Source organism: Candidatus Baltobacteraceae bacterium (assembly GCA_036559195.1).
Classification (GTDB): domain Bacteria; phylum Vulcanimicrobiota; class Vulcanimicrobiia; order Vulcanimicrobiales; family Vulcanimicrobiaceae; genus JALYTZ01.
In genome coordinates this window covers 1-49360 of record DATBTN010000066.1, presented here as the reverse complement: position 1 = coordinate 49360, position 49360 = coordinate 1, and the positions used below count along the sequence as shown (strand labels likewise).

Here is a 49360-nt window from a genome sequence, read left to right as displayed (position 1 = left end):
GAATTGCTGCGGCGCTATTGCGAGCGCTTCGGTTTGAGCATCGTCGATACGCGTTGGAGATCGGTCGTAGTCCGCGGCCCGATCGAGCGGCTCGTGAGCGCATTCGGTGCGACGGTCGCCGTCTTCGAGGACGGCGGCGGCCGTCGCTTCCGCCATCGCTCCGATGCGTTGCATCTGCCGGCGGAGCTAGCCGCCGTTGTCCGCGGAGTCTTCGGGCTGCATCAGTGGCCGCGATCGCGCAAGCTTGAGGCGCTGCAGCGCCATGCGACACCGCTGTTGGCGCGCGACGTCGTGGCTCGGTATCGTTTTCCCGAGTGCGACGGTCGTGGGCAGACGATCGGTGTGGTGCAACTAGACGGCGTCTGCAAGCCCGACGATTTCGATCGATGCATGAGCGCGCAGGGACTTGCGGTCGCGCATCCGATCGTAAAGCGCGTCGACCGCACCGTCGTTTCACACGAAGCCGCAACCGCAAAAGATCTCGAAGCGGCGCTCGACGTGCAGATCATCGGTTCGTTGGCACCGGGCGCGACGATCGTCGCCTATGAAGCGCCCAACTCGGAACGCGGTCTTCTCGATGCAATTCGCGAGGCGCTCTTCGGCGAGGAACACCGGCCCTCGATCCTCTCGATAAGCTACGGGTGGCCCGAACCGCTGTGGACGCCGGTCGCGCTGAACATTCTCGAAGACCTGTTTACGGTTGCGGCGCTCGTCGGTGTGAGCGTGTTCTGTTCGTCCGGAGATAACGGGGCCGAACTCGATTACGACGGCAAGCCTCACGTCGTGGCGCCGGCTTCGACGCCATTTGCGATTGCGTGCGGCGCAACGATCATCGCACAGCCGGGCGATTGCGGCGAGCAGGCGTGGGAAAAGACCGGCGGCGGTTTCAGCGCGCGATTCGATGTGCCCGAGTGGCAAGATGTCGCGGGGACGAGCGCATCGCTGTTCGGCGTCTCCGCGGGGCGCGGCGTCCCCGACGTTGCGGCGCAGCAAGGGCCGGGCTATTACGTCGTTATGGACGGAGTCGAACTCGCGATGGGCGGCACGAGCGCGGTCGCACCGATGTGGGCCGCGCTGACCGCGCGTATCAATCAACAGCTCGGCGTCGCCGCCGGATGTTTCTTGCCGATCCTCTACGAGAAGCGGGGCGAACGACTCTTCGGCGAGATCGTGTCCGGGGGCAACGGACGGTTCGAGGCCGGTGCGGATTGGAATCCGTGCACGGGCCTCGGCGTTCCGAATGGCATCGCGATCGAAAGCGCGCTGCGCGAGCCGTCGCCGCCCGGTCCTTAGTTCATGCAGCCGAGCGCGTCATCGCGGAACTGCTTATGGGCCGACTTGTATTTGTCGACGGCCGTTTGAAGCCGATCCTTCGAAGCGCCCGGTAGTGCGGCTAGTTTCGCGTGCAGGTCGTCGATGGAACGCGCGTGAGCGTCGATGTGACCGGCGGCCTGATCGTGCGAAGAACTGTCCATGGGGTCGTTCCTCCTAGGCGGCACCGACCGCCCGGCTCTGTGCGATATGTTGGCTTATCGCCGCAGCCAGCTCTAGAACCTGCCCCTCCGTGAGCGTAGCTCCGGCGCTCAATCGCTGTGCGAGTGCGTTCTCATCATACACGTGCGAGAGCGCGAGCATCAGGCGGTCGTATCCGTATTGCTCGGTTCGCTGACGCGTCGAACTATCCGCATAGTGGGCGTTCGTGAAGCCTACGATAGCGCTCGCGCGTTCGTGGTCGCCGGCGAGGCCGCCGAGCACGGCGTGATGTTCGAGCGCGGTTATCATCCAACGCGCCCCCGACTGCTTGAGGAGCCGGAGTGCCTCTCCAAGGCAATCGCGAGCTTCGTCGAAATCGTCGACGGCCATCGCGTAGGCAGCGAGGTTACACAAGGCGAGCGCGAGCGGCGCCGTATTGAGGTGTGCGAACGTCTCGCGGGCCTGTCGCGCCACCGCTCGCGCGGTATCGTAGTTCCCAACGGCAAATTCAAGCTCGCCCAAATTCAGTAGGGCGCTTCCGTGCGACTCGCTGCCGTTGCGTTCCCGTGCCGCAACTTCGGTAAAGCGCTGCCGCGCCATGTCGAGATCGCCGCGCTGAAGATCGGTCACCGCCCAGTTGCGCAATACGGCATTCGTAGTGAGCGCGGAGAGTTCTTGCGGGGCCTGATAAGCCTGCGAAAACATCGCATCGGCGTCGTCGAAGCGCATTGCGTCGCGATAAACGGCCCCCACGTTCGAAAGCGCTCGCGCGATCTCATCGCGATCTCCCGACGCTCGTGCGACGGCTAGCCCTTGAGTCGCCGTTACCTCGCGCCGCGCGATCGGACGGCCCACCATCCATTCCAATCGGATGCCGTGCCGCAGAACTCGCGCTTTCATCAAATCGTCACCCGGCGCATCGAGCAGCTCTTTTGCGGCCTCGAACCAATGGATCGCTTCCTGCGGGGTGGTCAAGAGTTCGGGTAACTCGATGCCGGCGAGTAAACGCAGTCCCGTAGCGCTATCGTTGCCGCGAAAGATCGACCAATCTAAGGCAGCTCGGAGATTGTCGATCTCGGGTGCGAGCCGCTGGCGCCACTGCACGTCCTCCAGCGACTCCGCCAACGGAACGAGATCGTGCACGAGATCCGCGTAGTAGCGGGCGTGTTTGGCGGCGATGACGTGGGCTTCGTTTGCCTCCTCCAGGCGTTCGCGGCTGAACTCGCGGATTGAGTGCAGCATCCGGTAGCGCGGATCTTCGTCGCTAGGATCGGCGATGACGAGCGATTTGGAAATCAGTGCGGAGAGCAATTCGAAAACCCGCCATTCGTCGACGCCCGCGTCGATGCACGCGGCCTCGGCGGCCGGCAGCGTCCATCCGCCGGCAAAGATCGACAGACGCCTAAACGCCGCGCGCTCGGCTTCATCGAGAAGATCGAAGCTCCAATGAATGAGCGCGTGCAGCGTTTGTTGACGCGGCAAACGATCGCCGCCCGATGCAGAGAGCAGCCGAAAGCGCTCGTTCAGTTTTGCGGAGAGCTGCCGCGGGCTTAGGACGGCGGTCTTGGATGCGGCGAGTTCGATCGCGAGCGGAATACCGTCCAGCCTTCGGCAGATATCGGCGACGGTACGAGCGTTCTCATCGGTCAGCACGAACCGATTGTCGGCGGAGACGGCCCGTTCCACGAAAAGCGCGATCGCGGCACTCTGCGCGGCCTCGCGCGCGCTCAAACCATCCAGCTCGTTTTGCTCTGGAACTCCCAGCGACGGCAACCGGTACGCCCGTTCGCCCGCGACGTCGAGCGCTTGACGACTCGAAGCTAGGACTTTTACTTCCCGGCAACCACCCAGAATCGCGGCGATGACGCGCGCGCACGCTTCGACCACGTGCTCGCAGTTATCGAAGACGAGCATCGCATCTTTGTTTTTGAGCGCCTGCACGAGATTTTCGAGTGGATCGCCGGCGGCGGGTAGCTTCACTCCCACGGCCTGCGCGATGGTCGAGGGAATGTGATCGCCGCTGGAAATCGATGCGAGTCCGACGAACCAAATTCCATCGACGAATCCGGCCAAGACGTTGGCCGCGACTTGCAGTACGGCACGCGTCTTGCCGACTCCGCCCGCACCGACGAGCGTCACGAGCCGATGCGCGCCGATCAGTTCGGTGATCTCGGCAATCTCGATCTCGCGGCCGACGAAAGATGTTAGCGTACGCGGCAGGTTGTTGCGATGAACCTTGACGGCGTGCGAGCGCAACCGCGGATCCAAAGCGACGAGTGCCAAGCCGGCCGATTCCGTCAATGCCGAGAGCGCGTACCGGTCGTCGGGTTCGTACTCGTCTCGCTTCGGCGTGAGCGCGAGGAAGCCGACCAAGTCGCCGCCGACCATCATGGGGAACGCCATCGTTCCGGGAGCCGGCGAGCCGAGCGCGTGCGGATCCGCCGGAGCTGCCGTCGAGCGCAGCCGAATTGCGAGCGGGTCGTCGTGTTCCACGCCTTGGAGCGGAACGTCGTACGACGAGGCTTCCGCGGCAAAACTATCGCGGCGCAGATAGATCGCGCACCCCGCCGCGTCCATATGCTGGTCGACGGCTTCGATGACGCGGCGAAGTATCTGCTGCGGATCGTTGAACGACGTCAGCTCTTTGCGCAGCCGCGCGAGCGCGTCACGCGCCTCACGGCGGCGCTTGGTGAACGCGGCTTCGACTGCGGCTTCCACGCGCTGATGGATTGGCCGGAACGCGAGCGTCGCAATCAGCACGATCGCGATTTCGATCGTCGTGCTCGCCAATCGCGAGCGATCCGATACGTACTTCTCAGCCCACCACTCACCGAGAGCAAAGAGCAGCACCACCACGGTGGTAACTAGACCGTAAGCGTACGCGCGGAAACGACCACTCGCACCGGCCGAACTCATGCGGAACTAGGTTCCTCCAGCTAGAAGTATCCCCTCGCTGACGTAATGCCTAGTCCAAAATACCCTATCGGGAAGCGCTTCGCGCTTGAACCGCTGTCGAGCCGCCGCGGTTAGCGGGCCGGATGACGAGACCGCGCGACCATCGCATTCTTGATTCCCGTTCGCTCCGCCGGCGTTATCGTGCTGCTCATCACGATGACCTCCTCGCCGCCGATCATCCATTGCGAGCGGCCGTGCGTCGTTCCGCCCCCCATGCTGAGCTCGTAGTCGCCGCGCGCGATGTTCCGTGAAGTCGTAAGTGTTTTTGGATTCGCGATGACGAGCGTTAGCACGTGGTCGGAACGGCGCCACGCGCCGGGAAGATCGTATTGAAGCAGATCGTCTTCGGCGCACTGCCGCTCGCCCGAGATCGCGCGGGCTAGACGATGCGCATCCGGCCAGATCGCTTCGACGAGTCGTTCTATCTCGGCCGGGCCGCCGTCGCGATCCGCCTCGACAAGTGCTATCGGAACTGGGGCTGCCATCAAGTCCTCCAGGGGTGCCGAGGTGTTTGCACATTTGACAAATTCGCGGGCGGGCGGTATTCTACAACTACGAATGTAGGAGATGTGATGTCGCGTAAGAAATCGCTCGTGCTGACCGACCACGAGCTGCGGTTGATGGAAATCCTTTGGATGAAAGGGCGCGCGACCGTAGCCGACGTTACGGCGGCGCTCCCGCCGCCGGCTCTTGCCTACAACACCGTCCTCTCTACGATGCGGACGCTCGAACAAAAAGGCTATGTCGCGCACGATGAAATCGGCCGCGCTTATTCGTACTGTCCGCTCGTCGAACGAGACGATGCGGCAAAATCTGCCGTCAAACACGTGATGGCGCGTTTTTTTAAGGGCTCGCCGAACGCATTAGCGATGAGCCTGCTCGACGAGGTTCCGCTGCGCGAGGAAGATCGCAAACAGATTCGCGAGTTGCTCGGGCGCCGGGAAGGCCGGAAAAAATGATCGATAAGCTCGCACCCGCCGCGCTCGCGATTGCCGGCGATGGGTTCGATGGCCTTTGGGAAGGTGCGTTCATCGTGGGCGCCGTGTGGCTCGTTCTGCGGTGCCTGCCGAAACTGGGAGCGGCGACGCGGTACGCAATGTGGCTGTGCGCCCTCGCGGCGCTCGTGCTTATCCCGGTCCTAACGGTGGTACTCTCCGGACACTCTTCCGCGAACGAAAACGCCGCAGTCGCGAAGGGCAATCAAAGCGCGGCGCAGGTACCGTCGATCCGGGATTCGCGAATCGAGTTTGCGCAGACGAGTTTTGGCCCGGCCGGGCGGCCAAGCGAACCGGTCCCGGCTGCTACCCGCAAATCGCGAATCACGGTACAGCCGAACCTTGCGGTGGCGGCGGCACTCATTTGGCTGCTGGCGGCCGGGGCGCGCGGCCTGCTCCTCGTGCTCGACGTTTGCAGACTCGGGGCGATCCGGCGCCATGCTCGCCTGTGGTCGGAAGCGCACGAATATCCCGTCTTCCTGTCGAGTCGCGTGTCCGTCCCGCTCGCAATCGGTTTCCGGCGGCCTGCCATCATTCTACCCGCGTCGCTGATCGAACGAATGCGCGACGACGCCGTGCAAGCAATTCTCATTCACGAGATCGCGCATCTCCGTCGCAACGACGTGTGGACGAACGCGTTTGCGCGCGTCGGTGAAGCGCTAGCGGCTCTCAACCCCGCTGCGTGGTTTATCATGCGTAGACTCGCGGCGGAGCGCGAGATCGCATGTGACGATTGGGTGATCGCTCGAACCGGCGATGGCGGCGCCTTCGCGCAAGCCCTGGCAACGCTCGCGGGCGGCGCCGCGGTTCGCGTACCGATCGCCGCAGCCGGAGCGATCGGCTCCCGACATTCAATCGTCGTGCGCATCGAGCGACTCCTGGACTCGCGCCCGCGCCATCTCCGTCTTTCACTATCCGCACTTGGAGGCACGCTTATGTTGCTCGCACTCATCGCATTCACGGTGCAATCCGTTTCGCCCGCTTTAGCAATTGCGCCGCTCGCCGGCCCGTCGTCGTATCATACGGCCACGACGACCGTAGCGGGTTGCACGCGAGATCGCACGCCTTTGCGCGAGCATCGGTTAGGCGCAGGCGGCCCCAGAATGATTTCCCCATCACTCGATGCCGGGTCGATGCAGAGGATCGTCGCCCGCTACCCGGCATTCACCACGACCTATGCGGTGAGCGTGAGCGCCGCGGGTAAACCGCACGACGTTGTTATCTTGCATCCGAGCAATGACCTCGCCGAAGATCGAGCGGTAGCTGCCGCGGCGCTGAGCAGCACGTTCGAACCGGCATTTCACAATTGCGCTGCAGTTGCGTCAACGTTTAGATCGGCATCGACGCAGTTGCCCGCGCCGACCGTCTTTCTGATTACTCGGCCGGCGACACCGGTAATCTACGGCACGAAACCCAAAACGCGCACCGGCGCTTGCGCCGTGCCACACCACGATCCGGCGATCGTGCACTTAGTGCGGCCCGAGTTTACCGACTCGATGAAAAAGCTGGTTCTCGCCACCCAGCGGACCTACCTAAATACCGTAAACGTCCAGCTCGATGCTTCCGGCGCCGTACAAAATGCGATGGTGGGTAAATCGAGTGGCCGGAAGGCCTTCGACGAGGCAACCTTGGCTGCGGCTCGAGAGAGCACGTATGCGCCGAGGGTCGAGCACTGCTCGCACATCCCCGGCACCTATTTCGTCATGGCCGCCTATACGGATCGCTTAGAGCCCTAGCTACTAGGGCCGGGTGATTCGATACAGTTTGGATTGCGTTCCAACGGAGGGCGCGTGCAGGTTGCGTCCGGGCAGCGCGATGCCGTGCATCGCTCCGCGGATCGCCTCGATCTCCGCCGCGCTGACGCCCTCGCCTTCGACGGCGGTCATGATCTGATCGCCGTTGCGCCACGCGAAGTTCTCGTGCTTCACGATAACGGGGCGGCCGTCGGGGGTTGGGTCCAGAGCTTCGAACAGGTACTTCGGCGGCGGCCCGTTCTTTGGGTCGAAACGGTCGGCCATGAGGATGAACGATCGGCCGCCCGAACGGTGGTACGAAAACGTTACGGCCGGAGATCCAACGCGCCAAGAGTGAGTCGCTTTTGAGTAGACGCCGGTCGGAGTCGTCAGGATCTTCGCGGATTCGATGCCCGCCGGAAGACCCGCCGGCGGAACGATCGTGAACGATACGCGCGATTGCGCGGTTTCGAGGGTCGCACGCTGCGACGTCAGACTCGATACTAGCGATTTCGGCGCGGGCGGCGGCGCCGATCCTCCCAGCGCTTGTAACGCGGCACGATAGCGCGCTTCGATCGTTTGCACGAGGGCCGGCGAAATCGCGGGCAGAGCGACGATCGCGAGGACGATCGCCGCGGCGAAAGCCATCGCAAGGCGAGCGTAGCGCGGCCTGCGCGATTCACGCGGTTGCGGCAGCGAAATCAACCGTTGTATCTTGGCTAGCGGAGCCGGAGGCGCCGCGATGTCGTCGATCAGCGTTTCCAGAGCCGACTTGATTCGGGCGTCAGCGAACATTCGAAAGTACCTCTTCGGAAGTTGTTGCGAGTGGGTCCGTTCTCGAAAGCGCTTTGCGCAGGGCGCGGCGCGCGAGCATCAGGTGAAAACGAACGGTAGAAGCGGGCAACCCGGTCGCAGCGGCTATGTCGCCGCTATTGAGGCCGGCATAGTAGTGTAAAATAATGGCACCGCGCTGCACGAAGGGCAAACTTGCCAGCGCGTCGTGAAGATCTAAGGCATCGCTTGGATCGAGGTGAATGCCGCGATCGCCGGCGGCGTCGAGCGTTTGCGTGCGGGGATGGCGGCGAGCTAGCGCGATCGCGCGATTAACGATGATCTTATAGCTCCATGCAGCAAAGGCGCTCGTATTCTGCAGCGTCGATAACGAGCGCGCTATGGAGGCGCATGCTTCCTGAGCCGAATCTTCGGCGAGGCCGACATCGCGGAGAATGCTCAAGGCGATTCGGTAGGCTTCGGGCCACACGGCTATGATGAGACGCTCGAGACCCGCCCCGCCGGATCTGGCGTTCTCAATGAGGTCGCTATCGAGGGTTAGTGGCACGTTCGCGGCTCCTGGGTGATGGGCTATCTGCCGAATAGACGCCGCTATGCGCTAAACTGTTGGCTGCGCTAGCACCACGAGACGCGAGCGGTGTAGGTCAGGGTCGTATGTCCCCCGGGCGCAACGGGCAGCGTCCAGGTCGCGGTGGACGCCGACGTCTTCGTGTGCTTCGCGCTTTCGTCGAGGATCCTCCAGGAACCCGGAATGGATTCGACCACGAGAACGTTTTGCGCGATCGATTTTGCGTTCGCAACGGTGATTTCGTAGGAGCTATCGGCCGAACAGCCGCCCATGAATTGAAAATCGGTCTGGCGCTTGCGCGCGGTCACATCGAAGGAGTCGCCGAGGTGCAGTCTGACGGATTCGTTTTTGGGCGTATGCTCGATTCGATCCGAGCCCAAGAATTCGGATAGATTCCGTGAATCGTTCTTGTAGAGGCGAACGACGCCGGCCGGCAACGGGATGCCAAGGTCGCCGCCGCGATTTTCGAACGATACGTACACGCCGACCGGCAGACGATCGCCCAGATCCGCCTCGGCCGATTGATAGTAGCTGGGAGAACCGCGTAGTTCGAGCGTCTTGCGGACCGGCACGTCGTGAGCCGCGAGCAGCGAGAGCTGCTTGGTTTGCGCGTTTAGAATCGTGGTCGGCCGATCCAGCGTATACAAGTGATACTCGAAATAGTTCTCCTGCGAAAAAACATTTCTCGATGTGACCCGAGCGATCGTTTTGAAGGTGTCCGCCACGACCCCGGGCTGCACGACGTTGACGTTGCCGGCGACGAGCTGGAGGTGAGCGTTGTCGTAGCTCGCGCCGCTCGTGTTTGAGAGCGTCACGAGCCCGGTTAAGGCCAGATGCTTCTCGTCGGGATCCAGTACGCCGACGTAATCGGCATGCCAGCTCATTCCGCCGGTCAGATAGCTGAGATCGAGTGTTTGCGCTCCGCCGTGCGTGCTTGCCAGGTCCAATACGAGTGTGGGTTTGTCTCGAAAGTTCTTTGACGAGACCGGGAATGCGATATGCCCGCGGACTTCGGTCTCGATGCGATCGCGATACTGCAGGACGATGCCGCCGTTGGTACTCAAGACGCGCGCCGTCTCTCGCGTGGCGCGCTCGCCGGCGAAGCGCGGATCGTGAACGACCGTCACGTCGCGACCGACGTATCGCTGCAGCAGTGCCGACGGGTCGAGTAAATCGAAATCGAAGTTCTGCTCGAGGACGTTAACGTTCCCTGGAGCGTCCACGTCCTCCAGCAGCGCCGACGAGGGGTCCATGTTCGCACTCACGTCGCGCCACGCGATGCGATTCACACCGGCGTTCAAAAACACGCGCCGGCGATCGTGAACGAGGGCCGTTCCGCCGTTATACACCGTGACGTTCACCAGATGACGATCGGCAACGGTGCTCGTTCGTTCGGGAGTATCGGCAACGGTCACGACCGGAACGATGAGCGCAACGACTGCAAAGAGTAGCGAAAGCATGCGGCTCATGAAATACCTCTAAAAGAGAGCGTTGCTTCTCAAAACGAGTCGTCGCGCTATTTCGTGACGCCGGCCGCGCGCGCGAGGAGGAGTTCGCGCTCGCGCGCGTTCTGCGTGAGCGATGCCGCCCGTTCGAACTCCGCGCGCGCTTCATCGAAGCGTTCGAGCTTTGCGAGAAGATCGCCGCGCACGCTCGGAAAGAGATGGTACGCGCGTAGCGAGGGCTCCGAAGCGAGGCCGTCGATGATGTCGAGCCCCGCTGCGGGACCGAACGCCATCGAGATTGCAACCGCGCGATTGAGTTCCACGATGGGCGAAGGAACGAGCTGCGCGAGCGCGTCGTAGAGCGCGACGATGCGCCGCCAATCGGTCTCCTCCGGCGTTCGCGCGCGCGCGTGACACGCGGCGATCGCGGCTTGGAGCGCGTACGGACCGAGCGCACCGCCCAAGCGCTGCGCGCGGTCGAGTGCGGCGAGACCGCGCCGGATCAAGAGGTGATCCCAGCGGGCGCGATTCTGATCGAGGAGAAGAATCGGCTCGCCGTTCGCGCCGGTTCGCGCGCGCAAGCGCGAGGCCTGAATTTCAAGGAGCGCGACCAGGCCGTGGACCTCCGGCTCGGCGGGAGTGAGTTCGGCTAACACGCGTCCGAGGCGCAGCGCATCCTCGCACAATGCGGGGCGCGTCCAATCGTCGCCGGCCGTTGCGGAGTAGCCCTCGTTGAAGATCAGATAAATGACCTCCAGCACCGACGATACTCGCGCGTCGCGTTCCGCGCCGTGCGGCACCTCGAACGGCACGCGCGCTTCGGAGAGCGTTCGTTTCGCGCGGACGATGCGCTGCGCGACGGTTGAGGCGGGAACGAGGAACGCGCGCGCGATCTCCTCGGTCGTGAGACCGCCGAGCAAACGCAGCGTTAAGGCAACGCGTGCTTCGGTAGAGAGCACCGGGTGGCAGGCGATGAAGACCAAGCGCAGGAGATCGTCGCCGACGTCGTCGTCGATCGCGGCGGCGAGATCGCGTTCGGGCATGGCTTGCAGCGTATCGAGTTCGCGAGCGAAATCTTCGTGCTTGCGTTTAAGGGTTTTGCTCCGCCGAAAGAGATCGATCGCGCGAAGTTTCGCGGTGGCCATCAGCCAGGCGCCCGGATTATCCGGGACGCCCGACTGCGGCCAACGTTCGAGTGCGGCGACCAGCGCGTCTTGCGCGAGCTCCTCGGCGAGGCCGACGTCGCGCACGATTCGTGTGAGCGACGCGATCAGCTTCGCCGATTCGATTCGCCAAACGGCCTCTACCGCGCGGCGCGCGTCTATTGTTTGGCCGCGATCCGATCGCGCAGACGCCGCTCTTGCTCGGCCAGCTCCGGCGGGCCCCCGAAATCCTCGGCTTCAAAGACTTGCCGAATCTCGAGTTGCGCCCCGTCTCCGAATGGCGCGCGCTGCATCCACTCGATCGCCTCTTCCTTCGATTTCACTTGGATCAGCCAGAAGCCGGCCACCAGCTCCTTCGTTTCGGTGAAAGGCCCGTCGGTGACGCTCGGCTTGCCGCCCGACCACGTTAGCCGCGCGCCCTTAACGCTCGCCTGCAGGCCCTCGCCCGCGAGCATCACCCCCGCCTTCACCAATTGCTCGTTGAATTTCCCCATTTCGGCGAACTCTTCGGTGGTCGGCAGGACGCCCGCTTCTGAATCCTTGTTTGCCTTGACTATGACCATGAATCGCATCGTGCTGTCTCCTCTGGATTTGTAGTTCTTACCCCTACGTCGAACGGGGAGACCCGAAATCGACATCGACCGGAAAAGTTTTTACTGCCAGCGGTCGACGATCGTTTTGGCCAGTCGAGCCATCAGCACTTGGGCCGCGTTATCGGGGGTCCAGCTCTGGTCTTTGTTATCGTACGTGAACTCGGAAACGATCACCGGCCCGTTGCGGGCGTAGACGATGCCAACATCGTTACGAACGTCGTCGAGCGCGCCCGTTTTGTTGGCGACATCGGCGGAGAGATAGCGCGGAATGCCGTCTCGGTCCGTTTGGTTCTTGAGCATCCCCACGGCGGCGGCGCACAGCCCGCGGTCGCGCGCGGTCGGCTTGGCGGCGACTCCGGGTGCGTTGAGATCGCAGGTCGCGAAGCGCTCCATGACCTCGGCCATCTCGCGCGCGGTCGTCTTCCCCAGTCCAAACTGCTTTTGATCGGCAGGCACGGGCCCGGTCGGCGGTTTGAACACTTTCTTATAGAGCCACGTGTTCTGCAGCCCCATCCACGCGATGCGGCGATCGATATTCGCCAGGCCCAGGTGATCGATCGCGAGATTGGTTCCGGTGTTGTCGCTTACGACGACCATCATGGTCAGCGCATCGCGCAGCGTGAGCGTTTCGGGCGTATCGAACAATCCCAGTACGCCCGAGCCGGGAACTTGATCGGCCTTCGTCAGCGCGAGCTTGTCGTCGAAATGGGCCGTACCGGCTTGAATCGCTTTGAGCGCTTCGAAGAGCACCGTCAGTTTGATGACCGAGGCGGTCGGAACGGGCGTATCGGCGTCGATCGCGGCCGTCTTCCCGCTGCGCAGATCGATCGCGTAGAGCGCGATCTTGCCCTGATGAGTGCTCGCCAGCGCGCGCAACTGCGCGCTTAGCGCCGCATCGTTTTGTGCGAGCGCCGGCGCTGCCGAGGCAATCAGCAGCAAGAGCGTTAGGAAACAGCGCATGCTTAGCCGCCCGCCATCGCGCCGACGATGAGAAACGGCTCGCTGCCGGTTACGATCGCCTCCGGCAACGGCGCGTCGGGTGGCTCGTGCGAGAGATCGCGCTCGCAGGCGAAGAAGCGCACGTACGGACGGCGCTTTAGCGTCGTGTGATCGCGGATCGTTCCGCAGAGCACCGGAAAGCGGGTTTCGAGCGCGTCGAGGATCGCGCGCTGCGTCACGTCGCCTTCAACGTCGATCTGCATCTCGCCGGCGACGCGCGCGAGCGCGCGCAGGTGGGCGGGAAGGATGACGCGGATCACGGCAGCGTTTGCGCTTCGACCGAGAGTACGGGCGGGAGATCGCGCACGATGGGCGCCCAATGGTCGCCGGCATCGGCCGATCCGTAGACTTGTCCGCCCGTGGTGCCGAAATAGATTCCGCACGAATCGAGCGAGTCGACCGCCATCGCGTCGCGCAGCACGTTAACGTAACAATCGCTTTGCGGCAAGCCGTTCGTGAGCGCTTCCCACTCGTTTCCGCCGCTGCGGCTGCGATAGACGCGCAGTTTGCCGTCGAGCGGAAAGTGCTCCGAATCGCTCTTGATCGGCACCACGTACACGGTGTTCGGTTCGTGCGCGTGCACGTCGATGGGGAATCCGAAATCGGTCGGCAAGTTGCCGCTCACGTCTTGCCACGTATCGCCGGCGTTATCGCTGCGCATCACGTCCCAATGCTTCTGCATGAATAATACGTTGGGGCGCGATTTGTGCATCGCGATGCGGTGGACGCAGTGACCCACCTCCGCATCCGGATCGGGGATGCCTTCGGACTTCAATCCGCGATTGATGGCGCGCCAGGTCTTGCCGGCGTCGTCGCTGCGAAACGCGCCGGCCGCCGAGATGGCAACGAAGATGCGTTCGGGATTACTCGGATCGAGAAGAATCGTGTGCAGGCACATCCCGCCGGCCCCCGGCTGCCACGACGATCCCGTGCCGTGTTCGCGCAGACCCGAAAGTTCGTTCCAGCTTTCGCCGCCGTCGGTGCTGCGAAAGAGCGCCGCGTCTTCGACGCCGGCGTAGACGGTATCGGGATCGGTCAGCGACGGTTCGAGGTGCCAAACACGTGCGAATTCCCAGGGGTGCGGCGTTCCGTCGTACCATTGGTGCGTGCCGGGAACGCCGTCGTACGCGAAGCGATTGCCGACGGGGTTCCACGACTTGCCGCCGTCCTCGGAGCGTTGGATGACCTGGCCGAACCAGCCGCTGGTCTGCGATGCGTAGAGCCGATTCGGCTCGACGGGCGACCCCTTAACGTGGTAGATCTCCCAGCCCGCAAAGTGGGGACCGTTGACGCTCCAGCGGTCGCGCTTCCCGTCGGATTCCAGCACGAACGCACCCTTGCGCGTGCCCACCAAAAGCCGTACTCCGCTCATCGCGCATTCCTCCCGAGCCCCGTTGCAGGTTGGCTAGGTTGGATTCGGGAGCGGTTTTTCCTCGAGTTTGATGCGGGCTCTTTCCGCCTGGTTCGCGGCGATGATCCGGTCGTGCTTGGTCACGGTCAGGTAGATGACCAAGGCGACGATGGTGATCAGAAAGACGGCGCTCGTGATCGTGGTGCCGACTCCAAGGCCGCCGTCCTTCACGGGTTGCGAGAGCAGGTCGCCGAGCGACGCGCCGAGCGGGCGGGTCAGGATGTAGGCGATCCAAAACGCCAGCACGCCGTTGATCTTGAAGGCGTAGTAGGCCAGCGCCGTCAGCGCGATCATTCCGGCGAAGAGCAACGCGGAGAGCGGATAGCCGAGCTTCGAAGCCTCCGAGATCAGGTCGCCGGCCGACGTACCGAGTGCGAACGTAAAGAGAATCGCGGCCCAGTAGAACAGTTCTCGTTTGGTCGTGTAGATGGTATGAACCGAGAGCGTTCTTTCGCTGAACCACCAGAGGGCGAAAACGACGATCAAAATCGAACCGAAAATGGTGGAACTGGTCGCCAGCGTTACGCCGAGATTGTCGACGAGATTATCTGAAATGAGCGTACCGACGATGCTGATGAGTACCACGACGGTCCAATAGATTGCCGGTACGTAGCTCTTGAATTTCAGTTGAACGAACAGGCCGATCAAGAATAGACCGCTCATCACGTACGACGTATTCACCAATCCGAGATGCAGCGTCGTCGATAAGTAGTCTGCCGCCGTCTCGCCGACGGTCGTAGCCAAAACTTTGATGATCCAGAAATAGATCGTGACTTCCGGTACCTTGTTTAACATCTTCACATTCACAGAGAACGTACCTACCCAAAAAAACTTGCAGTCATGCGAATATCGAGCAGTTCGTATACTGTGAATTCGCTTAGAATGCGAATCGAAACATCGAACGCAACGTGTTTGAAAACGAAATGAATTCGCGCGAAGTTCCGCAGCGAAAAGAAGCAGACGAGTCGCCCCTTACCCACGCTCGCTTACCCGGGGGCCGTGAGAGTGCCGGACAGCTGGCACTCGTGGGTGCCACCCTTGGGGTAGAATAGCTGCCCCAGTCGTGCTATTATGAGCGCGGTTCTCCGAGGCCGCTGGGCTCGGGGAGCTTTGTTTCTGTCAAAATCCAGGCGCTTTTGCCTGGTAGTGGCCTCGGGCAGCGAGGGCACTTCGCTAGGGTCTTGCGCGGCCTAACAGGCGCGACACGACCGTCAACCACCTAGTGAAAGGACCACTATGGCGACCAAACCTAAGACCAAGCGTGCGCCCAAAGAGCGCCGCACCAAGAAGAAGCCGTGTACGTTCTGCGCCGATAAGGCGATCGACATCAACTATAAAGATGTTGGCCGGCTCAAGAAATACGTCTCGGAGCGCGGAAAGATTCTGCCCCGTCGTATCTCCGGAAACTGCGCGAAGCACCAGCGTCTGCTCACCGTTGCCGTCAAGCGAGCGCGCGTCATCGCATTTCTTCCGTTCGTAACGGAGTAAACTTCCTTGAAAGTCATTCTCCTAGACGATATCAAACCGCTCGGCAAGCAAGGTGCGGTCGTCGACGTCGCCGAGGGATACGCGCGCAACTTTTTGTTGCCGCGCAACCTCGCGACCGAGGCGAGCAAGGGCGCACTTGCCATTCTCAACGACCAGAAAAAAGCGCAGAATAGACGCGACGCGCAGGCTCTCGCCGAAACGAAAGAGCTTGCGACATTGTTAGAGAGCAAGCCGGTCTCGGTCAGCGCCAAAGCCGGCGGTAACGGCAAGCTGTTCGGCGCGGTGACCAACGCCGACGTTGCCGATGCGATCGCACACGCGTTCTCCGTCTCGGTCGACAAACACAAGATCGAGATCAAGAGTTCGATCAAAGCGCTCGGCACCTATCCGGTCGAGATTCGTCTCGGCAAGAATATCGTCGCTAAGACCTCCGTCACCGTCGTCTCGGCACAGTCACAGTAAAGAGGCCCTGCGGCCATGCAGGCGGGTTGAAACATTGGCTTCTGTAGGCGAGAATCCGTACGTCAATCGCTTTCGCCGCAAATTCAGCAGCGAAGACGAGATGAGCCGCTATGTGGCGGCCCTTTACGACGTCTTTGCCGGTGCGATCGGCGCCGATAAGCTCGTGCTGCGAGCCGGCAAAATGAACGCGCTCAAAATGATGCGGTCGCAGACCCTGCCCGACCGCATCTGCGCGCTGCAGCGCCTGGTCTTCGAAGATCCCACGCTCGAGCGCGTCACTGGCCGCGCTCATTTTCGGCGCGTGATCGGCGAGATCGAAGAACAGCTGGCCGATCTGATCGCCCAACGCAACGTGGAAGATGCGATCGAGCGCAAGATCAATTCCAAGATGATCGAGCGCCATCAAGAGTACCTCAAGGATCTCAAGATGGAAGCGCTGCGTGAAGATACGGGCCCCGAGACGCCCTCGACGCAGCGCAAGCTCGAGGATCTCGAAGCGCTCGAACGCCGCGGCCTCACCGCATCGGCGCTGCAGTTGCTGCGCCCGCAATCGCTCAAAGAGATCGTGGGACAGGAGGCGGCGATCCGCTCGCTGCTCGCAAAAATTTCCTCGCCCTATCCGCAGCACGTTATTTTGTACGGACCGCCCGGCGTCGGCAAAACGACCGTCGCGCGGCTGGCGCTCGAAGTCGCCAAGGGGCGTGCCTACACGCCGTTTGCGAAAGAGGCGCCGTTCGTGGAAGCCAGCGGCACCACGTTGCGCTGGGATCCGCGCGAGACGACCAATCCGCTGCTCGGCAGCGTTCACGATCCGATCTACCAGGGCAGCCGGCGCGAGTTCGCCGACTCCGGCATTCCCGAGCCCAAGCTCGGCCTGGTGACGCGGGCGCACGGCGGCGTACTTTTCATCGACGAGATCGGCGAGATGGACGCCCCGCTGCAGACGCGGCTGCTCAAAGTGCTCGAAGATAAGCGCGTCGCGTTCGAATCGTCGTACTACGACGAGTCCTCGCCGAACATTCCCGCGTACATTAAAAAACTGTTTGCCGACGGCGCGCCGGCCGATTTCATTTTGATCGGCGCGACGACGCGCGAGCCCGAAGATATCGATGCCGCCATTCGCTCGCGCTGCGCGGCCGTCTACTTCGAGCCGCTCACGCAAGCGCAGATCGTTTCGATCGTGACGGGCGCGGTCAAACGTTTGAGCGCGAAGGCGGCCCGCGGCGTTCCGGCGCTCATCGCATCCTATACCATCGAGGGCCGCAAAGCCGTGCAGATCGTGGCCGACGCATACGGGCAAGCACTGTATCGGGCCAACGAAAAAGGTGCGGTTACGCTCACGGAAGACGACGTGCGAGCGGTCGTGCAGTCCAGCCGTTTAGTGCAGCACACGATCGTGAAAGCCCGCAGCGTGCGGGAGATCGGCAAGACGTTCGGCCTGGGCGTACTGCACTATCTCGGCAGCATCATCGAGATCGAGGCCGTCGCGTTCCCGGCCGCCCAAAACGGCAAAGGCACCGTGCGCTTTAACGACGCCGCAGGCACGATGGCCAAAGACAGCGTCTTCAATGCCGCAGCGGTTTTGCGCGCCGAAGCCGGACTCGACACCGCCAACTACGACTTGCACATCAACGTGATCGGCGGCGGCAACATCGACGGTCCGTCGGCCGGCCTCGCGATCTTTCTGGGACTGTACTCCGCGCTGACCAAGACGCCGCTGCCGCAAGATATCGCGATTACCGGCGAACTCTCGATTCAAGGCAAAGTGCGCCCGGTCGGGGGCATCATCGAAAAACTCTACGCGGCGCGTCAAGCGGGGATGCGCGCCATCGTGGTTCCGAAGGAAAACGTGCGCGAAATCGACGCGGCACTCGCCGGAATCGAGGTGATCGCGGTCACATCGGTAGAGCAAGCGTTCCGTGCCCTGGATCTCCACAAGAAATCCACAAGGCTCCCGTCGCGTGCGCGGCGCAACTCGTTGCGAGCATGAGCGTTTCGCATCTTCCGGTCATGGACCGAATTCCGCCTCAAAATCTCGAGGCGGAGATGGCCCTGCTCGGATCGATCCTCGTCGATCGCGATATCATGGGTATCGTCGCCGAGATCGTGCAGCCCGAAGATTTCTACGCGCACGTACACGAGACGATCTACTCCGCGCTGCAGCATTTGTTCGATCGCGGCGAACCGCTCGATAAGATCACGCTGGCGGAGGAACTCAAACAGCGCGATTTGCTCGAGCGCGTGGGCGGCCTCGCATACGTCACCTCGCTCATGGACACCGTGCAAACGGCGGCATCGGCGGCGTACTATGCAAAGATCGTGCGCGAAAAAGCCGTGCTGCGCGGGCTGATTCACGCCGGAACGCAGATCTCGCAGATCGGCTTCGAAAACGAAGAAGATGTGGTCGGCGCGCTCGATCGCTCCGAGCAGATCGTTTACGATGTGGGCCGCCGGCAACTGCACGGCGAGTTCGTGCCGGTCAATCGCCTGCTCAAGCCGGCCTTCGAGCAGATCGACAAGCTCTTTCACAGCCGGGGCGGCCGGACCGGCCTGACTTCGGGCTTTCGCGACATCGACGAGATGACGACGGGCTTCCAGCCGGGCAACTTCATCATCTTGGCCGCTCGCCCCGGCATGGGCAAGACGTCGTTCGCCCTGAACATGGCGGTGGCGGCCGCACGTGAAGAGAGCGACCCCATCGCGTTCTTCTCGCTGGAAATGTCGAATGACGAACTCATCCAGCGTTTGATCTGCGCCGAGGCCGAGATCAGCATGCACGACATGCGTCGCGGAAACATCAAGCCGCACCATTGGGAGAAGATCTCCGACGCGATGGGTGCGCTCAATGAGTTGCCGATCTATCTCGACGATTCGGGCGGCCTCTCGATCTCCGATATTCGCAGCCGCTGCCGGCGGTTAAAATCGTCGCAGGGTCTCTCGGCCGTTTTTATCGACTACCTGCAGCTCTTGCATCCGAGCGTGCTCACCAAGAGCAGCAATCGCAACGAAGAACTCTCCGATATCTGCCGCACGCTCAAGACGACCGCGAAAGATCTCGGCGTGCCGATTTTTGCGCTCGCGCAGCTCAACCGCGGTGTCGAATCGCGTACGGACAAGCGTCCGATGCTCTCCGACCTGCGCGACTCAGGCTCGCTCGAACAAGAAGCCGACATGGTCGCGTTTCTCTTCCGCGAAGGCTACTACAACAAGGAGATGCCCGAACCCGATCTCACCGAGTTCATCATCGCCAAACACCGCAACGGCCCGACCGGCAGCGTGAAACTGCGCTTCCGCAGCGAGTTCACGCTGTTCGTCCCCTACGCCGACGAATCGCACTTTCCGACCGCCCAGTAGCTAGCAGTAGCATTACAACGAGCTGGCCACGGCATGCGGCGGCATTTCGGCTTGATGACGGCAAATAGAATCTAAATCCCGGGTCGAGCGCAGAGCATGGCGTCGATCTTCGTTCGCCTCGCATCGCTGAGTCCGGCTTGCTGAAGTATGCCATCGAGTGCAACAAAGTCAGCAGGCGTTCCGTCGGGCGCAAGTTTGCGAAGCGAGTCCAAAGCCAAGCTGAGGTTACTCATTGCCCCCTGATCGAGATTGTGAATCTGCTGATAACGGAGTCGCTGCTTGAGGTAATGATGAAATGTCGCGAGCGCGGCCGCGTAGCTGGCCCTTTGCGCCGGGTCCTTAATCCCATTCGGGTCTGCACACGGCACAAGCATCCCTCCGGGCGGGGTCGGGCACGCCAGCAACGCATGCGGATTGAATGTTGGATCGTAGACACTTGCGACTACTCTCAGGACTTGCGCCCAGCCTCGTACAAGTGTGCGCCGATCAGCGATGAAGTTTTGAGGGGTGAACGCATTGATGTCCAGCGCCGATTGCATGGTGTCGATCGCAGTATTCAGGTCCTCAAGCGAATGCGACGCACTAAAGTGCTGTAACGCCCTGCCCGAAATCGAAACATGTTTAGAGACGGCATCATTCGTCGCTGCAGTCGCGGAGCCAACGCTAGCGATTCCAAGCGCGATGGCGAGCAACGCGTTCCTAATGCGGCGATGGGTCGATGGATGCTTCACGCACGGAATCTCCAAATATTGCGTACCGTAGCGCTCCCTACGGTTATATGTCCGGACCTCTCCCTTTTGATACTGCCCCGAATGGCCCACCGGTTGCTTATACGGTTTTGCCGATGCCCTCGGCGAGATAGGAACGCGAGAGTTTCACGTACTCGTTCGCGCTGATCTCGATCCACGTCGCCGCCTCGCCTTCGATCGTTTTCTTGACTTTGGCGGGCGCTCCGGCCGCGAGCACGCCGTCGGGAATCTCGGTGCGTTCCCCAACGACGCTTCCGGCCGCGATAAGCGAGCGCTCGCCGACCGTGGCACCGTTGAGGATCACCGCATTGCTGCCGATCAGCGCGCGATTCTTGATGTGGCAGTCTTCCATGACCGCGCAGTGGCCGACGGTCACGTCGTCGCCGACGATCGTTTGACCGTGTTCGCTCACGTGCACGACGGCGTTGTCCTGAATGGACGTGCGCGCGCCGATGCGAATCGGCCCGTTGTCGGCCCGGATGACCGTGCCGAACCAGATGCTCGATTCCGGCCCGACTTCGACGTCGCCGATCAGCACGGCGGTCGGCGCGATAAAGGCGCTCGGGTCTACTTTCGGCGTCTTCCCACGGTACTCGATGAGCATGTGCTACCTCCGGCGAATCTCTTTCGCATGCCCGAGAAGAAGACCCCGCACCGGCACAACACGCCGCTGCGAGGCGTAAAAGCGACGCCGCATCCAAAAGCCGGCGATCCGAACTACACCGCCGTCAACTACACGTATGCGGGCCAAACCGGTCACGTCCACGAGGTGGTTACCATCGGCGGCCGCGAGCTGGTCAAAGTCGGCTTCGACGATCGCAAAATCGTCTACTATTTGCTCGAAGACCTCGACCTAGACGACACCGCCAAACGTGGCACCTTCCACGACACCGACCCGCAACCGTAGCTCCGTCCTTCGACAAGCTCAGGATGACAAAGGGGGGAGAGCGTTATTTGGTGCGGGGGTGTGTAGACAAGCTCGTCCTTCGACAGGCTCAGGATGACAAGAGGCGCGCCCTCTCCTTGTCATCCTGAGCTTGTCGAAGGACGGAGCTTCGTTGAAGTCGCGGGGGTTACTTGATGCGGGAGGTTACGGTGAAGAGTATGGAGCGTTGGGGGAGGCCGAATTGTTCGCCGATGCCGCTGTTGAAGGCTTGCTGCAGCGCGGTGGTGTCGGTGCCGTACGGGTTCTCCGGGACGAACACGCCCTCACCGATGCGACCGAAGCTGTCGTACTGACTATTGAAGAGATTGTACGCACCAAGGCTAAACGTGAGGTTGCGTACTTGCTCGCTGATGGCGCCGTTGAAGAACGTGTACGGCTTGCGCTGAAGACCGTTATTGTTGCCCACGTAGTAGCCGTCTAACCGCGCTTCGAACCCCTTGTTACTGGAGAAATCGACGCCGAGACTCCCCTGCTGGAACGGAACCCGGCCGATCTGCCCGCCGTCGATGAGCGTGACGTTATTCTGCAGCGAGAGTTGCGGCATGTTGAAGTAGCGCGCCGAAATCGTGCTGTAATTGAAGTCGAAATAGGCGTGCGGAGTGAAGCGCACGCGACCCTGGAACGTGAGCCCTTGGAAACGGCCCGCTCCGGCGTTGAAGACCGTCGTCGTGCCGAGATTCGCGATCGACGCGGTATAGCCGGGAATCTTCGCACTGCAGTTATTGTCGAGTTGCTGCAGATACTGCGAGAGCAAGTTCGCAGGCGGCGCAAGACCGAACGTGCCGAGCGGAACCACGTTGCTAAAGAGCACGCCGGTTTCGTTCATCGAGTAGCCCGTGAGCTGCAGGTTCGTATCGTTGCCGAAGCGATGCCCGATGCTCGCCTCGAGATCGGTCGCCTTCTCCGACTGGAGCGTGGGATTCGACGATTGCGCGACCGTCTGCAGTTGGCAGTTGGGGTTAGTGATGTTCGTCGGGCTCGTATTATATGCGACCGCGGAGTGGAGCAGGCCGACTTGCGGAACGCCCTCGGAATGACCGGCACTAAAGCGCACGACGTCGCGGTAGGTCGGACGGAAGACGAGCGTTAGTCGCGGGCTAAACTCCGAGCGATTCGTGATCGAGTTGTTTTTGAACCAGCCGCTGGCGAACGCCGAGAAATGCGGGTTCGGCGTGAAGGAGTCGCGCACGAAGAAGTTCGTGAACGACGAGTTCAGCGTCGGCGTCGTGGTGATGCCGGTCGCGTCGAAGAACTGGTCGATCTCGCGTTGATTGAAGGCATAGACGCCGAATCCGAGATCGTTTTTCTCGCTCACGATATCGTCGCTGATGCGCTCGCCGACCGTTTGATAGTTGTTCACGTGGCCGTTGTTCGACGCGCCGATCGGGTAGCGATCGTAGAGCGTATTGAACGTATCGAAGAAGGTGCTTGCCGAGATCTGATTGTGCCCGTGCTCGGTGTCCAAGCGCAGGCTGTAGTGCTGGTTGCGCAGCGCCTGCCACGCGGTTCCGCCGCCGCCGAGGGCGCCGTTGAAGTTGTTGACGAGTTGATTGCGCGTGAAGCACTGTGTGGCGCCGGCATCGGTAACCTTCACCGGAACGCAGTTCGCGCCGGGCGCCACGGTCGCATCGAAGTACGCGCCGACGTACTCCCGGGAGAGCGCGTCGTTGTCGCCTTCGCCGGACTTATCGTCCCACGACGTTGCCACGTAACCGAGCGCCGTGAGGCTCGTCTGCGGCGTGAGGTGATAGCGCAGTTTGAGCAGATTCGTACGCAGCAGGTAGTTCCCCGAAACGGGATACGTATTGAGAGCGACGTTGGAGGGCGAAGCGTCGGCCACGTAACCGTTGCCGCCGGAAAGCAGCAGGCCGTTTTGTGTGAAGGCGCCGGGTTTGAAATTCCCCCACGTGCCTTGAACGCTGCCCTCGAGCGCATAGCCGAGGCGTCCCGAGGTCCCCGTCGCGGTGACCACCGACTGCTGGCGGCCCTGCGTGCCGAATCCGAGTTCGACGCTCGATGCGGGCGTAACGGTGGGGTCGATCGTTTGAAAGTCGATCGCGCCGCCGACCGTGTCGGTTCCGTAGAGCGCGGTGCCGCCGGTTCCGTACGCAACTTGTACGTTGCTCAGCGCAAACGACGGCGATAGCTGAAAGTTGTAGCCGCCGCGTTGGCCGGAACCCACGCCCACAGGGCCGGTCGGAAGCCCGTCGATGAGCGCCGAAGTCTCGGAGCCCGGCAGACCGCGCAGATTGATGTGCAGATCGTCGCCCGGCGCGGAGTCGAGATCGTTCGCGCTCACGCCGGGGAGCGCGGTCAGGGCGTCGGCGACGCGCAGCACGCCTTCGCGCTGAATCGTTTGCGACGAAATTTGCTGGGTGATGACCGAACTGGTTTGCAGCCCGTGACTCGACGAGGTAACCGAGGCGATCTCGCGCAGGCCGCCGGTCTGGGTCGTCGCGCGCACGAGTACCGTGCGGATCGCCGTCGATTGACCGGCGAAAGCATAGAGGTCGGCGGATTGGCCGGTCTGATACCCGACCGCGCTGATTTCGAGGGTATAGACGCCGGGGTCGGCGTTTGTAAATTGGAACTCGCCGTTCGGGTTGCTGGTCGTGTCGGCGGTACGTTTGGTACCCTGGTAGAGGACGATCTTCGCGTTTGCGACTGGTAAGCCGCTCTGCTGATCGACGAGCGTTCCCGAGATCGTTGCGACGGATGCCTGCCCTTGTGCAACGGCAGCCTGCGGAACGATCAGAACGGCCGTCAGAATCAGGCATAGCAGCGCCGTCAGGTGGCGCGGCATGCGAGAGGTCGACATTCTTTCATCTCCTACGAAACAATAGCAAGGTCGGAGTGCGACACCACGCACGCCTCCGTAGTCACCGTAGAAGGCCCAAATTAAGGCTGCGTTATTCGCGCCTTAAGGGTATCGAAAGGTTTTTGGGTTACCGTGCAAGATAGCTTCAGGACACGTTGCTTTTCGGAGGATCGTTCATGCCTATCGTTGCCGCCCCACCGCAACAAATCGCCGCGCCCGGCGGATTCGATTACGTCACGGTCGACGCCGTGCGCCGCCGGGTCTATGCCGCACATGGCGGCGCCTCGGACCTGCTTATCGTTGACGCCGATACCGGTAAGGTGCTCGGCTCCGTAAAAGTGGGCCCGATGGCCGGCGTCGCCGTGGACCCTGCCAACGGCCACGTTTTTACCGGCGACGGTGGCGATAACGCGATCTCGGAAGTCGACCCCGTGACGATGAAAGAGATCAATCGGGTAGCGGTCTCCGGACACGTCGACGCGATCGCCTACGACCCAACTCTGCACCGAATTTACGGTGATGAGGACGACGGCACGCAGATCTTCGTGATCGATTCGCAGACGTTCAAACAGATTGGGTCGGTCGCGCTTCCGGGTCACAAGCCCGAGTATCTTCAGATCGATCCAAAGACGCACGTAATCTATCAGAACATCGCGAACATGAGCGAGATCGCGGTGATCGATCCAACCACGCTCAAGGTTACGCGCACGATCGCGACGCCGGAACTTACCAACAACCATCCGCTGCAGTTGGACGTGGCGCACGGCGAACTGCTCGCCGGCGGCGAGAACATGAAGTTCTCCGTCTATAAAACCGACGGCACTAAAGTGCAGACGATCGACTTTCCGACGCGCGTGGATCAGTGCGATCTCGACCAAGCGACCGACGTTATGGCATGTGCCGGCGGTGGTAAGCTAACGATGCTTAAAACCGACGGGGCGGCGCTGACGATCGTGGGGCAGACCGCCGTGTCGGACCACGTGCACACGACGGCGATCGACTCGAAGACCGGCAGCGTCTTCGTGGTCTCCGGCGATAAGAGCGGCGCCTTCGTGCAGAAGTACACCTTCACGCCCTAAGGAGCGCGGCGTTCGCTGAAAAAAAAGGACCGGCCGCTGCCGGTCCTTTTTTCAGTACTGAGGATTCGGCTCTTCGCTAGCGAAGTTTAACCGGTCTATGTCTGGCCTTTACTGCGGATGACTCCGGTCTTTAGCGCGCACGCACGCGCCGGCTTTCCGGCGCGCCCGGAGGCTCCCGTCGCCGCCGCGGCGATGCCGCCATGCCGCATTTACTATCCGCACTATCACGATCTGAACATGGCGCAGAAGGCGTTCTACATTTACTGGCGCCAGCAATACGAAGCGGGCACGGCGCTGCCGGCGGATGCAACCTATCGCTTTTTATACGTTTACGAACTCGCGACCCACGCGAAGTCGGCAGAAGATCTCGAAGCGGCATGGATCGCACTTCGCCGGGAGTATCGAAAGAACGACGCGTTTACGCAGAACCTTTCGACGTGGATCGTCGATCTGCGTCTGATGCAATCGAAGCCCGTCTACGACGCGATCACGGAGTCGCTCGCGGATGCGCAACTCGTCCTCGACCTCGCGATCGCCGCAAAAACGGCGCCGCACGCGCGCGCGCTGATTCCGCTCTATAGCAAACGGCTCACCGCGATCGCGGGCGTCGACGCCCTTCGGCATTACGAGGCGCTTGCGAGCGAGGTCGACACGCACCCCGTAGTGGCCGCTTCCGTCGGCGTTACCGCAACGGCCATACAGCGCCAGCTCTTTGCAAACGTCGGCGACGCGCGCGTCTATCTGGCGCGGTTCGGGGCGCTCAACAAGCTGGTGTTCTCCTACAAGCGCTCGACGGCGGTTCAGACCGCGATCGACACGATCGTCGAGGCGATGCTGCATCTGATCGGGCAGGCGACTCCGCGGGATCGCAAGCAGCCGGCTTCGGAGCGCGAAGCCATCGTGCATGCCGCACTCGCCGGGTTGCCGGCAGCCGATTCGCTCGCTGGTATTGCCTGGAGCGCGCACGCGGTGTGGGAGCCGGATGCGCTGCTCGTGCTGCTGCTGGTGCTGTGGCTGAGCGATGTCAAACCGTACGTCGAGGGGCGCATCGCCTTCTCAGCCGAACTCCGCGGCCACTACGGAACGATCGGCGATCGTCTGGGCCTTTACGCAACGGTCGGAACGATGCGCAAGGCCTATTGGTCGCTCAGTCATGGGTCGCGTGCGGTGTGGCGATTGGACCCCCCCGTTACCGATGCATCCCAGATCAAAACCAGCGTCTCCGGCGCCCGCTTTACGCGCGCGCTGCAGCATCTCTTCGTCGGTTCCGTCGCTCGTGCCGAGGCGATGAACGAGATCGTCGCGCAGTTGGCGCGCCGCACCCGCACGTCAAGAGCGCACGTTATCGACCTGCTGACCGAAACGACCGGCACCGCGCCCACTACGAGGATCTAAATGGACATTACGGATTTACAAATCGTTAAGGCGCTCAAGATCGGGAAAGTACCGAACAAGGGCACGAAGCGCATCTGCGTCGGTCGCGATCTCGAGATCGCGGAGTTCGAGCGCATCCTCGGTTTCGTGAGCGCGGGCGGTTCCGAGACGCGCTTTCTGCGCGGCGATTACGGTTCGGGGAAGACGTTCATGTGCAGCGTGCTGCGCGAGCTGGCGTTCGGCCACCGCATGCTCGTTTCGATCGTCAATCTGAGCCGCGAGGTTCCGTTCGGCAAACGCGATTTGGTGGTGAGCGAGATTCTGCGCGGACTGCGCAGTCCGGACTCGGGCAGCGCCTGCGCGCTCGATGAGATCTTTCAAACGTGGTTCGGCAACTACGATGCCGGCACGCCGCTCGAAGAGAATGCCGCGCTCGAAGCGGCGATCAAGAAGGTCTCCGCCGGCGATCCCGGTTTCGCGATGGGTCTGCGCGCGTACTATCGCGCGTACTGCGATGCGAACGATGCGCTGATGCAAGCGGCGACGGATTGGCTGCGCGGCGAGAGCATCGCGAGCGAGGTGCGCGGGCAGTTGAAAGTAGTCGGCAAGCTGAACGCGGAGTCGGCCTTTCGCCGGCTGCGCGGAGTTTGCGCGCTGATGCGCGATGCGGGCTATCCCGGCTTGGTGGTGCTCATAGACGAAGTCGAATCGATCATGCGCCTGGCAAAACCGCAGCGCGACGCCGCCTACACGTCGATGCGCGAGCTGATCGACATCGGCAGCGACGAGTTTCCGTACTGCATGTTTCTTTTCGCCGGAACGCAGCCGTTCTTCGAGGACGAGTTCAAGGGCGTCGCATCGTATCAAGCGCTCTACCAGCGCGTGCGCTCTCAGCAGGTTTCGAGCGGGCGCGATTTGCGCCAGCCGATCATTCGGCTCGAGGAATTCGACGGGCGCGCCCTGCACGACGTCTCCGAACGCGTGCGGACGATCCACGGCTCGGCCTACGAATGGGCGGCAAAAGCCGAGTTTCCCGATGCGGAGATGGAACAGTTCATCGCGACGGCGGGCGCAAAATTCGGCGAGATTCGCCAAAAGCCGCGCGCGTATCTGAAGGCGCTGGTCGATATGCTCGACGCGCGCAACCAGCGGCTCAACGTGCGCAGCGATGCGGTGATCGAGGCGGCGTCGCTGGTGGAGAAGCGCGATGCGAATCTCGACGACGACGATTTCGTCGAGGCGGTTGCTTGAGCTTCGACCGGCTCGCGCCGGGCGTGCAACGCTGGATCGAGGCGCACGGCTGGTCGGAATGGACGCCGATTCAGTCGCAGACCATGCCGACGATCCTCGGCGGCAGCGGCGCGCTCATCGTGGCTCCCACGGCGAGCGGCAAGACGGAGGCGGCGCTTCTGCCGATCGTTTCGGAGATCACGCGGCTCAAACTCGAACCGATCGCGCTGCTCTACATTTCGCCGCTGCGCGCGCTTATCAACGATCAGACACGCCGTGCGCAAAACCTCCTCGAAGAGAACGGACTGCGCGTCGCTTGGTGGCACGGCGATCTGAGCGCTCCGGCCCGCAAGAAGATCCTGGCTTCGCCGCCGCACGCGCTGCTTACCACGCCCGAATCGATCGAAGTGATGCTCAGCTCCGATGCGTACGGGCACGGCGCGCTGCTCGGCGACGTGCGGTTCGTGCTGATCGACGAGATTCACGCGTTCGCCGGCGACGATCGCGGAGCGCAGCTCATGTCGCTGCTGGCGCGCGTCGAGGCCGATAAGCAGACGCCGATGACCCGCATCGCGCTCAGCGCGACGGTCGCCGCCCCCGATGCGGTAGTCGAGTGGATGCGGTCGTCGCGCGCGGACTCGCCGGCCATTCCCGTCATCGTCGACGATCACGCGCGCGTGCGGCGCATCGGCGTGGGCTACTTGCATCAGAGCGACGATCGCAACGAAATTGCCGATAGCGAGGAGCGGCGAAAACTCGTCGTCGCACTGCGGCGGCACGTTGAGGGCAAGCGCGCGATCGTCTTCGTGAACTCGCGCAGCGACGCGGAGCGCCTCTCGTTCGAGTTGCGCGAAGCGGGCCTCGAAGCGATGGTACATCACGGCTCCATTCATAAGGAGGAGCGTCAGCGCGTCGAAGAATCGTTCCGCCTCGAGGGCCCGAAGGTGATCGTTGCGACCAGCACGCTCGAACTCGGCATCGACATCGGCGATCTCGATCTCGTGGTGCAGCTCGGCGCGCCCCACACGGCGTCATCGCTGCTGCAGCGTTTGGGGCGTTCGGGCCGGCGCGGCGATGCCGAATCGAAGTGCATCATGTACGCAAAAACCTTGGATGAGATTCCGCTGGCGCTCGCGGTAGGCGAACTCGCGCTCGAGGGCACGGTTGAAGAACTGACGCCCAACGGCGCCGCGATCCACGTGCTCTTCCAGCAAGTGTTGCAACTCTTGCGCGAACGCATCCGCGCGGATCGCTCGGAGATTGCGGGCGTGCTGCTGTGCGCGGGTTCGTTTCGCGAGACCTCGGAAGCGGAGTTCAACGAACTGCTCGACGAGATGCTCGAAATGGGTTACCTGCAGCCCGAACGCGATTGGCTCGCACTCGGACCGATGACCGAGAAGCAGTTCGGACGCATGAACTATCGCGAGTTCTACGCCGTCTTCGAAACCGACACGGAGTGGACGGTACGAACCGAACACGACGTCATCGGCACCATCGACCGGCGGTATCCGATCTCGCGCAACCGCGAGAATTATCTCGTGCTCGGCGGCCGCTCGTGGCGCGTGAAGAGCATCGACGAAGTGCGGCTCGTGCTCTTAGTGGAACCGTCGCGGCGAGTCGCGGTGCCGAAATGGCACGGGCTCGGCCCGGGGCCTTCGTTCGAGGTGATGCAGCGCACGTACGCGATTCTCTGCGGCCGCAAAGGCGTGCTCGAAAGCCCGGCGCTCACGCTCAAGATGGAAGACGAACGGGCCGATGCGCTCGCACGCGGCTGGGAGCCGGGTACGATTCGGATCGAGTTGGAGACCGAAGAAGCCGCAATCGTCACATTTTTCGGCAGCGCCCTCAACCAGTATCTTGCGACATTGCTCGTAGGCAGCGCGTCGCTCGATTCGGTACGCACGCTGCCCTCGATGATCCGCTGCAAAGGCGCGTCGATCGAGCGCCTGGAGGATGACCTGGCTCGCCTGTTGATCGATCCCGCGGCGCGCCGCGACGCATTGCAAGCAAGCTTCGAACACCTAGCACAGGCACGCGTCGGCCGCTTCTGGCCGATGCTCGGCCCCAAGACCCGCCGCAACGCGTTGACCCGCTTCTTCCAAACCGTCGAGCCGTACGTCGAACGCGTCGCCCACATGCCCATCGCAAGCATCGTGCACGGCTGAAGGGTCGGCGAAGGGCGCGGAGAACCTGGCTCGGCGGCCCTATCGCAGTGTGCCGACGTAGCTCAGTTGGTAGAGCAGCTGTTTCGTAAATAGCAGGTCGCCGGTTCGAGTCCGGCCGTCGGCTCCAGCCCCCACTTGTCATCCTGAGCTTGTCGAAGGACAAGCGCGTGGTTCGACAAGCTCACCATGACAAGCGCGTGGTTCGACAAGCTCACCATGACAAGCGCGTGGTTCGACAAGCTCACCATGACAAACACAATAACCCCCCCTTGTCATCCTGAGCTTGTCGAAGGACGGAGCTTGTCGTAGGACGAGCTCACCATGACAAGCGTGGTTCGATAAAGCCTACCAATCACGAAGCACTCGGACTGTCTTGCGAGCGCCGCAATTCGCAGGCCTTTAGTCCCTTGGTCTTTTCGATTCATTGGCCGCGATAAAAACCCCCATTGGCGGGGATAGTGATGCCTAGTCGCTCGGTGCTATAAGTATCGAGAACGCTTCTAGCGTCGCTTGAAACGTGAAGTCGACCGGTATCTTATAGAGATGCGGAATTGTGGCTTGGCTCCCGCACGATCCCCAAGCCGCGGTTTGCTCGATTCCCCGCTGGGCCGCTTCACTTTTCTGGAACCTCCCTTTCTCGTGTATTGTCGAAAGGCTTATTTTCCCATGAATTTCGTTTCAAAAGCCGGGCTCGTTGCTGCAGTCGCGCTACTGCTCAGCCCGATGGCGGCATCGGCCAACCAGGTCACCCCGGTCGCGGTGTCGGCCAACGTCGTTCCCTTCTGCGTGAACTTGGATCTCGGCGCGAGTGCCGACAAGGTCGCATTCGGCGCGTACAACGTCTTCAATAATTTTGACGTGAAAACGACGGGCATTCTTGAGTTCGAGTGCACCAAGGGCACAAACGCCACCCTGTCCGTCGACGGCGGCACCTATGGTAACGGCAGCCAGCGCCGCATGTCCAACGGCACCAGCTTCCTAAACTACAACCTCTATAAAGATGCCGGCGACAGCGTCGCCTGGACGTCGGGTCAAACGATTGCCCTCAACAACAACTCGGGCTACAACCAGTTTCCCTTCAACGGCGTGCTTCCGCAGCAGCAGAACGTCACCACGGGCAACTACTCGGACACGGTAACCATTACCCTCAACTACTAGAGGTTTCGACCGATACACCTAACTCAAGGGTAAGAGCTATCCGAGCCTCCTCTGTCAACCCCCGCTAGCGGGGGGACAGGGCGGCTCGGGCGGCTCCCATCGAAAGGTAGGTGGATCGTGCGGATCGTTCTTGGTATGGCGCTCGCGGGCGCGTGTCTTCTTCCCTCCGTCGCTAGCGCGAGTGGCGGCCACAGTCTCTCGACGACCGTTCGCGTCTCGGCCACCGTTGTAGCCTCGTGCGACGCGGTCATCGAAGCATCGCAAAATCGCGTTCAGTCATCGTGCGCGCAGGCGGCCGACGGAAATCAGCTGCGTGGTATGCGCGCGGCGAGCCTCTATAACAAACCCATTGTCACCACGGATCCGAAGACGTTGGTGCGAACAGTAAACTTCTAAGCCGAGGTTCGCAGGTTCGCCCGAGCGTCGATATCCTCAACGCTCAAGGTGGACCCCTCATTGAAACGCCTCATAACTGCTTCGATTACGCTGGCGATCGCGCTAGCTCTGGCCGGCCCGGCCGTCGCATCCGATATCGCCGTTGCGCCGATCCAGCTCTCGATCCCGAGCGGCGACGGCGCCGCCGTCATGAACATCCAGAACAAGTCCACCTATCCGGTGCGACTGCAGATCACGGGCTCCGCTTGGGATCAGCAGCCGAACGGCGTTATGAAGCTCACGCCGTCCGAAGATTTGATTTTTTTCCCCACACTCGTAACGGTCGCTCCGCTCGAAACGCAACAGATTCGGATCGGTGTCGAAGGCGGCGCGGCCTCGACCGAGCGAACATTTCGCGTCTTCATCAACGAACTGCCTTCAATCAATGAGGCGTTGACCGGGCATTCCATCGCGGTTCGCCTGAAAGTCGGCGTTCCCGTATTCGTGGAGCCGTCGCGCCAGGTGCGCGCGCTCGCGATTCCGAGCGCAACGCTCGCTTCCGGTAAAATCGACTTCTCGTTGCGCAACAACGGAACCGTCCGCGAAATGATCGATAAAATTGAGGTCGCCGGCCTCGATGCCGGTGGAAAAACGGTTGCCGGCGCATCTGCGGATGCGTGGTATGTTCTTGCTGGAGGTCGCCGCGACTTCTCGCTGCCGTTCTCGAAAGCCGCGTGCCGCTCGGTGAGCAGCATCAACATTACGGCCCAAACCAACCTCGGGCCGGTCGTACTGCGGGATGTTCCGCTCGCAAACAAGAGCTGTAAATAGCATGCGCGGCGTTCGCGCGTTTTGCGCTGCCTTGGCGATAACACTGGCTCTCGTCGGTGCAACGGCCATCCCGACGCAAGCGCAGCAGGGTATCCGGGCGATTCTAACGGTGAAGGTGAACTCGGTCGACGACGGCCTATACACGGTGTTCGTCGACTCGAGCGACGTGGAGATCGCACAAGCAGATCTTAAGGATCTCGGCTTGAGCAAAGCCGTTGCGGCCCACGCGGTTGCATCCGGAATCTACGTTTCGCTCAACGCGCTCAAGCCCGACGTAACGTGGCGGATCGACACGAAAACGCTCACGCTAAGCATCACCGTCGACCCAAAATTGCTGGCCGCGTCGTCGTTCGATATTCGCAGCGGTCAACAGGTACCGGTAACCCGAACGAAAAGCGCGTTCATTAATTATGGCGCACTGCTCACGCAAGGGCAATCAGGGAGACTCTCGACACAATTTGGATCCACGCTTGGAGCTGGCGTTGCGAGCGCGACCTTCAACGACGTCGCCGGGATCTATCGCGCAACCAACCTCAATTGGACCATAGATAACGAGCATACGCTGCGGCGATCGGTCATTGGTGACAGCTTCGTTAATTTTGGGGATCTGACCGGAGGCGGTATCGTGCGCGGCGTCACGATCGAACGCAACTTCGGCCTCGATCCATTCGTCAACCGCTTCGTTACGCATGCCCTTACGGGATACGTCGCAACGCCGTCGACCGCCGACGTCTACGTTAACGGCTCGCTCGTGCAACAATTACAGTTGCCGCCCGGATCGTTTAATATCCAGAACCTGCCGCTGGTAGCCGGCGCGAACAACGCGCAGGTCGTCATTCGCGACGCCTTCGGGAACGTTCAGACGCTCTCGCAGTCGTTCTACCAGGGCCTCCAACTGCTCAACAAAGGCCAGACCGACTACACCTACACGGCCGGCGATCCGCAGGACGGCTTAGGACACTCACTTGGAGCGGCCGGTCTTGCCGGCAGCTACAGTTTGGGCGTGAACGATCACGTGACGGTTGGCGGCCGAATCCAAAGCGCGGCGCGATTGGTCAACGCCGGACCAACGGTAGCGATATCGACGCGCGCCGGGGAGTTCGATTTGCTCGGGTTCGCAAGTTCGGCGAACGGTCAATCTGGTTCGGCCGCCGAGTTTCTGTACAACTACTCAACGCCGCGCGTCTATTTCAACATCGGCGTGCAGCTCGAATCGGCGTCGTATGCAAATCTGTTCCAGCCGGCCGCGCAAGACCACGCGCTCTCAAGCGAAACGGTCAGCCTCGGTCTTCCGATCGGCCGGCGCGTTCTGGCCTTTAACCTCACACACGCACACGATCGCGACCTGGGCGAAGAAACCGGTTACGGCGCGCTGACGACGATTCCGCTGGCGAAAGCCTTGTCGCTAAGCATCGACTATCAGCGAACCCAAGCGGCAGCGGGATTTAATCGGACCGACGTTTACACGGCGCTCAATTTCCCGATCGGCCAGCAGTCGTACGGATCGATCACGAACGACGCGTCGGCCGCCGGAGGAAGTGTAAACGTGCAGGCGAGCCGTCCGGCTTTTCCGGATCAGCCACTCGGCTATAATCTCAGCATCACGCGCGGCAACAATCCGCAATTGCAAGCGGTGGCTCAGTACGACGGCCCGGTTGGCATCTATACCCTCAACCGAACCGATTTTGCCGGCAATGCGTCGACCTACTTCAACGCAGCCGGAGCCATCGTGTTCGCAGATCACCACATACTCCTATCGCGCCCACTTCAAGGCGGATACGTCGTCGTTTCGGCAGCGGGGCCGACGGGTCTGCCGGTTGATGTGAACGGGCGGTATGTAGGAAAGACCAATCGGGGCGGCCTCCTGGTCGTTCCAGAGGTCCAGGAGTACTACCCGAATCACATCGCGCTCGATACGGGGAGGGCGCCGATCGGCGAGCAGTATTCGACCACCGAACGAAACGTTGAGGCGGCGCATTTCGCGGCGGCACTTGCAACGTTCGACGCGCACCGCACGCAGTCGTTTCTCGGAACGGTCAATTTGGCGTCGACGAACAAGGCTCCTCAATACGGGATGCTAACGGTCGATCTTGGCAGCGGGCAGCAAGCTACATCGAATATCGGTGAAGCGGGCGAATTTTATTTGGAGAACCTAGCTCCCGGACCGCATCCGGCAACGGTAAAATACGCCGGCGGTGCGTGCGGCTTCACACTCGTCATCCCGGAAACATCACTGACGTACGTCAAGCTCGGAGTACAAACATGCACAAAGCTTACGCCGTAGCAATTGCGCTCGTCGCGACGCTCGGTTGGAACATCGTGCTGGCGCGTCCAGCCGAGGCCGCATTCTCGATTCCGACGTGTATCGTCTCGGTCTCGCCGTTGCAAATCGGCGCGTACAATACGTTCCGCCACACGGCGACGGTGACTCCGGTAACGCTCGAGTATAGCTGCACGGGCGGTTCGGAGCGCGAACCGGAACGCGTCGTGCGGTTTCTTTCCAATGGGAGCGCTGCGACACAGCGATACATGGTCGACGCGAGCGGCGATCGTCTCTACTATCAAATCTGCTTAGATCCCACATGCCAGGCACCCGTAGGACCGCAGGGCATGAAGCTGGGCGCCGGGGCGGAGCGCGAGTCTTTTGACCGCGAGGACGGCGCTCACGGGTCGATCACGCTCTACGGAGTCATCGCACCGCTGCAAAACGTCGGCGTCGGCAACTACACCGACAAACTCCAAGTAAGCATCGACACCGAAGACTAGCCAAAAGCCCCCGCGCGCGCATGGTTCGACAAGCTCACCATGACAAACACAATAGCCCCCACTTGTCATCCTGAGCCTGTCGAAGGACGCGCACCGTGGTTCGACAAGCACACCATGACAAGCGTGGTGGTGAGGCTGGTTAGGGGCTTTCGTATTCTTCGATGGCGGTTATGAATGGGCGGGCGTATTGTTCGAGTTTTACGTCGCCGACGCCGCTGATGGCGCGGAAGGCGGTCTCGGTTTGTGGTTTGTGCGCGGCCATCTCGCGCAGGGTGGCGTCGGAGAAAACGACGTAGGGCGGAACGCCGCGCTCGTCGGCGAGTTCTTTGCGCAGCCGGCGCAGCGCTTCGAACAGCCCTTCTTCGTAGGAAAGTTTCGCGACGGCGCCGCCTTTGCTCTTGCGCCGGCCCGTTGTCGAACGCACGATCTTCGATTGTGCGAGTTCGAAGCTGCGGCGCTCTTTGAGCGCCTGTAACCCGTCGGTCGTGAGCACGAGCGTTTTGTGCGCGGGCTCTTGCTCGATATGTCCGAGGCGCAGCAGTTCGGAGACGACCGCCAGCCACGTGTCCTTGCTCTGATCGCTGCCGACGCCGAACGTGGAGAGCCGGTCGTGGCCGAAGGACTCGACTTTCTCGGTGCGATTGCCGAGCAGCACGTCGACGATGTGGTGCGCGCCGGTCGAGAAGCCGCTCGCCTCGCGAATTCGGTACATGCACGAGAGCAGTTTCTGCGCCGGGATCGTAACGTCGGTGCGCTCGGGCGGCTCTAAGCAGTTATCGCAGTTGCCACAGCTTTCGAACTGCACGCGTTCGCCGAAGTAGCGCAGCAGGTGCGCGCGCCGGCAGCGCGTGGTCGCGGCGAACTCGAGCATCTGGCGCAAACGCACCTCGGCCTGCTCGCGTTCGCGCTCGTTCTCGATCTGACGATTGAAATGGCGCTGCTTGGCGGCATCGCCGCCGGTGAAGAAGAGCGCGCACTCGCTCGGCAAACCGTCGCGCCCGGCGCGGCCGGTCTCTTGATAGTAGCCTTCAAGATTCTTGGGAACGTCGTAGTGCACGACGTACCGCACGTTCGGCTTATCGATGCCCATACCGAACGCGATCGTCGCGCAGATCACGCGGATCTCGTCGCGAATGAACAGCTCTTGATTGCGCGAGCGCTCTTTCGCACTGAGCGCGGCATGATAGGGACGCGCGCTGATGCCGGCGGCCGCGAGACGCGCGGCCAGCTCTTCGGCGTTCGCGCGGCTCTGCACGTAGACGATGCCGCTCTCGGCGGCGCGGTCGCTCGCCCAACCCAGCAGCTGTTTGAACGCGTCGCGTTTCTGAAAGACGCTGTAGCGCAAGTTCGGTCGATTGAAGCTCGCAACGAAACGCTGCGGCGAGCGCAGTTTGAGATAGCGCACGATGTCGTCGCCCACGCGGTCGGTCGCCGTTGCGGTGAGGGCGAGCACGGGAACGTCGGGATACCGCTCGCGCAACAGCGCGATGCGCCGGTACTCGGGCCGGAAATCGTGTCCCCACTCGCTCACGCAGTGCGCCTCGTCGACCGCGATGCGTTCGAGCTTCCAGCGATCGAGCCGGCCCAGGAAGCTCTCGAGCACCAGCCGCTCGGGCGCCACGTAGAGCAGTTTGTACTCGCCTCGGTCCAGCGCGTCGAGCCGCTGGGTCGCCGCCTGCCAGTCGATCGAGCTATTGAGGAAGGTTGCGGCTATGCCGTTGGCCGCCAGGGCATCGACCTGATCTTTCATCAGGGCGATCAGCGGCGAGACGACCAGGGTGAGGCCTTCGCCGAGCAGGGCCGGGAGCTGGTAGCAGAGCGACTTGCCGCCGCCGGTGGGCAGCAGCGCCAGCACGTCGGCCCCGTGCAGGGTCGCCTCCGCGATCTCCCGCTGCAGCGGCCGGAAGCTTTCAAACCCAAAGTAGTGCTTCAGGGCATCGTCGAGGCCAACCGTCTCTTGCACGCTGCTCTATCACGCCCGAAGGTCGCGGCATCCTGTAAAAACTACGTGGTATCCCCGATGTGGCCGCCGCTCCGGGCGGCTAGGATAGAACCATGGACGGCGGCGGGACAATCCCGGGCCGTTAGGGTGAGGTAACCGCATGCTCGATCTGGGTCAATGGACGCGCAACCGAGAGTTCCACCGCTACGTCGATGACGGCACTTTGGATCTCTACGCACGTCATAGCGGGTCGCAATCGGGGATTGGGCGACTCTGTCTACTCGACGATCGAGTGTTGGCAGAGATCGTGCGTGCGGCCGACCTGTCGTCACGAGCGCGGGTGCTCGATATCGGGTGTGGGCGTGGGTTCTTGGCGCGCTGGCTGCGATGGTACAAGGTCGATACCCGGTACGTTGGGGTCGATACCGTACCCGAGGCAGTCGCAGCCGCGCGCCGGAATGCACCACAGAGCGAGTTCGTCTACGCGCAACTCGATTCGCTTGGAATCAACGAGTCCTTCGATCGCGTCTTTGCGCTGGAGCCGCCGTCGGGCGGTGCCCTCTCCGCGGAAGTAGCCGCGGCGATCGGGCGGCACCTCGAGCCGGGGGGCCGTTTTGTCGTGACGCTGATCTCGCTCGACGGCGCTCACGAAGAGAAGATCCTGCGCTCGATCGATCTCCTGCAACGCCACGCCGATGTAGAGCAGGTCTGCGATCTTTCGCTGCAAGTCAAAGAGTTCGCCTCGACGATGTATTCGGCGTTTCTGCTGGGTGCTTGGGACGACGCGATCAAGAGCCAGATGTGCGTAAAGGCGGCCTACGTGCTGCACGCAATCGAAGGCGGCACGTTCAACTACACGATGCTAACCGGAACGCGCCAAGAGGCCGCATAACCCGTCGCAGGCGGCTCGAGATCGACCCGTCGACGAGCGTTCGCTCGAGATGCGGTGCCACGACGCGAGCGACCGAAATGGGCACGCCCGGCGGCGTTAGGTCTACGTAGGCAACGCACGTTTCGCCGTAGGCACGCAGCGTTTCGAGTACGAGTTCGACTTCGTCGCCGAGATCGGCGCACGACGTGTCCGGCAAATCCGCGAGGCCGATGCGCTTGGCGGGACCGTCAAAATACCAGCGTCCGTCGGTCGGAAAACCTGCAGGGCGCCGGCCGTGTTTAACATCGTTGGGTGCGGCGCCGTCGGCGCGTTCGAGATCCTCGCGCGCACCTTGGATATCGGCTGCGCGCGATTGTGCGGCTTCGGTGACCGCGCGAATGGCGGCATGTCCCGGCGAGAGCGAACAGCCCATTCCGATGTGATAGAAGAGTTCGCGGCCCGCGCGTTCCGTAATGCACGCGAGCATCGCCGTCGGCCATCCGGGCGGCGCATAGGCGAGCAGGCGAAATTCGAGGCCGGCCGCCTTTATGCGAGCGATCAAATCGCCGAGAATCGGGTGCTCCGCCGCATCGATCACTTCGCTCGCGACCACGTCATCGTGAGCTTCTGTCGGCAAACCCGCTAGCGAGCGTAACGCCCGCGGGAGAATGTGCGAGCGCACGTGGACGGTTGAGAGCAGATGGCGTTCCACGAGTTCGAAAAGCGCATGATAGATTGCCTCGGTCGGGTTGTTTCCCGAAGCTAGCCCATTTGTTGACGTTCGCTCGAAGCGCCGCGGCGTGAGTCGCGGGCACTGGGCGACGCCGATCGGTACGGCGACCGGCTCGCCGGTGAGCAGGTTCGTACCGGCCACGCACTCTACCGACCCTTCGAGTTCGCCGAGCCAGCCGAGCGCGCGCAGATCGAGGAGCGCGTCGATCTGCGCGACCGGCGCATCGAAGCGAGGGACTTCGCAGCGCGCGCAGATTTGACGTTCGAGTGCCTCCATGAGGCCGCTCGCGATCGCGTGTTCGCGCGTGAGCCCCTTGCCGTTGTACACGCCGATTTTATCGACCGAGTTTGGTACGACGACGCTGATCGTGGGAATTCCGATGCGATCCAGGCGTGTCGTATCGGCGATGCGCGTGATTCCGTATCGCTCGCGCAGCGATCGGGCAATCGCCAGAGTTTCGTGGACCGGCACGGACCGATCGTGCGAACCGGCGAGTTTTTTTAGGTGAGCGACCACTGCGTGCAGTTATATACCGAGGGCGCGAGGTCGTTGGGCGAGGTGAGACCGCGGACTCGTGTCGTTGCGGCCGTGCAGCGCGCGAAACCGGCCAATGGCACGACGGCAACATCGCGCCAGAAAGCGTGCAGCGCGGACTCCGATCGCCCAGCGCGAACGTCGGCGTCGAAGCGCGGATCGCACAGACGCGAGAAATTGTTGCCGCGCGGCGGCCGTGCGTCGCATCCCCAAATGGCCAGCAGATCGGGGTCCAGCGCGTAGACGTCGCCCCACAACGCGATATCGAATCTGCCGGTTTGCAGCGGTCCATTCGGCGCGGCATATTCGAGATCGCTGTAGCGGCGAAGCTCGGTCTGCGCGCCGGCGCGTCGAAGTTGCTCTTGCAGGAGCAACGCGATGCGTTCCGGGTTACCTGCGGTTGTAACAATCGTGAGCTTGACGTTCGGACTCGCAGCGAAGCTCCGTTTGGCCGCCGCTAGATCGAAGTGCAGTGGAGAGTGCACGTCGCCGCCGGGGGCGCGCTCGGGAAGGATCGATGTCAGAGGGTCCGCCCAGTTGCGGTAGGCCTTCACCACCAGCTCGTTGCGATCGACCGCCCGCGCGATGCCTTCGCGCAGGTTCGGATTCGCGAGGGTGCCACTGACGTTGAGCAGCGCGTAGCCGATTCCGGCGTTTTGCTTGATGTAGTGCATGTGGTGATCGCGTACGAAAATATTGTCGGCGCCGAGCGCGATATCGATCTCTCGCGTTTGTAACATAACGTCTTGCGTCTGTGCGCTCGCCAGATATTGCAGCGAAAGTCGCCGGCTGGCTGCGTCGCCACGCGGGGAGCCGCTCCACGCGACGTAACTCGTGCCGTCGGGGCGGTGGCTTTCGAGCCGGAATGGGCCGGTGCCGATGGGCAGCGCGCCGGGGCGAATGAGCGGCACCCCGGGGGATCCAAGGGGTCCAAAAAAGGCCAGCGGGAATGCCGGGTCGGCCTCGATGAGATGGACGACGAATTCGTGCGGCCCGATCACCTCGATGCGTTCCACGAGGCGGTAAGGCCGGAGTTTGCCGACAATGCCGCCCTTGAGACGGGTCAGGCACGCCACGACGTCCTCGGCGACGAACGGTTTTCCGTCGTGCCAACGAATGCCCGGGCGTAGCCGATACCTAAAAGAGCGGTGCGCCGGGGTGGATGAGCGAAGATCCGCCGACGGAGCGATCGCGCTGAGCGACCCCCGGGCGAGATCCTTTGGATCGGCGCCGATGAGGCCATCGGCGAAGAGCCAGCTCAGTTCGGCGGTATCGAGGGACATGTTGGTATATGGATCGAGAGCGGTACTCAATGCAACGGTCGAGAGTCTAAGTCGATCGGGGGTCTTGTTTTGCGCGCAACCCGACGCAAATAGCAATGAAGTCCCGACAAGAAATGCGCGACGATCCATGCGCGCCCCCTTCGATACAATGAGGATACGTTCCTGAGCGATTCCGAAAACTCGGTCATGATCGGCCGGACGCGCGAACTGAGTGTCGCGCGCTCGATACTCGTCAAAGCCGGCCCGGCGGCGGGGCCGGTCTTGTTGCGCGTGAGCGGCGAGCCGGGCGTCGGAAAATCGCTCTTCGTCGAACGCGTTGCCGCCGAATCGCGCGATGCGGGCTGGTTCGTTGTCTATACCGCCTGTCACGAAATTCAGCAGAATACGCCGCGGGTCGCCGCCAATCGCATCGTAGCCGGCGCTTTGCGGCGGCTCGGCGCCGATGCGGCGCGATACGTAAGCGGCTTGGAAGAGGCTATTGCGGCCTTGGATCCCAGTTCCGCGGCGCTGCTCGGAATCGAGCCGCAAGCGGCCGCGCCGGACCGCGATAGGTACGAATCCGTATTCACGCGCTTATTTGAAGGCATCGCGGCTGATTACTCGGTCCTGCTCGTTTGCGACGACGCCCAATGGATCGACGACCAGAGCGCCTCCGTGCTCCGTGCTCTCGCCGAGCGCATTTCAATCGGAACGGTCGCCCTGCTGACCGCCGAGCGCCCCGGCGCTCACAACGAGCTTTTGCCGGCGAGCCCGATTTCGATCGATCTCCTACCGTTCGGCCGTGAAGAAGCGCGCGAACTCGTTCGCGCAAAACTGCCCGACATTCCCGAAGTGGCCGTCGATACGATCGCGCAGCAAGGGCATGGGAATCCGCTCGATCTCTTGACGATCTGCGACGATGTCCGTCGCAACGGCACGACCCATTGGAACGAGCAAAGCACGCGCGATCTGGTTGCAAATCACGTACTGGCGATGACGGCTTCCGAACGCGAGTTTTTGCAGCTTTGCGCGTTGATCGGCGAGCCGATCGAGTTCAGACTGCTCTTTAAGCTCTACCCCCAGGCGCAACAGATCGCGGACCTGCTCGAGGGATCCGTTCGATCGTATCTCATTTCCGACGGCCCCCATTTGCGCTTCCGGCACCGGCTCATCGAGGACGCGATCGTCTCGGGCATGGAGTTTGATTTCCCGCTGCGCACCAAGATCATCGCAGCGCTGCAATCCATTCCCCAGCCCGAACCTGACGATTTCGAGCGCATCATCGCGCACTCACTAGCTTGCGGAAACAGCGATCTCGCGTATGACACGTACCTCGACCTTATCGACGCTGCTCTAGCAAAACGATCCTGGGCCGCGGTCGTCAATGCTTCAGAACGTGCCCTGGCGCTACAGAATCCGTCGAGCGCGAAATTTACCGGCTTTTTCGCTAAATATTGTAAAGCTCTAATCGTAACTGACCAGGAAGCGAAGGCGACCATAGTGCTGAGCGACGCTCTTGGCCTGGCTGAAGCCCTGAATGTCACGGTCGGTATCGGGCGTCTAGTCGCCATGCAGATGGCGGTATTAATGACGCTTGAACGGTCGGAACAGGGTCTCGTTCTTTACGAGCGATATTCGTCGAGACTAGCAGGTGAGGAGCGAGCTCCGGCCTTGAGCATGGCTGTCGGCATTGCAGGATTAGCCCTTGACCAAGACGGCTTTGTCAAGTTAACGGAAGAGATGGATTTGCTGGGAGGCACAGATGATTACACGACCACCACTCGCCTGATCGCAACTGCCTTTTTGGCGTCGGGAATGGGTGATTACGCCGCTAGTCAACGAGCGCTCGATGCCGCTTCTGTTCGCGCCGACAGTAAGCTCAATCACCAAATGGAACTGATTGAATTCAATAGAACGATCATCGAATTTCGGGAATTTGGCTGCGTGGCAATTCACAGGCGCTTGACTGATCTGACTGCTAAAGTGCGATTTGATGGGCAGGATCAGTACTTTACGCGTGTGCTCTTCGGTTGGGATGCAGTGGCCCGAGGTGATTGGGAGACTGCGCTTTCAACCGTTGAAGCTGCCTACCGGCCTGACATTCCCGTTACGCGAGCGGCCGCGTTTCTTGCAATTCCGGCTCTTATTGGTGCCATGACGGGAGTCTCAACCCCCTGGGATGCTGATATTCAGAAAGTTAGCATTGCCGCGATTCGCGACGACTACCGCCTGAGTGCGATGCAGCTTGTCCCGTGGGCGGTGGTGCGCGGAGCCTCTAAAGACCTGGAAGGGCACCTTAAATCTCTCACGCTTGGCGCACCGATGGCTCCTCCAAGACCACCAGATGTCGGTTTTATTCCACTGGGCATGGCACTAGCGGCGGCTCGCCAGAAGTCCCCGGAAAGTCTTAAAGTGCTCGCCGAAACTCCGGCAACTAAGGACCTTTCGCGGTGGGCGCTCGCACAGTGGACCCTTGCTCGTGGTATCGCGAGCAAGTCCCTGTGTTGCCAAGATGCAAAATCACTACTTAGCGTAGCGGCTCAAGAGTTCGAGGCTTTAGGCGCTAGTTTTTTCGCCTCATACGCGGCTGAAGAGGCGGGTATCGCCTCTGAAAATCAGGTCAGCCTTCTGACGAAACTCGGGTTGAAGCGGGTCCCGGTCGCTTTAGGTGCGGCAAAATTCCCGGAGCGGGGTGGGCTTACCCGCCGCGAGAACGAGGTTGCTAGACTAGTAAGCGACGGTCTGACGAATCGTCAGGTCGCCGAATCGCTGTTCTTGAGCGAAAGAACGGTTGAAGTTCACCTTACGAATATCTTTGGGAAACTGCGGATTGCATCGCGCACGCAACTCATTCGACGCATGCTTGAAATTGTCTAGATATCTTCGAGGACAAACGACGCCATAGCTGGGAATTCGTGATGGAGTTTCTCGACCGCTTCGCTGTGATGCGCATAAAGATGAGTCGCCATCCCGCGTAGATTCTCCGGATGGACTTCCATTCCGACCGTTTTGCTGATCTCGGCGGCGACCAGCTTTTCGTCGCCCTGTTTGAGATCGATGAAACGCTCGCGCGCAGCTGGATCTTTGGCGACGATATCCAGATATTTGGTGGCGGCGGCTTTTTCTTGATCCGGGCTCAGCGGCATTGGAAGCTCCTTTGGAAAGGCAAGTAGCTAGGCTGGGTTTCGGTGCTCGCGAGCGAACAATCCCCCTGCACGTGAGATTTTTCGACACGCTCGTGAGACAGGTGGCATACCGTCGCCTTCACACGCGTCTAAACGACGCGCTCCTCGACGCGTGCGCTGCCCGCGCCGGCCAGCCGAGCGGCATGGGTCGAATGTCCGCGGTCGACGACGCGATGATGACCGATGTTATGGAAATGTTGGGCGTCGAACGCGGCGCCGCGCTCCTGGATATCGGATGCGGGCGCGGCTTCGCCGGACGGTTCCTTCAACGCGTTGCCAGCGGGGTTGACTACACCGGCTGCGATCGCGCCGTCGAGGCCCTGGAGGCCGCGCGCAAGCACGTGCCCGATGGCTGTTTTATTCAAGCAGACTTTCGAGATCGCGATTGGGTGCACGCATACGATGCGGTTCTTGCGATCGAGGTGACGACAAACGGCATCGTCGATTGCGAACTTGCCGATACAGTCGCTCGTGCGCTTCGGCCCGGTGGTCGATTCGTTGTGACGGCCGCATCGTTACGCGCTATGGAGGTTCCCGAACCCCGGGGATTCGCCAACGCCGCAGTCATCGACTATACACAGCGGGCGTCTGCATTCGCGCGAGGCTACTATGGCGAGATCGTCCTGACGAAAGAGTGGCATCCCGAGATTGCCGGATCGTTGCGCTACGAAGCGTGCGCGGTGCTTGAGGCAATCGATCGAGGAACCTTCCGCTACTCGATCGTGACGGGAACTGCCGGCACGAGTCGCCATTTGTCGATTCAATGATTGGAAGAGATCGCGAATTTGCACGCGCGAAGAGTATGCTCGATCGGGGCGGCGGCTACGCCGAACCGATACTTCTCCGCGTTTCGGGCCCTCCCGGTGTGGGCAAGTCGTGCTTTCTCGCCGAGTTGGTGACGTCGTGCTCGCAGAGCGGATGGTTTGCCGTAAGCGTTGCATGCCACGAGGTTCAGAGCGATAGCCCGTATGTTGTAGCGATCCGAATTACCGCTGCGGTGCTGCGCCGGCTGGGCACCGATATCGGGCGATACGCCAGCGGGTTGAGGGACGAGTTAGCCGCGCTCGATCCAGGCTTCGCGGCCCTCTTCGGAATGCCGACGCAGCCAAGCGGGCTCAACCAAGAAAACTGCGTCGAGATCGTTTCTCGACTCTTAGAGGGAGTCGCCGCCGATTACCGCGTTTTGATTGCTTGCGACGACGCGCAGTGGATAGACCGGCAAAGCGCGTCGGTGTTGCGCGCCCTGGCGGAACATTTCTCCATGGGCACGCTCGCATTGATCGGCGCGGAGCGTAGCGGCGAACACAATCCGGCAATGCCGCAGAGTCAAACCGCGATCGACCTCGGCCCGCTGAGTCAAGTAGACGCCCAACGGCTCGTTCGGATCCAGCTTCCGCAGTTGCCGGAAGTCGCGGTTGACACGATCGTGTACCAAGGTCGCGGCAACCCGCTGACGCTGCTAACGCTCTGCGAGGACGTGGCCCGCAACGGCGCGGCCGAATCCTGGAGCGACCAAAGCACGCTCTCGCTCATCGCCAAACGTATCGAACGAATGGTACCGGAGGAGCGTGAATTTCTTCAGCTCTGCGCCCTCATCGGCGAACCGATCGAGTTCCGGCTTATCTTTAAGCTCTATCCCGATGCGCGACAAGTTGCCCGGTTACTGGAAGGCGCCGCACGTTCGTTTCTCGCGCCGGATGGCCCCGATCTGCGTTTTAGCCACCACCTAATCGCCGATGCCGTGTCGGCGACGATCGAATTTGAAGTTCCGCTCCGGACGCGGATCATCGAGGCGTTGCGTTCGATTCACGAACTCCAACTCGATGAGATCGAACGCCTGGTTCAACAGACGATTGCCTGCGGGGATCGCGATGGGGCGTTTGAGGCTCTCTACCTCCTTGCCGATACCGCCTTTAATCAGAACGCTTGGACGGCCGTGGTCGGCGCGTGCGAACGAGCCCTGTCGATGAAGAACGTGCCCAGGGATCGGTTCGTGGATTTCTACATGCGATACGGTGTCGCGCTCCGAAGCCTCGATCGCGCACTCGAAGCACCAACAATGCTCGATAACGCCCTTCGGCTAGCAGATGCGGCCGATATTGTTGACGGCATAGGCCCACTTGTGGCGCTCTATCAGGCGTTTCTTATCGCGATAGAAAATCCCAACGAGGTCTTTTTGGTCTACGAACGTTACCGGCGAAAAGCCTTGGCGGAAGCCGATCGCGCGCCGATCGCCGCAATGGCGATGGCCGTGGCCGCGATCGTTTTTGATGCGGAGAGATTTGCGTCTTCCCGGAACGAATTTCTCTCGTTGTCGGGCCAGAGCGACTATGCCCGCGCGACGAGCCTTGGAGCACTCGCGACCTTTTCGACCGGCAAGGGTGACTACGATGGCGCGATGCGGGCGCTCGCGGAGGCCTTCTCGGTCGCCGACGAGCGCCGAGTTCGCCAAAAGATGGCTCTCGAATTTAACAAGCTCTACGCGACCTTTCACCACAAGGGCTGCTCTGCCATCGAGCGGTTTCTACCCGATATATCCGCGCGGTATCGCTTCGAATCCGACGATCTTTTCGCGGTGCGAATGTTGGACGCGGCGTTCCTTATCGCAACCGGATCGTGGACGATTGCACTGGAACGGTTTGAGTCATTCTATCGCAGCGACATGGCAGTTCCGCGTCGCGCGCAACTGCTCGTGGTTCCAGCGATCGTGGGAGCGCTCACCGGCGCATCGACTGCCTGGGACGCGGAGATGGTGCAGGTAGGTCAGCTCCTGCTGGCGGGCCGCTACGCACGATCTGCGAAGCAATTCTTGCCCTGGGTACTCGCGCGATTGCACCAGCCGGGACTGGAGCGCTGGCTGCGCGACCTGGTTTCTGAGGTCGCAGAGCATCCGCCGTGGATCGTGGACGTCGCGTATTTCCCACTTGGGCTGTCGGTGTGGGCCGCACGGCGCCGCCATAGTGAAGTACTCGCGTTTCTCGCGGGACCGACCGAATCGGTCGATCGATCGCGTTGGGCGGTGGCGCATTGGAACTTGATGCGCGAGCACGCGCGCGTGGCGGGAGGTTCGAGGCGCGATCCCGCTCGCGCTCGAGCGATCGATGCGGAACTGCAGCATCTCGACGCGCCAATGTTTGCCGCACTCGCGGCGCACCTCACCGGCACACCGTCATCGGAGCAGTGTCATTTACTTGAAGCTGCCGGGGTGATTCCGGGATCGACTCGCGCCGGCGCGGCTGTGGTAAACACGAAAGATTCGTCGGGTTTGACGCGCCGCGAAGTTGAAATCGCCCGTAAGGTTGGCGAGGGGCTCGCGAATCGCCAAATCGCGGAGAGTTTGGTACTCAGCGAGCGAACGGTCGAGGTGCACGTCAGCAACATTTTCGCAAAAGTGCACGTGTCGTCTCGCGCGCAGTTAGTTCGCTGGTTACTCGAGCGCTAGCCGGGTGCGCGATCCGGCGTGAAATGCAGCGCGAGTCCGTCGATGCAGTAGCGTAGGCCGGTTGGCGGCGGCCCGTCGTTGAAGACGTGGCCGAGGTGCGAGCCGCACCGGCGGCAATGAATCTCGGTGCGGGGGATGCCGATTTCGTAGTCGGCGCGCGTGCGTACGGCATTGGGGAGCGGTTTGTAAAAACTCGGCCAGCCTTCGCCTGCATCGAACTTCGTTGCCGACGAGAATGCCGCCAGATTGCAGCCCGCACATGCATACGTGCCGGCGCGATGCTCCGCGTTGAGCGCGCTCGAGTTGGCGGGCTCGGTGCCGTTCTCGCGCAGTATTGCGTAACGATCCGGACCGAGCAATTTACGCCACTGCGCATCGGTGTGCGTCACGGCGTATCCGCCGCCCGGCATCGCGGCCAGTGCCGGCGGAACGAGCGCGCGATAGGCGAGCGCGCTTACGGCCGCCGCGCCGCCGATGAGCAGTCCGCGGCGCGTTAGTTGATGTGGCACGCAACACCGTTCTTTTCGAAGTAGCGCTGATGGTAGTCTTCCGCCGGATAGAACGTCGGCGCTTCGACGATCTGCGTCACGATCGGCCGCTCGTATTTCGCGCGTTCGCGTTCGAGCGATGCTTGCGCGGCGGCCGCCTGTTCCGGCCCGTGCGTGAAGATCGCCGAGCGATACTGCGAGCCGACATCGGGGCCTTGGCGGTCGCGAGTCGTTGGATCGTGCAGGTTCCAAAACGTGGCGAGCAGCTGTTCGTACGTAACGACGCTGGGATCGAACGTTACTTCGACCGCCTCGGCATGGCCGGTCCGTCCGCTACAAACCTGACGGTAGGTCGGGTTGGCGGCTTGGCCGCCCGTATATCCGGAGACGGCGCCGAGCACGCCGGGGATCTGATTGAAGGCCGCTTCGATTCCCCAGAAGCAACCGGCGGCAAACGCGGCAATCGCGGGTTGAGTCATACACCTATAGAACGCTCCAGCGACCGGTTACGGATTCATGCTAGCGGACGGCGACGATCTCGATTAGCTCGCGAAGACCGTCGAAGTCGGACGGGTTGCGCGTATAAAGCGGTAATCGCGCTGCGAGAGCAGTTGCTGCAATGAGCAAATCGACCGCACCTCCACCGCGAGCTTTCCGGCCCGCAGCACTCACGGCGGCATACACTTGCCCATACGCTCTGGCCGTGCTTGCATCGAACGGCAACGGATCGAACGTAGCCTCAAGTTGCTGAAGGCGTGCTTGGCGACGAGCCCGTTCGATCGGGTCGCTGGTGGCATGCGGACCTGCCGTGAGTTCGGCCAAGCTTATGGCCGCAATAGTCATTTCATCGGGCAATTCGTCGGCGCCACGTCGATCGAGGTCGATGAGAACCGAGGTGTCGATGAGCCCCTTGGTTTTTTCAGCCACGAGGCGTTGGATCTTGGTCTACGAATGAATCGAGATCGGCCCGGAATCGCTCCGAATCGATGGGCGTGGCTCCGGCGAACGTCGCTAATACTCGGGCTTTCGATACGAAAGCGCGCCGCCGGACCGGCGTCAGTTCGCCAACCGCGACACCGTTACGCGTGATGACGAACGATTCACCGGCGTCGAGCGCCCTCATGACGCTACCGCTGTCGTTTCGGAGTTCGCGCTGTGATATTTCCCGGTCCATGCGCGCACTGTAGCACGGGTGCTACACTACGCGCTAGCGGAAGCGCCAGAATTGCAGGCCCATGGGGAGGGCCGCGGGGGCGACCGGGGTGAGTTCGAGGCCGGTCATTCGGCTTGGGACGATCGCGCCCAGGCGGTTGGAGTAGAGGTAGAGTGCCGGCAAGTCGGTTGCGGCGAGTTGTTGGTAGCGGTTGAGATCGGCTCGCGCTTGCTGCGGGTTCGGCGCGGTGCGCGCGGCATCGATCGCGCGATCGATCTGCGGGTTGCTGTAAAAGCCCAAATTGTAACCGCCGTGCGCGACCGTCTGCGCCGAGTCGTAGTCCTTGTAATCGTCGGGATACGGCGGCAAGATAACGCCGCGCAGGGCAACATCGAATTTGCTGGCGTGGATGTCGGCGAAGAACGTTTGCAGTTCCTCGTTATCCAGCTGGCAGTCGATGCCGACGGCGCGCAGGTCGGCCTGCACGAGTTCGGCGATGTTGCTGGCCACCGCATCGGTGGCGCCGCCGGTCTTCAACGCAAAGCGCAACGCGACGCCGTTCTTCATGCGCACGCCGTTATGCAGCTTCCAACCCGCTGCGTCGAGGACGGCGCGCGCGCGGGCAGGATCGAAGGGATACATCGGTTCGCGTGAGTTGTAGTACGGCGAGAAGGTGGGAATCGGCCCGTTCAACTGATCCGCTTCGCCACTCATGATGCCCTTGATGATGAACGGCCGATTGATCGCGTAGAGCATGGCTTGGCGTACGGCGCGCTCGCGTAAGAAGGGTGCGGTCGCGGCGTGGAAATTCGGCAACAGCACGAAGGC

45 protein-coding genes and 1 tRNA gene are annotated in these 49360 nt (G+C 61.8%); 22 read left to right on the top strand and 24 right to left on the bottom strand.

Going from position 1 to position 49360, the window contains the following annotated elements:
• A partial coding sequence (locus VIG32_10965) for a S53 family peptidase (protein ID HEY8298526.1) occupies positions 1-1293 on the top strand: 1293 nt, incomplete at its 5' end.
• Here VIG32_10965 and VIG32_10960 read toward each other — a convergent pair.
• The 3 genes from VIG32_10960 to VIG32_10950 all read right to left on the bottom strand — a co-directional run bounded on the left by VIG32_10960 (position 1290) and on the right by VIG32_10950 (position 4913).
• Positions 1290-1475 (bottom strand): hypothetical protein, encoded by a 186-nt coding sequence (locus tag VIG32_10960; protein ID HEY8298525.1) that lies wholly within the window; start codon positions 1473-1475, stop codon positions 1290-1292. The genes VIG32_10965 and VIG32_10960 overlap by 4 nt on opposite strands.
• A gap of 13 nt (positions 1476-1488) precedes the next feature.
• Complete coding sequence (locus VIG32_10955; GenBank protein HEY8298524.1) at positions 1489-4389, bottom strand: GAF domain-containing protein; 2901 nt, start codon at positions 4387-4389, stop codon at positions 1489-1491.
• A 110-nt stretch (positions 4390-4499) separates the two neighbouring features.
• Positions 4500-4913 carry a hypothetical protein gene (locus tag VIG32_10950; protein ID HEY8298523.1) on the bottom strand — a complete coding sequence of 138 codons (414 nt, stop codon included), beginning with the start codon at positions 4911-4913 and terminating at the stop codon, positions 4500-4502.
• A gap of 87 nt (positions 4914-5000) precedes the next feature.
• Here VIG32_10950 and VIG32_10945 point away from each other — a divergent pair, with 87 nt between their 5' ends.
• Together VIG32_10945 and VIG32_10940 are read left to right on the top strand one after the other, a co-directional pair.
• On the top strand, positions 5001-5387 hold the full coding sequence (locus tag VIG32_10945) for a BlaI/MecI/CopY family transcriptional regulator (protein HEY8298522.1): 387 nt from the start codon (positions 5001-5003) through the stop codon (positions 5385-5387).
• Positions 5384-7159: a TonB family protein gene (locus VIG32_10940; protein ID HEY8298521.1), complete on the top strand. Its 1776-nt coding sequence runs from the start codon at positions 5384-5386 to the stop codon at positions 7157-7159. The genes VIG32_10945 and VIG32_10940 overlap by 4 nt, the downstream gene beginning before the upstream one ends.
• Before the next feature lie 3 nt (positions 7160-7162).
• Here the strand turns inward: VIG32_10940 and VIG32_10935 are convergent, their stop codons facing one another.
• The 9 genes from VIG32_10935 to VIG32_10895 all read right to left on the bottom strand — a co-directional run bounded on the left by VIG32_10935 (position 7163) and on the right by VIG32_10895 (position 14922).
• On the bottom strand, positions 7163-7951 hold the full coding sequence (locus VIG32_10935; GenBank protein ID HEY8298520.1) for a hypothetical protein: 789 nt from the start codon (positions 7949-7951) through the stop codon (positions 7163-7165).
• Positions 7941-8495, bottom strand: a complete 555-nt coding sequence (locus tag VIG32_10930; GenBank protein ID HEY8298519.1) for a sigma-70 family RNA polymerase sigma factor — start codon at positions 8493-8495, stop codon at positions 7941-7943. Before VIG32_10930 ends, VIG32_10935 begins: the two co-directional genes overlap by 11 nt.
• 68 nt (positions 8496-8563) lie before the next feature.
• The gene (locus tag VIG32_10925; GenBank protein HEY8298518.1) at positions 8564-9985 is read right to left on the bottom strand and encodes a DUF4139 domain-containing protein; all 1422 of its coding nucleotides are present in this window, start codon (positions 9983-9985) and stop codon (positions 8564-8566) included.
• A gap of 47 nt (positions 9986-10032) precedes the next feature.
• Positions 10033-11232 (bottom strand): RNA polymerase sigma factor, encoded by a 1200-nt coding sequence (locus VIG32_10920; protein ID HEY8298517.1) that lies wholly within the window; start codon positions 11230-11232, stop codon positions 10033-10035.
• 50 nt (positions 11233-11282) lie between these two features.
• Entirely contained in the window at positions 11283-11696 is a 414-nt protein-coding gene (locus VIG32_10915; protein ID HEY8298516.1) for a YciI family protein, read from the bottom strand.
• An 81-nt stretch (positions 11697-11777) separates the two neighbouring features.
• Complete coding sequence (locus VIG32_10910; GenBank protein ID HEY8298515.1) at positions 11778-12677, bottom strand: serine hydrolase; 900 nt, start codon at positions 12675-12677, stop codon at positions 11778-11780.
• 2 nt (positions 12678-12679) lie between these two features.
• The gene (locus VIG32_10905) at positions 12680-12976 is read right to left on the bottom strand and encodes a MoaD/ThiS family protein (protein HEY8298514.1); all 297 of its coding nucleotides are present in this window, start codon (positions 12974-12976) and stop codon (positions 12680-12682) included.
• Entirely contained in the window at positions 12973-14088 is a 1116-nt protein-coding gene (locus VIG32_10900) for a hypothetical protein (GenBank protein HEY8298513.1), read from the bottom strand. Before VIG32_10900 ends, VIG32_10905 begins: the two co-directional genes overlap by 4 nt.
• A 33-nt stretch (positions 14089-14121) precedes the next feature.
• A complete protein-coding gene (locus VIG32_10895) occupies positions 14122-14922 on the bottom strand; it encodes a hypothetical protein (GenBank protein ID HEY8298512.1) in 801 nt (266 codons plus the stop codon).
• A gap of 441 nt (positions 14923-15363) precedes the next feature.
• On the opposite strand from VIG32_10895, the gene rpsR reads away from it, so the two are divergent.
• From rpsR to dnaB, 4 genes are read left to right on the top strand one after another with little or no spacing between them, the layout of a single operon-like run.
• Positions 15364-15615: a 30S ribosomal protein S18 gene (gene rpsR / locus VIG32_10890; protein ID HEY8298511.1), complete on the top strand. Its 252-nt coding sequence runs from the start codon at positions 15364-15366 to the stop codon at positions 15613-15615.
• A gap of 6 nt (positions 15616-15621) precedes the next feature.
• Positions 15622-16077, top strand: a complete 456-nt coding sequence (gene rplI, locus VIG32_10885; protein ID HEY8298510.1) for a 50S ribosomal protein L9 — start codon at positions 15622-15624, stop codon at positions 16075-16077.
• 34 nt (positions 16078-16111) lie between these two features.
• On the top strand, positions 16112-18067 hold the full coding sequence (gene lonC / locus VIG32_10880; GenBank protein ID HEY8298509.1) for a Lon family ATP-dependent protease: 1956 nt from the start codon (positions 16112-16114) through the stop codon (positions 18065-18067).
• The gene (gene dnaB, locus VIG32_10875) at positions 18064-19431 is read left to right on the top strand and encodes a replicative DNA helicase (protein HEY8298508.1); all 1368 of its coding nucleotides are present in this window, start codon (positions 18064-18066) and stop codon (positions 19429-19431) included. Before lonC ends, dnaB begins: the two co-directional genes overlap by 4 nt.
• 71 nt (positions 19432-19502) lie before the next feature.
• Here dnaB and VIG32_10870 read toward each other — a convergent pair whose 3' ends face one another.
• Positions 19503-20162 carry a hypothetical protein gene (locus VIG32_10870; GenBank protein ID HEY8298507.1) on the bottom strand — a complete coding sequence of 220 codons (660 nt, stop codon included), beginning with the start codon at positions 20160-20162 and terminating at the stop codon, positions 19503-19505.
• Between the two features lie 97 nt (positions 20163-20259).
• Positions 20260-20784 carry a gamma carbonic anhydrase family protein gene (locus VIG32_10865; protein ID HEY8298506.1) on the bottom strand — a complete coding sequence of 175 codons (525 nt, stop codon included), beginning with the start codon at positions 20782-20784 and terminating at the stop codon, positions 20260-20262.
• A gap of 27 nt (positions 20785-20811) precedes the next feature.
• On the opposite strand from VIG32_10865, the gene VIG32_10860 reads away from it, so the two are divergent.
• Positions 20812-21087 carry a hypothetical protein gene (locus VIG32_10860; protein HEY8298505.1) on the top strand — a complete coding sequence of 92 codons (276 nt, stop codon included), beginning with the start codon at positions 20812-20814 and terminating at the stop codon, positions 21085-21087.
• 166 nt (positions 21088-21253) lie between these two features.
• Here the strand turns inward: VIG32_10860 and VIG32_10855 are convergent, their stop codons facing one another.
• Complete coding sequence (locus tag VIG32_10855) at positions 21254-23944, bottom strand: TonB-dependent receptor (protein HEY8298504.1); 2691 nt, start codon at positions 23942-23944, stop codon at positions 21254-21256.
• A 176-nt stretch (positions 23945-24120) separates the two neighbouring features.
• Here VIG32_10855 and VIG32_10850 point away from each other — a divergent pair, with 176 nt between their 5' ends.
• From VIG32_10850 to VIG32_10805, 10 genes are all read left to right on the top strand, one after another.
• Positions 24121-25023 (top strand): YncE family protein, encoded by a 903-nt coding sequence (locus tag VIG32_10850; protein HEY8298503.1) that lies wholly within the window; start codon positions 24121-24123, stop codon positions 25021-25023.
• A gap of 117 nt (positions 25024-25140) precedes the next feature.
• Positions 25141-26418 carry a TerB N-terminal domain-containing protein gene (locus VIG32_10845; protein HEY8298502.1) on the top strand — a complete coding sequence of 426 codons (1278 nt, stop codon included), beginning with the start codon at positions 25141-25143 and terminating at the stop codon, positions 26416-26418.
• On the top strand, positions 26419-27648 hold the full coding sequence (locus VIG32_10840) for a BREX system ATP-binding domain-containing protein (GenBank protein HEY8298501.1): 1230 nt from the start codon (positions 26419-26421) through the stop codon (positions 27646-27648).
• Positions 27645-29792 carry a DEAD/DEAH box helicase gene (locus VIG32_10835; protein ID HEY8298500.1) on the top strand — a complete coding sequence of 716 codons (2148 nt, stop codon included), beginning with the start codon at positions 27645-27647 and terminating at the stop codon, positions 29790-29792. Before VIG32_10840 ends, VIG32_10835 begins: the two co-directional genes overlap by 4 nt.
• A 51-nt stretch (positions 29793-29843) precedes the next feature.
• Positions 29844-29919, top strand: a tRNA-Thr gene (locus VIG32_10830).
• 539 nt (positions 29920-30458) lie between these two features.
• Positions 30459-30950, top strand: coding sequence for a spore coat U domain-containing protein (locus tag VIG32_10825; protein ID HEY8298499.1), 492 nt, complete (start codon positions 30459-30461; stop codon positions 30948-30950).
• 117 nt (positions 30951-31067) lie between these two features.
• Entirely contained in the window at positions 31068-31346 is a 279-nt protein-coding gene (locus VIG32_10820) for a hypothetical protein (GenBank protein HEY8298498.1), read from the top strand.
• A gap of 60 nt (positions 31347-31406) precedes the next feature.
• Complete coding sequence (locus VIG32_10815; GenBank protein HEY8298497.1) at positions 31407-32156, top strand: fimbria/pilus periplasmic chaperone; 750 nt, start codon at positions 31407-31409, stop codon at positions 32154-32156.
• Positions 32157-32187: 31 nt separating this feature from the next.
• Positions 32188-34440, top strand: coding sequence for a fimbria/pilus outer membrane usher protein (locus tag VIG32_10810; protein HEY8298496.1), 2253 nt, complete (start codon positions 32188-32190; stop codon positions 34438-34440).
• Positions 34419-34922, top strand: a complete 504-nt coding sequence (locus tag VIG32_10805; protein ID HEY8298495.1) for a spore coat protein U domain-containing protein — start codon at positions 34419-34421, stop codon at positions 34920-34922. The genes VIG32_10810 and VIG32_10805 overlap by 22 nt, the downstream gene beginning before the upstream one ends.
• Before the next feature lie 139 nt (positions 34923-35061).
• On the opposite strand, the gene recQ is transcribed toward VIG32_10805, so the two are convergent.
• Positions 35062-36885 carry a DNA helicase RecQ gene (gene recQ, locus VIG32_10800; protein ID HEY8298494.1) on the bottom strand — a complete coding sequence of 608 codons (1824 nt, stop codon included), beginning with the start codon at positions 36883-36885 and terminating at the stop codon, positions 35062-35064.
• 139 nt (positions 36886-37024) lie between these two features.
• Between recQ and VIG32_10795 the strand changes: the two genes are divergently transcribed.
• Entirely contained in the window at positions 37025-37756 is a 732-nt protein-coding gene (locus tag VIG32_10795) for a methyltransferase domain-containing protein (protein ID HEY8298493.1), read from the top strand.
• On the opposite strand, the gene VIG32_10790 is transcribed toward VIG32_10795, so the two are convergent.
• Both VIG32_10790 and VIG32_10785 read right to left on the bottom strand, forming a co-directional pair.
• Entirely contained in the window at positions 37713-38984 is a 1272-nt protein-coding gene (locus VIG32_10790) for a YcaO-like family protein (GenBank protein HEY8298492.1), read from the bottom strand. The genes VIG32_10795 and VIG32_10790 overlap by 44 nt on opposite strands.
• Positions 38969-40315: an ABC transporter substrate-binding protein gene (locus tag VIG32_10785; protein HEY8298491.1), complete on the bottom strand. Its 1347-nt coding sequence runs from the start codon at positions 40313-40315 to the stop codon at positions 38969-38971. Before VIG32_10785 ends, VIG32_10790 begins: the two co-directional genes overlap by 16 nt.
• Positions 40316-40471: 156 nt before the next feature.
• On the opposite strand from VIG32_10785, the gene VIG32_10780 reads away from it, so the two are divergent.
• On the top strand, positions 40472-43141 hold the full coding sequence (locus VIG32_10780; GenBank protein ID HEY8298490.1) for an AAA family ATPase: 2670 nt from the start codon (positions 40472-40474) through the stop codon (positions 43139-43141).
• Here the strand turns inward: VIG32_10780 and VIG32_10775 are convergent.
• On the bottom strand, positions 43138-43410 hold the full coding sequence (locus VIG32_10775) for a hypothetical protein (protein ID HEY8298489.1): 273 nt from the start codon (positions 43408-43410) through the stop codon (positions 43138-43140). The two genes, VIG32_10780 and VIG32_10775, sit on opposite strands and share 4 nt — an antisense overlap.
• 71 nt (positions 43411-43481) lie before the next feature.
• Here VIG32_10775 and VIG32_10770 point away from each other — a divergent pair, with 71 nt between their 5' ends.
• On the top strand, positions 43482-44216 hold the full coding sequence (locus VIG32_10770; protein ID HEY8298488.1) for a class I SAM-dependent methyltransferase: 735 nt from the start codon (positions 43482-43484) through the stop codon (positions 44214-44216).
• A complete protein-coding gene (locus VIG32_10765) occupies positions 44213-46891 on the top strand; it encodes an AAA family ATPase (protein ID HEY8298487.1) in 2679 nt (892 codons plus the stop codon). The genes VIG32_10770 and VIG32_10765 overlap by 4 nt, the downstream gene beginning before the upstream one ends.
• Here VIG32_10765 and msrB read toward each other — a convergent pair.
• The 5 genes from msrB to VIG32_10740 all read right to left on the bottom strand — a co-directional run.
• Entirely contained in the window at positions 46888-47400 is a 513-nt protein-coding gene (gene msrB / locus VIG32_10760; protein HEY8298486.1) for a peptide-methionine (R)-S-oxide reductase MsrB, read from the bottom strand. The genes VIG32_10765 and msrB overlap by 4 nt on opposite strands.
• Positions 47385-47858 (bottom strand): peptide-methionine (S)-S-oxide reductase MsrA, encoded by a 474-nt coding sequence (msrA, locus tag VIG32_10755; GenBank protein ID HEY8298485.1) that lies wholly within the window; start codon positions 47856-47858, stop codon positions 47385-47387. Before msrA ends, msrB begins: the two co-directional genes overlap by 16 nt.
• Before the next feature lie 40 nt (positions 47859-47898).
• Positions 47899-48306, bottom strand: a complete 408-nt coding sequence (locus VIG32_10750; GenBank protein HEY8298484.1) for a type II toxin-antitoxin system VapC family toxin — start codon at positions 48304-48306, stop codon at positions 47899-47901.
• The gene (locus tag VIG32_10745) at positions 48299-48502 is read right to left on the bottom strand and encodes a hypothetical protein (protein ID HEY8298483.1); all 204 of its coding nucleotides are present in this window, start codon (positions 48500-48502) and stop codon (positions 48299-48301) included. Before VIG32_10745 ends, VIG32_10750 begins: the two co-directional genes overlap by 8 nt.
• Before the next feature lie 84 nt (positions 48503-48586).
• Positions 48587-49360 (bottom strand): ABC transporter substrate-binding protein (locus VIG32_10740; protein ID HEY8298482.1); only part of this gene is annotated, 774 nt, incomplete at its 5' end.

Excerpts from the sequence above, each read along its gene's own strand:
- VIG32_10960 (HEY8298525.1), bottom strand. The coding sequence starts at position 1,475 with ATGGACAGTTCTTCGCACGATCAGGCCGCCGGTCACATCGACGCTCAC.
- VIG32_10955 (HEY8298524.1), bottom strand. The coding sequence starts at position 4,389 with ATGAGTTCGGCCGGTGCGAGTGGTCGTTTCCGCGCGTACGCTTACGGT.
- VIG32_10950 (HEY8298523.1), bottom strand. The coding sequence starts at position 4,913 with ATGGCAGCCCCAGTTCCGATAGCACTTGTCGAGGCGGATCGCGACGGC.
- VIG32_10945 (HEY8298522.1), top strand. The coding sequence starts at position 5,001 with ATGTCGCGTAAGAAATCGCTCGTGCTGACCGACCACGAGCTGCGGTTG.
- VIG32_10940 (HEY8298521.1), top strand. The coding sequence starts at position 5,384 with ATGATCGATAAGCTCGCACCCGCCGCGCTCGCGATTGCCGGCGATGGG.
- VIG32_10935 (HEY8298520.1), bottom strand. The coding sequence starts at position 7,951 with ATGTTCGCTGACGCCCGAATCAAGTCGGCTCTGGAAACGCTGATCGAC.
- VIG32_10925 (HEY8298518.1), bottom strand. The coding sequence starts at position 9,985 with ATGAGCCGCATGCTTTCGCTACTCTTTGCAGTCGTTGCGCTCATCGTT.
- VIG32_10915 (HEY8298516.1), bottom strand. The coding sequence starts at position 11,696 with ATGCGATTCATGGTCATAGTCAAGGCAAACAAGGATTCAGAAGCGGGC.
- VIG32_10910 (HEY8298515.1), bottom strand. The coding sequence starts at position 12,677 with ATGCGCTGTTTCCTAACGCTCTTGCTGCTGATTGCCTCGGCAGCGCCG.
- VIG32_10900 (HEY8298513.1), bottom strand. The coding sequence starts at position 14,088 with ATGAGCGGAGTACGGCTTTTGGTGGGCACGCGCAAGGGTGCGTTCGTG.
- VIG32_10895 (HEY8298512.1), bottom strand. The coding sequence starts at position 14,922 with ATGTTAAACAAGGTACCGGAAGTCACGATCTATTTCTGGATCATCAAA.
- rpsR (HEY8298511.1), top strand. The coding sequence starts at position 15,364 with ATGGCGACCAAACCTAAGACCAAGCGTGCGCCCAAAGAGCGCCGCACC.
- dnaB (HEY8298508.1), top strand. The coding sequence starts at position 18,064 with ATGAGCGTTTCGCATCTTCCGGTCATGGACCGAATTCCGCCTCAAAAT.
- VIG32_10865 (HEY8298506.1), bottom strand. The coding sequence starts at position 20,784 with ATGCTCATCGAGTACCGTGGGAAGACGCCGAAAGTAGACCCGAGCGCC.
- VIG32_10860 (HEY8298505.1), top strand. The coding sequence starts at position 20,812 with ATGCCCGAGAAGAAGACCCCGCACCGGCACAACACGCCGCTGCGAGGC.
- VIG32_10855 (HEY8298504.1), bottom strand. The coding sequence starts at position 23,944 with ATGTCGACCTCTCGCATGCCGCGCCACCTGACGGCGCTGCTATGCCTG.
- VIG32_10850 (HEY8298503.1), top strand. The coding sequence starts at position 24,121 with ATGCCTATCGTTGCCGCCCCACCGCAACAAATCGCCGCGCCCGGCGGA.
- VIG32_10845 (HEY8298502.1), top strand. The coding sequence starts at position 25,141 with ATGACTCCGGTCTTTAGCGCGCACGCACGCGCCGGCTTTCCGGCGCGC.
- VIG32_10840 (HEY8298501.1), top strand. The coding sequence starts at position 26,419 with ATGGACATTACGGATTTACAAATCGTTAAGGCGCTCAAGATCGGGAAA.
- VIG32_10825 (HEY8298499.1), top strand. The coding sequence starts at position 30,459 with ATGAATTTCGTTTCAAAAGCCGGGCTCGTTGCTGCAGTCGCGCTACTG.
- VIG32_10805 (HEY8298495.1), top strand. The coding sequence starts at position 34,419 with ATGCACAAAGCTTACGCCGTAGCAATTGCGCTCGTCGCGACGCTCGGT.
- VIG32_10795 (HEY8298493.1), top strand. The coding sequence starts at position 37,025 with ATGCTCGATCTGGGTCAATGGACGCGCAACCGAGAGTTCCACCGCTAC.
- VIG32_10780 (HEY8298490.1), top strand. The coding sequence starts at position 40,472 with ATGATCGGCCGGACGCGCGAACTGAGTGTCGCGCGCTCGATACTCGTC.
- VIG32_10775 (HEY8298489.1), bottom strand. The coding sequence starts at position 43,410 with ATGCCGCTGAGCCCGGATCAAGAAAAAGCCGCCGCCACCAAATATCTG.
- VIG32_10765 (HEY8298487.1), top strand. The coding sequence starts at position 44,213 with ATGATTGGAAGAGATCGCGAATTTGCACGCGCGAAGAGTATGCTCGAT.
- msrA (HEY8298485.1), bottom strand. The coding sequence starts at position 47,858 with ATGACTCAACCCGCGATTGCCGCGTTTGCCGCCGGTTGCTTCTGGGGA.
- VIG32_10745 (HEY8298483.1), bottom strand. The coding sequence starts at position 48,502 with ATGAGGGCGCTCGACGCCGGTGAATCGTTCGTCATCACGCGTAACGGT.